The sequence below is a fragment of the Amycolatopsis sp. genome (assembly GCF_025464955.1).
Taxonomy (GTDB): Bacteria; Actinomycetota; Actinomycetes; order Mycobacteriales; family Pseudonocardiaceae; genus Amycolatopsis.
Window position 1 is genome coordinate 108669 of sequence record NZ_JAODNM010000124.1, and the last position, 54950, is coordinate 163618.

Consider the following 54950-nt stretch of genomic DNA (forward strand, 5'->3'; position numbering starts at 1 on the left):
GCTGTCCCGACACGCGCCGATCTCGTTTCGCTGCCGGCTTACGTGCCGGGCCGCACCATTCCCGGCGCCATCAAGCTCGCGAGCAACGAGGTCCCCGGTGGACCGCTGCCTTCGGTGGTCAAGGCCATCACGGAAGCGGCGTCCTCGGTCAACCGCTATCCGGACACCGGCGCACAGGCCGTCGTCGAGCGCATCGCGCGCGAGTTCGACGTTTCGCCCACCCAGGTCGCCGTCGGTTGCGGCTCGGTTTCGCTGTGCCAGCAACTCGTGCAGTCACTGTGCGCGCCCGGGGACGAGGTCATCTTCGCCTGGCGGTCGTTCGAGGCTTACCCGATCGTGACGCAGGTGGCGAACGCGACGGGCGTGCGCGTGCCGCTGACCGCGGGACACGAGCTCGACTTGGACGCGATGCTGGCCGCGATCACCCCCAAGACCCGGCTGATCTTCGTCTGCACGCCGAACAACCCGACCGGGACGGTCATCCGGCGCGCCGCGCTCGAACGATTCCTCGACGCCGTGCCGGAAGGCGTGCTCGTCGTCCTCGATGAGGCGTACTGGGAGTTCGTCACCGATCCCGATGTCACCGACGGGCTGGAGTACGCGCGGACGCGCCCGAATGTGGCCGTGCTGCGCACTTTCTCGAAGGCGTACGGACTCGCCGGGCTCCGCGTGGGCTACGCGGTTGCGCCGGAAGCAGTGGCTGTCGCGCTCCGCAAGGTGTGTGTGGCGTTCAGCGTCAACGCGCTCGCGCAGGCCGCGGCCATCGCGTCACTCGACGCCCGTGACGAACTTATGGCACGGTGCAAGGAGATCGTCGCCGAGCGCACGCGTGTGTACGACGCTCTCGTCGAGGCCGGCTACGAAGTCCCGGAGACGAACGCGAACTTCGTCTGGCTGCCGCTGGGCGACAAGGCCACGGCGTTCTCGGAGCACGCGCTGGACCACAAGGTCGTCGTGCGCCCGTTCGCCGGTGACGGCGTCCGCGTCACGATCGGCCACCCCGAGGAGAACGACGTCTTCCTGACCGCCGCCCGGAGCTTCGCGCGGTAGGTCACTTGAGCACCAACTGGACGACGGCGGCCACGCCGACGACGACGATCACGCCGCGAAGCACGACGGGCGAAAGCCGGCGGCCGATCTTCGCGCCGAACTGGCCGCCGAGCGTCGAACCGATGGCCAGCCACAGCACCACCGGCCAGCTGATCGGTGCCACGAACGCGTAGATGGTGCCGGCGACGACGTTCACCACGGCGGCGAGCGCGTTCTTGACGCCGTTGAGCCGCTGCATGGGTTCGGACAGCATCATGCCCATCACGGCCATCAGCATCACGCCCTGCGCCGCGGTGAAATAACCGCCGTAGACGCCGATCAGGAACACGAAAAACAGGAACAGCGGTCCGCCCAGATGGGCTTTCGTCTCGGACTCACGTCGTTTCGCGACCCAGTTCGACACGCTGGGCTGCACGATCACGAGCACCACGGCAAGGCCGACGAGCACCGGCACGATCGTTTCGAAAGCGTTCTTGGGCAACGAAAGCAGCAGGATCGTCCCGCAGATCGCGCCCAGGAACGACGCGACGCCATAGCGGACGACCTGCGGCCAGAACCCGGTCAGTTCGTGGCGGTACCCGATCGCGCCGCTGATCGTGCCCGGCGCCAGCCCGATCGCGTTCGACGTCGTGGCCGTCAACGGTGAGTAGCCGAGCGCCACCAGCACCGGGAACGTCACCAGCGTGCCCGAACCGACGACCGCGTTGATGGTGCCCGCCCAGATTCCCGCGACCACCATGATCAGCGCGTGCCACCAGCTCATCCACCGAGCCTAAGCACCCCCGGCGTCCGCCGCGACGTGGATGTGACCAGCGCGATCCCGGCCGAGCAGCCCGCTCAGCACCGCACCGGCGACCATCACCACGCCGATCGTGACCAGCCCCCACTTGCTCGACCCGAACAGCGACGTCATCCAGCCGACCCAGTACGGGCCGAGGAACCCGGACAGGTTGCCGATCGAGTTCACCATCCCGATCCCGCCGGCGACCGCCGCACCGGAAAGGAAAGCGGGAAGCAGCGTCCAGAAACACGGGAAGGCCGCCATCAGCCCGATCGCGCAAGCGCACAATCCGGTGTAGCCGAGCCAGGGCATCGAGGTCAGGAACGCCGAGATCGTCAGCGCCGCCCCGCCGATCGCCATCGGGCCGACCGTGTAGCGCACCGAGCGGCCGGCATGGTCGCACCGCCTGCCCCACCAGATCATCGCGACCGCACCGATCACGTACGGCGCCGCGGTGAGCAGGGTGACGGTGAAGTTGTCCTTGATCGCCAGGCTGGCCTTGAGGATCGTCGGCATCCAGAAACCCAAGCCGTACAAGCCGAACGCCAGCGCGAAGTACACCAGGCCAAGCCCGATCACCCGCGGGTGGACGATGGCTTTGCGGACCGTCAGGGGATTGCGTGCCGCCGTCGCGGCGTTTTCCGCGGCGAGCGTGGTGTCGATCCACTCGCGCTCGTCGCCGGTGAGCCACTTCGCCTTCGCCGGCTTGTCCGGCAGGAACCACAGCAGCAGGAAACCGAGCACCACCGACGGCAGCCCCTCGGCGATGAACAGCCACCGCCAGCCGCTCAGGCCGCCCACGCCGTCGAGCTTGAGCAGCAGCCCGCCGAGCGGTGCGCCGAGCGCGGTCGACAACGGGATCGCGACCATGAACAGCCCGGTGACCGTGCCTCGGCGCGCGGCCGGAAACCAGTACGTGAGGTAAAGAATCATGCCGGGGAAAAAGCCCGCTTCGGCGACACCGAGCAGGAATCGCAGGATGAAGAAGCTGGTTTCGCCTTGGATGGCCGAACAGGCCGCCGCGACGATCCCCCAGACGACCATGATCCGCGCCATCCACCGGCTGGCGCCGACGCGGTGCATGACCAGGTTGCTGGGCGCGTCGAGCAGGATGTAGCCGAGGAACAGCAGTCCCGCGCCGAACCCGTACGCCGTCGCGGAGAGCCCCAGCTCCTTGTTCATCGTCAGCGCGGCGACACCGAGGTTGGTGCGGTCGAGATAGGCGAAGAAGTAGCAGACGGCCATCAGCGGCACGAGCCTTCGAGTCGCCTTCCCGAGTGCGCTGCGGGCGATCGGGTTGTCGGCGATGACGTCAGGCATGGGCCCGGACGCTAACAGAGCCTCCGGTCCAGTGGTAGAACCAATCTGGTACCCCTGACCGCGGAAACCTGGCAAGATGCAGGCCGTGTCGGGCCGAGATGAGCACCAGAGCGTCCATGAGGTGCGCTCCGAGCAGGTTTGGAGCGCCACGGTCGACCACCTGCGCACTCTGATCGATTCCGGCCAGCTCCCGGCCGGCTCGCGGTTGCCCGCCGAGCGGACGCTGTGCGACCAGCTCGGGATCAGCCGGGGCTCGCTCCGGCAGGCTCTGCGCGTGCTTGACTCGATCGGTTACGTGCACATCCGAGCCGGCTCCGGCACGTACGTCCGCGACGACGACGAAGCCGGCGAACAGCCGCTCCGGACGTGGTTCTCCGAGCACGAACAGCTGGTGGAAAAGCTGTTCGACCTGCGCACGGCCGTCGAACCGACGTTGGCCGAGCGGCTCGCGTACCAGCACACCCCGCGGGTGGTGAGCAAGCTGGAGAACAACGTCGCCGAGATGGAGCAGGCCGCCGCCGACGGCGACATGCTGCGGGTCATCGCCACCGACGCCGAGTTCCACCGCGTGATCGCCGGGAACGCGGGCAACGACGACGTCGCCGACCTGCTGCGGTCCGTGCTCTCCCTCGTTGGCGAGGAACGCCGCGCCGCGCTGCGCCTGCCGGGCCAGATCCGCAAAGCCGTGAACGAGCACCGCGAGATCCTCGACGCGATCCGCCGCTCCGACCCCGCCGCCGCCCGCGAAGCGACCCGGAAACACCTCGTGGACGCGAAAACCTACGTCCGCGACTACACGTCCACTGCGGAGGTCTAGCGCTGTTCGAAGACCTGATCGACGAACTTGTGGAGCCGGGTTTCGAGCCGGGAGACGTGGTACTCCAGTGAGCCGGACTCCTGGGGCTGGATCGCCTCGGACTTGAGCTCGCGGCGGAGATAGCGCGAGCAGGCCAGGTTGGAGCACGCGTACGTGCCCAGCGTGTTGCCTTCGCGCCCGGACTTGCCGGCCCGCGGCGCGGAGAACAGCGTGATGTCCGACTGGACCTGCACGGTCTGGCAGAAACCGCACATCGCGCTCTTCGACCGGCTCGTCGGCTGGGTGGCCGCACGCAGCGCGAGGCCGACCGGTTCGCCCTGGTGCCAGACCACGAGATACGCACGGTTGACGGCTCGCGGGTCGCGCCAGCCGAAGTAGTCGAGATCCGCCCAGCGCGTCTCGTCGAAATCCGCCGGGAACGTCAATCCCTTCGCCTCACCGCGCGAACAGTTGACGAACGACTTGCGGATCTCGTCTTGGCCGAGTGGCTCCACTGGACTGCCTTGCTACTGGGGGAGAAGGTTCGACGCGAGGGTAACCACCACCCGGGCGTGGTGGCCACGCGTTTTCCCCGCACGCGCCGACGCCATACGATCATCGCGTGCGCAGAATCGTCCGGCCCGGCAGGTTCCGCCTGGTGCTGCGCACGAGTCTCGGGTTCGCCGCGCTCGGGCTCGGTTCGAGTGTCGCGGGCTCGGGCGTGGTCGCGCTGCTGCTCGTCTTCCAGGGCATCCCGAGCGAAATCGGCGGCCGCGGGTGGATTCTCGGGGTCTCCGCCGCCGTATTCGTCGCGCTGTCGCTGCTGATCGGTTCACTGTGGACGGCGTGGCTGCAACGCCGGACGGTCGTCTGGTTCATCCTCGGCAGGCCGCCGACACAGGCCGAAGCCCGCCGCGCGCTGCGTCTCCCGGTCGACATGGCGATCGTCAGCGGCACACTCTGGCTCATCGGCGCCGCCGTGCTCGGCGGGCTCGCGTGGGGCCTGGCTTCGAGCGTCGACGCGCTGGGGATGACGCTCATCATCGTCCTCGGTGGACTGACCACGGTCGGGCTCACCTATCTCGCCGCGGAATGGGTGGCGCGCCCGGTCATGACGATGGCGCTGGCCGTGGCGCCGCCGAAGGGCTCGCTGCCGGTCACCGTGCTCACCCGGCTGATCCTGACGTGGGCGCTGGCCAGCGGGGTGCCGCTGGTCGGGGTCCTGCTGGTCGCGACCTCGCCGGACCTGGGCACCGGCGATCACACGTCCAGCCTGGTCATGCTGTCGGTGATCGGCCTGGTCGTCGGCGCGCTCGGCACGGCGCTGCTCGCCCGCGCGGTGGCGTCACCGCTGCACCGCCTGCGGCTCGCGCTGGACACGATCGCCCACGGCAGCACCGACGTCTCGGTGCCGGTGGACGACTCCAGCGAGATCGGCATGCTCCAGACCTCGGTGAACGACCTGGTCGCGGGCCTGCGCGAGCAGGAGCGGATGCGCGACCTGTTCGGCAGGCACGTCGGCGCCGACGTCGCGCGGCACGCGCTCGAGTACGGCGCTTCGCTGTCCGGGGACGTCCGCGAGGTGACGGCTTTGTTCGTCGACGTCGTCGACTCGACGGCCCTGGCCTACCGCACGCCCCCGGAGGAGCTGGTCGACAAGCTGAACAGGCTGTTCACCAGCGTCGTCGACGCCGTCAGCGCCCGCGGCGGGCTGGTCAACAAGTTCCAGGGCGACGCCGCGCTGTGCATCTTCGGCGCGCCGACGCGGCTGGCCGACCCGGCGACGGCGGCGTTGTCGGCCGCCCGCGCGATCCGCGACGAGGTGCGGAAGGCGGGCGAGCTCGACCTCGGGATCGGGGTCGCGAGCGGCCCCGTGTTCGCGGGACAGCTCGGGACGAGCAGCCGGTTCGAGTACACCGTCATCGGCGACGCGGTGAACGAGGCCGCGCGCCTGACCGAGAGCGCGAAGTCGGTCCCGGACCGGATCCTCGCGAGCGACTCGGTGATCGAGGCGTCCGTCGAGAGCGAGCGCGTCCACTGGGCCCGGCACGGCGATCTCCACCTGCGCGGCCGCCAAGAACCCACCATCACCTGGTCCGACTAGGACGTGGGCACTTTTGTACTTTTGTGCCCTGCTTGAGCTCTCAACGATCGCAACTCGCCGTCGAGTTGCGGTGGCGCTGGCGCCTACGCGCCGGGGGTGACGTCGGGCCAGCGGAGGACGGCGGAGCCCCATGTGAGGCCCGCGCCGAAGGCGCTGAGCAGCACGCGGTGCCCGGCAACCAGCGACCCGCCGGTGACGGCGTCGGCCAGCGCCAGCGGGATCGACGCCGCGCTGGTGTTGCCCGTCTTCTCGATATTGGACACCACGGCGTCCACCGGGAGCCCGAGGGTCTTCGCGACCGCCTGCAGGATGCGGACGTTCGCCTGGTGCCCGACGAACCGGTCGACGTCCGACACCGTCCAGCCCGCCTTGGCGAGCACCGCACGGGACGACTCCGCCATCCGCGCGCAGGCGTGGCGGAACACCGCTGTTCCTTGCATGGCAAGGAAATAGTCGCTCTTGTCGGCCGAAACCCGGTGCTTGGCACCACCGGCCTCGACCCACAGCAGCTCGGCGAGCTCGCCTTCGCTGTGCAGATCGAACGGGCCCAGCGCGCCCGGCTCGTCCGCGTGACCTGCCCGGAGGACGACGGCGCCCGCGCCGTCGCCGAAGATCGGCACGGTCCCGCGATCGGTCGGGTCGACCAACGTGGTGAAGGTGTCCGAACCGATGACGAGCACGGTGCTCGCGACCCCGGCGGCGATCAGGCCGGCACCGGTGGCCAGTGCGTAGACGAAGCCGCTGCAGACCGCGTTGACGTCGAGTGCGGCCGTACCGTTCAGCCCCAGCGCGGTCGCGACCTGCGGGGCACTTCCGGGACACGGCTGATCCGGGGTGGACGTCGCCAGCAGGACGAAGTCGACGTCGGCGGCACCGGCCGAAGCCAGCGCCCGGCGGCCTGCCTCGACCGCCATGTCCACAGTGGACTTCCCGGGTTCGGCCACGTGGCGTTCGGCGATGCCGGTCCGCGCCCTGATCCATTCGTCCGAGGTGTCGAGGGTTTCCGAGAGCTCGAAGTTGTCGACGACGCGTGGCGGCAACCAGGCGCCGAGACCGGACAACACCGCCGCGGCGTGGGGGGACACCAGAAATCCTTCCTGTGCCAGCGAACGGGAAAACAAGCTGACAATTACTTGTATGTCCTACTATTCAGTAGACCGGTCAGTTGTGTCCCAGATCACGTTGTGCACGTTTTTCACCCGATGAGGTCACCCGAGGTAGGCGAGCACGGCGAGCACCCGCCGGTGACCACTGTCACTGGGTGGCAGATCGAGCGTCGCGAAGACATTCCCCACATGTTTGTGCACCGAGCGCCCGGTGATGGTCAACTTCGCCGCGATTTCCCCATTCGTGTAGCCCCGCGCCATCAGCTGCAACGTCTCGCGTTCCCGGCCGGCGACCCGGCTCAGCGTGTCGAGGAATTCCTCGACCCTGGCGATCCGATCCTTGAGCAAATACCCGACGCTTCGTCGGTGAACGACGGCGACAGCCGGACATCCACAATGGACACATCGGGGCGGAACTCGTCGACTCGTCACGGTCAGCGTGCCATCCAGCGCCGCCACCCGCCGAGCAGCGTGTCGACGTCCCGGGTCAACGTCACCTCGACCTTGCGCGCGCCGCTGTGTTTGACGACGTTGGTCACCGACGGTCAGTTCGGCGGGCACCGAACAGCGCGCGACCACCGCCGCCAGCGCCCCGGACAGCCCGCGATCGGCCAGGATCGGCGGGTACATCGAGCGCAGGACGTCCCGGAGCTCGGTCATCGCGTTCGATCCGGCGCAGCTCGGCGCCGTGCGAATCGAGCGCCCCCGCCCGGGTGACCTGCAGGGTCTCGACGCGCTCGACCAGCACGTCGCGTGCCGACGGGGCGAGCAAGCCCGCGCTCAGCCGGGCGTCGACGTCGGCGATCTTGAGCCCGAGCAGCAGCGAGAGGACCCGATCGACAGCAGCGCCAGCACAACCCCTCCGAATCCGGATAAACCCCAAAAGAGGGAAGGCTCTCCGGTTAATCTGGTCGACGTGCACACACCCGACCTCGACTCCCTCGACTACGCCATCCTCGAACAGCTGCAGGCCGACGCGCGGACGATCGCGGAGACGATCGGGGTCAAGGTGGGGCTGTCCGCGGCGGCCGTGCAGCGCCGGATCAAGCGGCTGCGCGAGGCCGGGGTGATTCACCGCGAGGTCGCGGTGCTCGATCCGGTCACGCTGGGCCTGCCGATGACGTTCATCGTGCTGGTCGAGATGGAACGGGAAACCCACGAGATCCTCGAGGCCTTCCGCCGCCAGGTGCTCGACGACGACAGCGTCCAGCAGTGCTACTACGTCACCGGCACCGCGGACTTCGCGCTCGTGATCACCTGCCGGGACATGACCGGGTTCGAGGCCTTCGCGCACCGGGTGTTCGTCGATAACCCGGACGTCCGCCACTTCACCACCAGCGTCGTGATGGACCGGGTCAAGGTCGGGCTGACGCTGCCGCTCGAACCGCCCTGCTGAGCGTCCACAATGGAACTTCCGCTACTCCCGGTGTTCGGTCGACAGCAAGAGGTATGTGTCCGGTGTTACACCATTTTGGACAACTACAGCCGAACGCGTGAACGTCGCCGTTTTGCCGTCATTACCGGCGTGTGCGGGCATCTCCTCCATGACCGACTCGTTCGCACCTAGCGAACCCAGAGGAACGCAAGGAGTGACCATGCACACCGACGCCGTACACCAGAGCCAGTTCGTGGTGCTGAACGAGAGCACGACGCCCGTCCTGTCCCGCCTCTCGTTCCACGCGGCCGAGCCGTTCGCGGTGACAGTGGCGTTCCGGACCGAGCGCGGCCGCTGGGTCGAGTGGACGTTCGCCCGTGAGCTGCTCGTGACCGGGCTCACCGAGCCCTCCGGCATCGGCGACGTCCGGGTCCGCCCCGACTTGTCCGAGGACGAGGCGCTGCTGACCATCGAGATCGAGTCGCCGGACGGCTACGCGTCGTTCGAGATGGAGCGCGAGGACATCGAGAACTTCATCGGCGCGAGCCTCGAGCTGGTCCCGCTGGGAACCGAGAGCGAGCACTTCGACGTCGACACCCTGATCGAGGAGATCACCAACGTCTGACCATCCCGCGGTACGGCGAGGGGCGGTTTGAGTGCTCTGGAGGCACTCAACCCGCCCCTCGTTTTTTGTGCGCGCAAAAAACCCTTCAGGGCCACCCCTGTGGCGTTGAATGCCGCGGGGGTGGCCCTGAGGGAACTTCGGTGGAGCCCTAGTGGCGGGAGATAGTGAAGCTGGTGCCGTCTGAGCCGATGGAACCCGGGGTCCAGGTGCCGCTGCCGGCGTCGTCGGCGTCGAGGGACGAGGGGTTGGTCGACGCGAGGGTCTTGCCGTCGAACTTGACGCCGGTGAAGCTGATGCCGCCGGGGATGGTCGGGTACGAGTCCGTCGGCGACTCGATGATCGCTTCGGCCGAGGAGTGCTTGGCGCTCAACGACTTCGTGGTCGTCTTCGACCAGCCCTTGGTGGTGTCGGACAGGACGAGCGTGTACGAGTTGCCGCTGCGCGTCACCGTGCCGGTGAACTTGTCGCCGGCGCTGACGGCGTTGCTGTAGTAGACCGGCGCGGCGGGGTACATCTCGTACCAGCCCTGGTATACCGCGCTGCCGCTCGAGCAGTCGGTGGCGACACCGGTCTGCTCGACGGTCGAGGAGCCGTCACCGTCGATGCCGACCCAGGGTGCGACCAGGTTGTTCGAAGAGTTGCAGGTCGCCGACGGTTCGGTCCAGCTGGCGGTGGCCGTGGTCCAGCTGCCGAAGCTCGCGTAACCGCCCCAGTTACCGCCGGAGAAGTTGTGCCCGTAGGTGGTTTGCGGGCCGAAACCAGCCGGGCCCTGCGCGACCGCGGAACCCGCGGCGACGGTGGAGAGCGCGACTGCGGTCAGGGCGGCGACACGGGCTGCGCGGGAGCCGAAGACTGATTTCATGTCGGAATCCAATCCATTCACCGAACGGGGACTAGGAGAAACGCGGCGGTGTACCAGCCCTAAGTCTTGGATCCCACTTGCCTTTCGGGTAGCTACTTTCGGTGGGTCTTCACATGCTGGGAGAAATTCACCACCAAACGGACTCAAGGGACCTTCCGCGCATTTTCCTGTACGCGAAAGGCCCCTTGAAGTGGTCTGGTCTCAGCCGAGCTGTGCTTTCGCGGCGTCGACGAACTGGGTCGTGTACGTCTTCGAAAGGTCGATCTTGTCCTTGCGCGGCTTGACGTTGCTCGAAGACTCGCCGAGCACCTTCAGCACGTTCTGCGCCCCGGCCGCATCCATCCGGCCGTCAGCGTTGAACATGCCCAGGCTGTCCTTCAAGGACTTGACGTACAGCGCGGTGTCCCCGCCGGCGAACGACTTGGGCATCATCGCCGCGATCTGTTCCGGGGTGTGGCTGTGCATCCAGCGCAGCGTTTCGACGAACGCGTTGGCCAGTTTCTGTACCACCTCGGGGTACTTCTGGACGATCTGGCAGCTCATGTACAGCGAACTCGCCGGGTACAGCCCGCCCAGCGCGGCGCGGGTGCCGGCTTCGGTCCGCATGTCGTACAGGACCTTCGCCTTGCCCGTGGTCGTCAACTGGGCGACCGTCGGATCCGTGGTCATCCCGGCGTCGATCTGACCCTGTTCCAGCTCGGAAATGAAGGCCTGCCCGGCGCCCGCCTTGACCGGCGAGTACTGCTCGGAACTCACACCGCCTTTCAAGGCCAGCGCCTTCGTGAGGAAGTCGGTGGACGAACCGAGCGAGGTGACACCGAGGTTCTTGCCCTTGAAATCGGCGGAGCTACGGATCTGGTCCACCTTGTTCGTCGGCACCATCTCGGCCTCACCCGGCACGTTCGCGAACTGCACGACGCTCGTGAGGCACTGCTCCTTGGCCTGCAGGTCGATCGTGTGGTCGTAGAACCCGACCACCGCCTGCACTTCACCGGCCAGCAGCGACGTCTCCGCGGTGGCACCGGACGGCTGGTCGAACAGTTCGACATCGAGGCCCTGCTTCTTGTAAGCGCCGATCTGCTGGGCGAGCTGTCCCGGCAGATAGATCACTTTCGACAGTCCGCCGATCATGATTTTGATGTTCGGCGTGCCCGAAGCTCCGAAATCCAGACTCCGCGAATCACGGCACGCGACGGTTCCGCTGAGCGTCAGCAACAGCGCGACGCCGACGCCGAGGGTTTTCTTTAGTCGCATAGCGCCCTCAGATCCCAGTCGCGGCGTTGCTCGCGGACGGCGGACGCCAGCGCAGCAGTCTGCTCTCCAGCGTGCTGATGCCCCATTCGGCGAACAGCGCGACCACGGTCATGATCGCCATGCCCGCGTACACCCCTGCCGTGTCGAAGGTGCCCTGAGCTGCGGCGATGAGGAACCCGATGCCGTGTTTCGCCCCGGTGTACTCGCCGACGACCGCACCGATCAGCGCGAACCCGAACGCGACGTGCAGCGACGACAGGATCCACGAAGTCGCGCTCGGCAGGACGATCGAAGTCAGCACCTTGCCGCGGCTCGCGCCGAGGATGCGCGCGTTGTCGATCAGGTTCCGGTCGACCTCGCGGGCGCCGGTGAAGGCGTTGAAGAACACCGCGAAGAACACCAGCACGATCACGGTCGCGACCTTCGAGCTGAGCCCGAGCCCGAACCAGATGACGAACAACGCCGCGAGCACGATCCGGGGCAGGGCGTTGGCCGCCTTGATGAACGGCGCGAGGACGTCGGCGAGGTACTGGCTGCGGCCGAGGACCACCCCGAACAGCACGCCGGCGGCTGCCCCGATCACGAACCCGAGCAGTGCCTCCTCGACCGTGGTCCAGAGCTCGAACCAGATCGGCCCGTAGTCGGTGCCGTCGGTGAACCACTCCGCCAGCCGCTGCCAGATCTTCGACGGCTTCGAGTAGAAGAACGGGTCGATCCAGTAGGTCGCGGCGAGTTCCCAACTGCCCAGCCACGCGACAAGGATGCCGATGCGCAGCAACCAGATGTTCCGGCGCCGTTTCGTCTGGGCGAGCTTCTGACGCGCCAGGATGTCTTCTTCAGTCTCCATCACCGGCACCGACGACGTCGGTGTCAACGTTTCATGCGACATTGCTCGCGCCCTTCTCGCGGGCCTTGTCGACCTCGCCACGCAGTGATTCCCAGATTTCCCGGTACAGCAAGCGGAATTCCTCGGTCAGCCGGAGTTCCTCGACCGCACGCGGTCGCTCCAGCGGGACGTCGAACACGTCCTTGACCGTCGCCGGGCTGGCCGTCATTACGACGACCTTGTCGGCGAGCGCGATCGCCTCGTCGAGGTCGTGGGTCACGAAGATGACCGCCGCCCCGCTGCCCGACCACAGCCGCAGCAGCTCGTCCTGCATGAGCGCGCGGGTTTGGACGTCGAGGGCGGAAAACGGCTCGTCCATCAACAGGATCTTGGGGCTGGTGACCAGGGTCTGCGCGAGCGCGACCCGCTTCCGCATCCCGCCGGACAGCTGGTGGGGGTAGTACTTCTCGAACCCGGAGAGCCCGACCCGGCCAATCCAGTCGGCGGCCAGCTCGCGGGCCTTCGCCTTGTCGACGCCGCGGAAGCGCGGGCCGGACGCGACGTTGTCGAGCACCGAGCGCCACGGCATCACGGCGTCGGTCTGGAACATGTACCCGACGCCGTCCGGAATGGACTTCACGTCCTCGCCGTTGACCCGGACCAGCCCGGCCGACGCCGGTTGCAGACCCGAGACCAGCGACAACGTGGTCGACTTGCCGCAGCCGGTCGGACCGACCACGGCGACGAACTCGCCGGGCGCGACGGTCATGGACAGGTCGCGGACCGCGGTGTGCACCGATCCGGACCCGCTGGGGAAGCGTTTGGTGGCTCCGATGAGCTCGATAAGTGGGGGGACCATCCGGGCCGACTCCTTTGTCAGTACTGCTGTGCCGCCGATCACAGGGGACCGTAGGTGCGGGTTCGCCGGGCGGGAAGCTTGTCCTCGTTCTGCGTGCCTAACGTGCGTTCTCCGCGTTTTGCTCATTTAGCGCGCAGCTCTGACCTGGGGGTACGGTCACGCCATGGTGGAGAACGGCCTCTTCCGCACTCGCTTACTGAACCGGCTGCGCGGCATCCGGTTCAGCCGGCAGATCCTGTTGCTGCAGAGCGGCGTGGTGCTGCTGGTGCTCGCGATCGGTGTCGCATTGGTCGGCTGGCTGCTGCAGAGCACGCTGACCCGCCAGTACGGAGAGCGGGCACTAGCCATCGCGCACACGGTGGCGGCGGATCCCGAGGTGATCGCCGATGTCACCGCGAAACGTCCTGGTGGGAAGCTGGAAGACCTCGTACTGGCCACCACTCATGAAACAGGCGCGACATTCGTGGTGATCACCGACGACCACAGCATCCGCCTGGCGCACCCCACTCCCGACCTGATCGGTGAGAAGGTCGGCACCTCCGCAGCTGAACCGCTGGCAGGACGCGATGTCGTCGGCGTGGTGCAGGACGGGTCACTCGGTCTTTCGGTACGCAGCAAGACCCCGGTTCAAGCCCTGGATGGCCGCTTTGTCGGCGAGGTCAGCGTCGGCTTCGCCGTGACTGAACCGGCGGGCGACTTCAAGCGGTTGCTGTGGATCACGAGTGGATTCGCCGTGGGTGCGCTGCTGCTCGGGGTCGCCGGGTCCGCGCTGCTCAATCGCAGGCTGCGCCGGGTGACGCACGGGCTGGAGCCGCATCAGCTGTCCGAATTGCTGTACGAACGCGAGGCCGTGCTGCATGGGATCGGCGAGGGCGTGCTCGCGGTGGACGCCGAAAGCCGCATCTCGGTGAGCAACGACGAAGCCGAACGGCTGCTCGGCACCCCGTTGCCGCTCGGCGTCCGACTGTCCGAAGTAGACCTGTCACCCCGATTGCACAAGGCCGTCGAGGAGGGTCAACCAGTCGACAATCTCCTTGCGGTGGCAGGAAACCGGGTGCTGGTCATCAATTCGCGGGCCGTGCGCCGGGACGGGCTGAACATCGGCACCGTGCTCACCTTCCGCGACCGCACCGATCTCGACACGCTCACCAAGGAACTCGACAGCATCCGTGCACTGTCCGACGGATTACGCGCACAACGTCACGAGTACTCGAACCGGCTGCACACGCTGTCCGGCTTGCTGCAGCTCGGACACAACGGCGAGGCGGTCGAGTACCTGCAGTCGCTCACCGAAACGTCGTCGACGACCCCCGCCGACGTCGGCGACACCGTGTCGGACCCGTACCTGCAGGCGCTACTCGTGGCGAAAACCGAGCAGGCGATGGAAAAAGGCATGGTACTCACGGTGTCGGACGACTCGTACGTGCCGGCCGCGGTCACCGACCCGATCGTCGTCAACACCGTCCTTGGCAACCTGGTGGACAACGCGCTGCATGCCGCGCGAATGGGTCCGCGCCGACCGGCGAGTGTGGAAGTCACGCTGCTCGCCGAGGGAACGACGTTGCATCTGTCTGTTGTGGACAGTGGCACTGGCGTGGTCGCGAATCTACGGGAGAACCTGTTCGACGAAAGCGTGTCGACAAAGCTCGCGCCGGGCCACGGGTTGGGCCTCGCGCTGGCGAGACAGGCCGCGCGGGCGCACGGCGGTGAGGTCTGGCTCGCGAACGCGGGGAACGACGAGAGCGGCGCCCTGTTCGTCGCCGCGCTGCCGGACATGCTTTCGGAGAACCAGGAGGGACAGCCATGATCCGCACGCTGATCGTCGACGACGACTTCCGGGTCGCCGGGGTGCACGCGGGCTTTGTCGAGGACGTGCCCGGTTTCGCCGTCGCGGGCATCGCGCACACCGCGGCCGAAGCCAGGGCCCGCGTCCGGGAGCTCAGGCCGGACCTCGTACTGCTCGACGTCTACCTGCCCGACGAGCCGGGCCTGACGCTGCTGCCCGAACTGCGGACCGACACGATCGTCCTGTCCGCGGCGACGGACGCGCGGTCGATTCGCGCCGCGCTGCGGGCGGGTGCGCTGAACTACCTGATCAAGCCGTTCACCACCCGGCAGCTGGCCGAGCGGCTGACCAGTTATTCGCGGTACCGGCAGCTGTTCCGCGACGAGGAAAGCCTCAGTCAGGACGACGTCGACCGCGCGTTCCGGACCCTGCACGAACAAGACCGGACGCTCACCCCGAAAGGTCAGTCGACGGCCACTTCGCGGCTGGTGTCGGACAGCCTCAAGGCGGCCGCGCGCCCGTTGTCGGCCGCCGAAGTCGCCGGGGAACTGGGGATGGCCCGCGCCACCGCGCAGCGGTATCTCACCGCACTGGCGGAGTCCGGCGGGGTCGAGATGCGGCTGCGCTACGGCGCCACCGGCCGCCCCGAACACGAGTACTCCCTACCCTCCGACCCCCGCTAGCCCCCACCTGCAAGTCGACGGCGAGTTGCGGTCGTGGGACACACCAACTATCGCAAGTCGACGGCGAGTTGCTGTCCTTGCAGACGCTAAGTACGGCAAGTCGACGGCGAGTTGCGATCCCCGGCTGGCGGTCAGGGGTAGGTGCGGGCGCTGGACTGCTGCTGCATGAAGGGAATGAACGGCTGGATGAGCGCCGCGACCTGCTGGTTGAAGGCGTCCATCGGGTCCCGCGGCGACGTGCTCGTCGGCGCCGGAACATCGGCACGCGCGGCGGGTGCCTGGTTGGCGGCCTGCTTCGACGACTTCGGCGCGGCGACGTGATGAGGCACGACATTCTTGGGGGCAACGGACGCGGGCTCCGGCGTGACCGCGACGACCGGCGGCGCGACCGGAGCGGGCGCCGGGGCGACGGCCACCGGCCGCACCGCGGCGACGTTGTGCTGGATATCGGCCTGAGTGGATTGGTCGGCTTGGCGCACGCCGAACATCCCGCCGCCGACCCAGCCGACCGCGAGCAGTGTCAGCGCGGCACCGGCCGCGAGCCAGCCACGGGACCGCCGACGGATGACGACCTCGCGGGGACGCAAGTCGGCGTCCTTCGGGCAGACTTCGTGCACCTCCGGCACGGGCAGCGCCACCGGCTCAGGTTTCGGGCCGAGCTCGACGCGGCGCCGCTGAGGCAGACTCGCCGCGATGATCCCGGTCCGGTCCAGCAGCTCGGCGGACGTGGCCGAGCCGGCCGTGGCGTCAGGCTGGACGGTGCGAGCCATCAGGGAGACCTCCGGAGAAAATTCACTTCGCCAACCAAGAGCTCGAACTCAGGCATCATCGTCCATTTTCGACCGAAGTGACAAAAGTCGACTCTATCGAGTGATACCGATTTAGCCATTCCGCCAGGTCCATTCCTGCCGGCCGAGTTCAGTGAACGGAGTGTCATCATAGAGCCATTCCCTCGCGACCCGGTGCCAGTTCCCGTGCGCGTGCAACTGCGCGAGCAGACCGAATGTGTACAGCTCGGCGCGGCGGGCGAACAAATGATCAGGTGGCAAATGCTGCCAGCGCAGTTTCCGGAAATGCCGCGACCGCGGGTCGACCGACGCGATGAACGCCTGCGTGGCGAGTCCAGGGTCGGCCTCGACGACCTCGTCGACCAGGTACCAGCCGACGGCGTCGAGGAGGTACGCCAGCATCTCGTCCGGCGAGATCAGCTCCGGCTGCGGGAACACACCGAGCCCGTCCAGCAGGCTGTGCAGGTCCTTGGCGCGGCCTTCGCTCGCGGCCCGCAGACACTCGATCTCGGTGCGCACGGCCTCGGGCGTCATCCGCTTGTACAGCCCGAAATCGAGAAAGCCGACTCGCCCGTCAGGGCACAGCAGCAGGTTGCCGGGGTGGGGGTCCCCGGGGAACTCGTTGTTGCGGAACAGCGAGCCGCAGTAGAAGCGGTAGGCGATCTCACCCACGCGGTCCCGGACCTCCTGCGGCAGCGTGGTGATCTCGTCGAACGCGGCCCCATCGACGAATTCGGTGACCAGCACCTGTTCACCGCAGTGCTCGGGGATGCTGTCCGGCACGAGGATGAACGGGTGACCGGCGAACTCGGCCGCCACCTTCCGCTGGGTCCGCGCCTCGCGCCGGTAGTCGAGTTCCGCGGTGATTGTGTCGCGGATCTCCTCGCCGAGCGCCGCCATGTCCAGACCAGGCATGAGCTTGCGGGAAAACCGCAGGAACAGCGCGAGGTTCTTCAAGTCCGCGCGGACGGCCGTCGCGATCCCTGGGTACTGCACCTTGACCGCGACCGCGCGCCCGTCCAGCAGCACTGCCCGGTAGACCTGGCCGATCGACGCGGCCGCGATCGGGACTTCGTCGAACTCGGCGAACACCTCCGCCAGTGACGCACCGAGATCGGCTTCGAGCACCGCTCGCATCTGAGTGAACGACACCGCGGGCGCCTGAGCTCGGAGAACGGCCAGCTTCCGCTGGAAGTCGGCCCGCGCGTGCTCCGGCACGATGCCGAGATCGATCACCGACAGCATCTGCCCCAGCTTCATCGCCGCGCCCTTCATCCCGCCGAGCACCGCGACGAGCTGGTCCGCGGTTTCGAGGGCGCGCGCCTCGAGCACGCGGTCGCGGCCGGCGTCGGAACGACCCCAGGAACTCGCCCTGGTACCGACCTGTCGAGCCGCCTGACCGGCGGCGAACCGGCCGAGCTTGCTCGACCGGGCCAGCCGGGAAGTGGGAATCTCACGCGACATCAGGAGTCCTGTCAGGTCGGCCACAGATTTACGCCAGGGGCGGACATGGTAACGAATTTTTCGGAGAGAACCAGAACTCCTATGCTCAATTGGAGCTTGATCGCGTATCGTGTTCCAGCGATGGAATCCGCATCCACACCCACCACCGGCCCGGCGAAGCCTCGTGCCCGCCGCGGGCGTCCGCCTGAACTCGGTCTCGCGGAACGCCGCCGTCATCAACTCGTCGAATCGGCGTGCGCGGTCTTCGCCGAGCACGGCTACGAAACGGCGAGCATGTCCGATGTTGCCAAGCACGCCGGAGTCGGGCAAGGCACGGTCTACCGATATTTCCCCAGCAAGCGGGAACTTCTCGACCATGTGCTCGACCATGGCGTGGAACGCATGCTGGATGCCGTGACCGGCGGCGAAGCGACGCAGGCGGAGTCCCTCGAGGACTTGAGCGGACAAATCAGCGGTATCGCGGAACGCCTGTTCACCCTCATCGAAGCAGAGCCCAACCTGCTCAAACTGGTCCTCGTCGAAGCGAGTGCGATCGACGACGAACTCAAGGCCCGCCTGCTGGGCCTGGAGAACACGCTCAGCGCGATGATGGCCTCCTATCTGGACAAAGGCGTCCGCGCCGGGTGGCTGCGCGAGGACCTCGACACGGAAATGGTCGCGCACGGCATGAACTCCATGGTGGTTCCCGGCTTCCTGCTCGCGTTGCGCGGTGACGCGACGGCGGAGCGGCGGGCCCGGTACGTAACCACGCTGACCTCGTTCGTCATGTTCGGCCTTCGCGGCCCCGAGGCCGCCTGATGGCGGACAGAGCCGCGGCACGTCGCCGCGAACTGGTCATGTCCGCGTACAAAGTGTTCTCCACCAAGGGATACCGCACGTCCGGTGTGGCCGACATCGTCCGCGAGGCCGGCGTGAGCCATGGCACGTTCTACAACTATTTCGACAGCAAGCGGCACATCCTCGACGGAGTCCTCGACTACGCCGTCGAACTGCTGCTCACTGGCGTGATCGAAGAGGACCAGCCGCAGGAGGCCGCCACGCTCGCCGAGCTGGCCGACCAGTTCCGCGCGATGCTCGGCCGCCTGTTCGCGCTCGTCGAAGACCAGCCCGGATTGGTCCAGTTCACCATGCTGGACGCGGCGGCGATCGACGACGAGCTGGTCGGACGGCTGCTGGAGCTGATCTCCAGCTTCGGTGTGCTGGCCACGGCGTACCTCGACAACGGCGCCGAGCGCGGGTTCCTGCCGTCCGATCTGGACACGAAGATCGCCGGGGAAGGGCTGCTGTCGCTGATGATGTCGGCCGTCATCCCGTCGCTGCGCGGCCCGGTGACCGCGGACGATCGCGCCCGGCACATCGACGCGCTCGTCGGCCTCGCCTTCGGTGGCATCGCGGCCCGGTAGCGGGGTGACACGTCAGTCCAGTTTGGTCGCTTCGACGAGGCCCCTGGGGTTCCACGGGAGTGGGCCGGTCGGGAACTCGAAGCGCAGCATCCGGTGCGGTGCGGCGGCTTCGAAGTGCAGCGTGAACGGCGGGAGCAAGCCGCCGATGACCTTGTCCAGCAGGCTGGAGATCTGAGAGAAGCTCGGCCGCACCCGGACCCGCCACGCGTCGAGGTGGCCGGCCGGGACACGCACGGTCTCCCGCCGCTCGACCCGGACTTCGAGTTGCCAGAACACCGAAAATGCCAGCCAGAGGTCGACCGTCCGCTTGCTTCCGCGCGCGAAGTCGAGCCCCCGCAACGCGACCATGCCCCCAAGGAGCGGCATCACGTCGCCGGGGAAGGGTTTGACCTGGCCGCCGAACTGCAGATGCTTGGTGCCACGGAAGTAACCCTCCTCACGCGACACGACCTTGCCTTCGTGCGTAGTCTCGGCGCAGTAGCTCTCGGCCGCGAGGAACCCCTTGGCGCGGACGAAGATCTGCTTGACCGCGAGTTCGAGTTCGGCGAGGTCGGCGTTGATGCTGTGCCGGTAGTGCGTTTCACCGAGCCGTTCGACACGGCTGACGACGTGATAGCGCTCGTCCTTGCCGACCGACGCCTGGTAGCCGGTTTCCTCGCCGTCGGGGATCTCCGGATCGCGGAACGGTTGCGCCACCGGGTCTACCGGCTCGCCCAAGACTCGCGCCGACGCACGTAAACCACCGGGCCGGCCCCACCGACGGCCCGGGTGCGGTTGTCTGCCGGCGCGAGTCCCAGAGCGAGTTCCGTACGACCAGCCATGGCCTACCTTCCTCAAGCAACTCACGAATGATACGTCAGTCCGGCAAATACACAAGGCTCAATCGGCGAGCAGGCGCTTGCGGACTTTCCCGGTGGCGTTGCGCGGAAGTTCGGCCCGGAAAACGATCTCCCTGGGCACCTTGTACCCGGCCAGGTTCTCCCGCACGTACACCTTCAACCCGTCCTCGTCGACGGAAGATTCGTTCAGCAGCACGACATACGCGCGCAACCGCTCGCCGAACCGTTCGTCCGGGACGCCGACGGCCGCGGCCTCCACCACCGCCGGATGGCGTGCGAGCAGGTCCTCGACCTCTTGCGGGAACACGTTCTCCCCGCCGGAAACGATCATCTCATCATCACGCCCCTGGACGTACAGCCGTCCCTCGGCGTCAAAGCAGCCGACGTCGCCTGTCGACATCAGGCCGTCAAGCTGCTGCTTGGTATCGCCATTCGTGTAGCCCTCGAACAGCCCGCCGTTGGCGACGAAGATCCGACCGGTTTCGCCCTGCGGGACCGGACTTCCCCTGTCGTCGAGCAGTTTCACCACAGTTCCCCGCGCCGGTCGGCCGGCCGTGCCCGGTGCCACCCGCAGGTCCTCAGGAGTCGCGATCGACACCAGCGCGACCTCGGTCGACCCGTAGATGTTGTACAGCGTGTGCCCGAACCACGTCATCCACTCCACCGCGAGATCACCCGCCAACGCCGAACCCGCCGCGGCGACAACCTCCAATGTGGACACGTTGTGCCGACGCAGTTCCTCGCGTGGAAGGTTTAACATACGTTGCAACATAACGGGCACGGGTATGAGAACCGCCGCGCGATGTTCGGCGAGGTCGGCCAGCACCTGCGCGGGATCAAAGCGACGGCGCACGATCTGCGTCGCGCCGAGCTGGAGACCCAGCAGCAGGAAGCTCAACCCCCAGGTGTGGAACATCGGGGCGGCGACGACGTGGGAACCCCGGCGAGGCAACGGAATCCGCTCGACGAGCCCGGCGAGGAGATCGAGCGAGTCCGGTGACGGTCTGGCCACTCCCTTGGGCGAGCCTGTGGTGCCCGAGGTGAGGATCACCACCGAACCACCGCGTGAGGACGTCGCGAGATGGGCCGGGTACTCGCCGTCGATCAGCTCGTCGAGCGTCGGCGATTCGACGTCTTCGTCATGCCACGCGACAATTCGAGGCAACCCGGCCTGCGCCGCGACAGGCGTGAACTCTTCGTCGTGGATGACCGCGGTGACGTTCTCCCTGGCCAGCACGTCGACGAGCTGCGGCCCGGAGAACGCCGTGTTGAGCAGCAACGCGTCCGCGCCGAGCTTGTTCAGTGCCAGCAGCGCGTCGACGAACCCCCGGTGGTTGCGGCACATGATCGCGACCCGGCTGCCCTGGCCGAGGTCGTGTGCGGCCAACCCCGCCGCGAGCGCGCTCGACCTGTTATCAAGATCCACAAAGGATAGTGTGCCGCGTTCGTCGACCAGTGCGACACGGTCACCGTGCTGGATGGCCGCGGCCGCGGCGAGGGTCGCCGGGGTGAGCCCCCACCGCAACGCGGCCAGCCCGATCCGCGCGGCCTGGTCCGGCCGCATCGGCCGCGCGAGCCCGCGGCGGGTGAGGATCCCGAGGTTCACCAGCTCGTGTGCCGCCCGTCGCACCAACGAAATCAAGGCCGCTCCCCCCGGATTCCGTCGAACATCACACCGATCCCCGCCCGGATCCAGCGGTCCCGTTCGGCGATCGGGTCCTTTGCGGACAGCAACGACATTCCGGAGGCGATGATCATGCCGTTCAGCGCCTTCGCGGTGATCTCGGTGTCCAGATCCGCCCGCAGGAACCCCTTTTCGACGCCGTTGCGCAGATACTGCTCGGTTCCGACGGCCATCGCCTCGTAGATCCGCTGCAGCATCGCGGTCATCTCCGGGTCGGCTCCGATCGCCTCGACGAACAACAGCCGCGTCAACGCCCTGTCCTCGGCGAACAGGGTGAACAGCCGGGTGCAGATGTGCTCGGTCTGCTGCCGGTAATCGGTCAGCGTCGCGGTGCGATGCGGGTCGTCCTCGACCATGACGCTCATCAGCCGCTCGGCGGCCTCGGCGACTACGTGGACCAGAATGTCGCGCTTGTTCTCGAAATAGCGGTAGAACGTGCCGTGGCCGATGCCGAGTTCGGCGGCGATGTCGGCGATGCCGGCCGCGTGGTAACCGCGGCTGCTGAAGACCTTGAACGCGGCGTCGACGATATCGCGCCGACGCTGTTCAGCCCGCTCGTCGGTCGTTGTCATGGTGAACCCACCCGGAAACCATAGTCGGGAATCATGGCCGGTACACGTAGTCGTCGAGGGAGAACCGGCGGCTGGACCACCGGGCCTGCATCGCTGTAGTCGGCCTGAGCAGCGAAAAGTCGCCGTGGTGGTCGAGATAGTAGGTGTTCGCGCCCTCGCAGTTGTTGCTGAACAGCAGCGACCCGCTCGCCCGGCCGTGCGCGAACTCGAAGAACCGGTCGTTGGCCTCCTGCTTGACTTCCACCGCCGTCGCACCTCGGCGCTTGGTCTCCGCGATGACGCGCAACGCGTGGTACGACTGTGTCTCGACCATCACATGCCAAGAACTGCCCGTCCACGAGAACGGCCCGAAGATGAAGAAACTGTTGGGCAGCTTGGGAATACTGACGCCCTCATAGGCCTGGACCTTCTCCGTGGCGAAGAAGTCCGCGAGGTCGAACCCGTCACGTCCCTTGACCGGAACCTTGCGGTAGTTCTCCGGATCGTTGGACAGCCGGAACCCGGTGGCCAGGATCAGCGTGTCGATCTCGTGCTCCCGGCCGTCGTTCGAGCGGACACCGCTCGCCGTAATCCGCTCGATGCCCTCGGTGACCAGTTCGACGTTTTCCCTGGTATACGTCCGGTAGTAGCTGTTGGACACACTCGGCCGCTTGCAGCCGAAGCCGTAGTCCGGCGTCAGCTTCCGCCGCAGTTCCGGGTCGCTCACCTGGGTCCGGAGGTACCGGCGGATCGCCGCCGCGGCCCCCTTCGCCACCACCGAACCCGGCTTGCCCGACACGATGACCCCGACCAGCAGCGCCTCGACCACGGCCGCCGTCACCGCCCGCACGAGGGTCTGCGTCACGGGCAGCCGGGTGAACAGTTTGCGCACGCCCGGCGGGATCTTCAGGTCCGGCTTGGCGAACACCCAGATCGCACGCCGCTGGAACACCGTCAGCTTGCCCGCGATCTTCGCGACTTTCGGCACCATCTGAACCGACGTCGAACCGGTGCCGATCACCGCGACCCGTTCGCCGGTCAGGTCGTGTTCGTGGTCCCAGCGCGAAGTCTGGATGACCTTGCCCTCGAATTCGTCGAGCCCGGGGATGTCCGGCTTGAGCGGGTCGACAAACGCGCCGAGTGCGGTCAGGACAAACCGGCAGGTCAACACCTCGTCGCCGATCCTGATACGCCACAGGTGGTTCTGCTCGTCCCATTCACGGCCGGTCATTTCGGTCTTCAGCCTGATATACGGCCGCAGCCCGTACTTGTCGGCACAGTGGTCGATGTACGCCTTGACTTCGCCGCCCTTCGGAAACACCCGCGTCCAGTTCGGGTTCTTCTCGAACGAGAACTGGTAGGTGAACGACGGCAGATCGACGGCGACATCCGGGTACGTATTGTCCCGCCAGGTCCCGCCGATGTCGTCGGCGCGTTCGATGATCAGGAAGTCGTCGATCCCCGCCTTGCGGACCGCGATGCCCGCGCCCAGCCCGCCGACCCCCGCGCCGACGATGATGATCTCGTAGTCCGGATTCACGGCGTCACCTTTCGGACGAAGTCACCGATCTCGTGGATGGCTCGGCGAGCCTCCGGCACGAAGTCGGCGCCGGCCTGGAACACGTGCACCTGGCGGTCCCAGACCTGGACTTCGCAGTCAGCGCCCGCCTCGGCGAGGCGTTCGGCCATCAGTTCCGCGTCAGGCAGGAGAAGCTCGGTGGACCCGACCTGGATCAACGACGGCGGCATGCCGGCCAGCTCACTGTCCACAGGCGACAGACGAGGCCCGGTTTCCCCTTCGACGACAACGCGTGCGCTCGTCCGGCTTTCGAGGTCGGCGATGTACCGCAGTACCACCGGCGAGAACAACGGGTCGTGCCGGACGTTGGGATGCGCGAGTTTGACGCTCGGGTCGAGGTCGGTCAGCGGAGACAACGCGGCGACGCCCGCCGGACGCGGCAAGTCGAGGTCCGCGGTGGTCAGCGCGACCATGAACGCGAGATAGCCGCCGGCCGAGTCCCCGGCGACGACGATCTCGTGCGCGCCGAAACCTCGGGCGAGCAGCCACCGGTAACCGTCGATCCCGTCGGACACCGCGGTGGAGATCGGGTTCCCCGGCAGCATCCGATAGTCGACGCTGAGGACGGGCGCGTGTGCGGCGGCCGAAATGCGCGACACCAGACGTCGATGCGTCCGCAGCCCGCAGCAGACAAACCCGCCGCCGTGGAGATACAGGATCGCGCGGCTCAGATCGGTGCCCGGAGCACGCACCCACTCGGCGCGGCACCCGGCCAACCGGACCGGTTTGCGCTCGGTCCCGGGTATCGCGGGGAGGAAGAGTCCCGCGTAGTCGACCAGCCCGAACGGCCACCGCACGCCGGGCAGTCTGGCGCCCGCCGCGAGCACCGGACGGACGAACAACCTCAGCAGAACGGCCAGCGCCCGGCCGCCCAGGCTGCCACCAGGGCGACGCGTTATACGGGCTTGACCAGGCTCAACCGCGTCCGCGGACGGTCTCTCCAGTGAGCTCACGTCCGCCTCCTTCCCGCCGTTCAGGTAGTCGGCCTGTACAGAATGATGTGTCAGTCCCTAAAGTGCCACTATGACCCCCGCCACACTTCGGTCGGCAGATCTGAATGGGTGAAGCCGCGTAACCAAGCTTGCCCACAGTCGTTGACGGTGTGTAAACAGGGCGCGACACCCTCAGCGAGGAGGTGCCATGAGTCAGGTCCCGGCCCGAATCGCCACCCTGTGGCGGGAGCGCGTCCTGCAGTCGTTCATCACCTTCGGACGGGTCCTCGTGCTCTCGCTCGACGCCGTGCGACACATTGTCACCGACATTCCGCGCGGCCGCTTCCCGTGGAAAGAATTCGTCCGCCAGGCGTGGTTCATCACCGGCGTCTCCGTGGTCCCGACGCTGCTCGTCGCGGTCCCGTTCGGCGTGATCGTGTCGGTGCAGGTCGGCAGCATCTCGCAGCAGGTCGGCGCGACCTCGTTCATGGGCGCGGCGAACGGGCTCGGCGTCATCCGGCAAGGCGCGCCGATCGTCGTCGCACTGCTGCTGGCCGGCGCGGTCGGCTCGGCGATCGCCGCGGACCTCGGCGCGCGCACGATCCGCGACGAGATCGACGCGCTGGAAACCATGGGCCTGTCCGCGGTCCAGCGTCTCGTCGCGCCCCGATTGCTCGCCACGCTCGTTGTCGCGGTGCTGTTGTGCGGGATGGTCGCGTTCACCGGCGTGGTCACCGGATACCTGTTCAACGTGCTGGTCCAGGGCGGGACACCGGGCAGTTACGTCGCCACGTTCGCGGCGTTCGCGCAGCCGTCCGACCTCGTACTGGCGGAGGTCAAATCGCTGATCTTCGGCGGGATCGTCGCTGTCGTCGCGTCCTACAAGGGTTTGACGGCGAGTGGCGGGCCGAAGGGCGTGGCGAACGCCGTCAACGCGTCCGTAGTGCTTTCGGTGGTGCTGCTGTTCGCGGTCAACGTCATCGTCACGCAGCTCTACGCCGTCTTCTTCCCGCAAAGGATCGCGTGATGGCCGTCGGTTCACGGCACAACGCCATCCCGGGTGCGCGGGTCGCCGGTGAGATCGCCGCGAAGCCGTACCACGGGCTGGTCGGCATGGGCCACCAGATCACCTTCTTCGCCAAGGCGCTCGGCGCGATCCCGTTGACCCTGAAGAACTATCGCGCCGAGGTGTTCCGGCTGCTCGCCGACATCAGCTGGGGCAGCGGCGCGGTGATCGTCGGCGGCGGCACGGTCGGCGTGATGGCGCTGCTCGCGGTGTTCACCGGCGCGTCGGTCGGCATCGAGGGCTACAACGCGCTCGACATCCTGGGCATGGCGCCGCTGACCGGGTTCGTTTCGGCGTATGGCAACACCCGCGAGATCGCGCCGCTGATCGCCGCCGTCGCGTTCGCCGTGCAGGCGGGGTGCCGATACACCGCGCAGCTCGGCTCGATGCGGATCTCCGAGGAGATCGACGCGCTCGAATCGATGTCGATCCGGCCGCTGCCGTATCTGGTGACCACGCGCTTGATCGCCGGGTTCATCGCGATCATTCCGCTGTACATGGTCGGGCTCGCCGGGAACTACCTGTCGACGCAGCTGATCCTGAGCAAGTTCTACGGGCAGTCTTCCGGCACCTACCAGCACTATTTCCAGGCCTTCCTGGTCCCGTCGGACGTGCTGCTGTCGGTCGTCAAAGCGGTGACGTTCGTGGTCATCGCGACCCTGATCCATTGCTACTACGGCTTTTACGCGACCGGCGGCCCCCAGGGTGTCGGGCTCGCGTCGGGGCGGGCGATCCGCGCGAGCATCGTCGCGATCGTCATCGTCGACATGCTGATGACGCTGGCCTTCTGGGGTTTCGACCCGGGGGTGCGAATCTCGGGATGAGCATGTACTCCGATCCGTCCGGCCGCGGCCCTCGGCCGATCACCCTCGCGGTGCGCGGGATCTGTTACCTGGCCGTGCTCGCTGTCGCGGTGACGTTGCTGCTGATGCAGTCGCGTGGCGACTTCACGGACGTCTTCCAGGCCACCGCGGTGGTTTCCGACGTCGGCGACGGCCTGCCGACCGGGTCGGACGTGAAGATGCGCGGAGTGCTCGTCGGGTCCGTCGGCTCGGTGGACTCCCAGGCGGGCACCGCGCACCACGTCCTCGGGCTGAACTTGAAACCCGAGTACGCCAACGAAATCCCGGCCTCGGTGAAGGCAAGGATCATCCCGACGAACATCTTCGGCTCGCCTTCGGTCGACCTTGTCCCGGCACCGGGGGACGTCAGCTCGTTGGCGTCCGGCGCGGTCATCCCTGGCGACGATTCGACGGAAGCGCTGCAGTTGCAGACCGCGATGACCAAGCTCAAGGACATTCTCACCGCGGTCGAACCGGCCAAACTCGACGCCGCTCTGTCGGGGATCGCGCAGGCACTGAGCGGCCGCGGCACGCAGCTCAACAGCATGATCGGCCGGCTGGACGACTACCTCGGGACGCTCAACCCCCACGCGGCGACGTTCTCTCACGACGTCAGCTCGCTGGCCTCGGCACTGGACACCATCCAGAGCACGGCGCCCGCGCTGCTGGACACTGTGGACAGTGCGCTGACCACAACAAAGACCATTGTGGACAAACAGCAGCAGCTCGCCGCGTCGCTGGCCGGTGGCGCGACCGCGGTCGACACGGTCAACGGGTTCCTGTCCGGCAACGTCAACCGGGTCATCTCGATCACGAAAGAACTCCGGCCCGTGGTGCACGTCGTCGCCGGGCAGAGCGCGCAGATTCCGTTGTCCTTCAAGGCGTTGGGCAGCGGTGCCGCCGCGCTCGCGGAGGCCTTCCCCGGACCGAGCCACAAACTGACCATCGACCTGGTTGTGTCGCTGTCGCCGTTCAGTCCGTACACCGCCGCGGACTGCCCGCGCTATCCCGGCTTGGCGGGCCCCAACTGCGGGAACCCGGTGCCGCACAACGACACCGATCCTCCGCCGCTTCCCCCGCCCGCACCCGCTCCTACCCCCGAACAAGCTCCGGCGCCCGCCCCGGACGTCCCGGCGCCGGTGGTGCAGGGCGGCACAGTGGGCCCGGTCGGCAGCCAGTCGGAGATCGACCAGCTCAACGCCCTGATCGGCGGTAACAGCTCCGGATCCCTCGCGGACCTGCTGCTCGGCCCGATCCTGCGCGGGATGACCGTGGTGGTGCCGAAATGACCAACAGCGTCAAGGGACCTGTCGTCAAGCTCGGCGTGTTCGCGGTCATCTCCATGCTGGCGACGACGTTGATCTGGACGACCCTGCAGAACACCGTCAGCGGTAGCACTGACACCTACAGCGCCGTGTTCACCGACGCGTCCGGGCTCAAGGAAGGCGACGACGTCCGCATCGCGGGGGTCAAGGTCGGCCGGATCGAAGGCATGGCACTGGTCGACAACCAGGCGCAGGTGAGTTTCTCCGTCCAGCAGGACCAGCCGATCTTCGAAAACACCCACGCGCTAATCCGTTACCAGAACCTCGTCGGCCAGCGGTATCTCGCGCTGACGCCCAGTGCCGGCACGGCGAAACCGCTGCCCGACGGCGCCCGGATCCCGCCCGACCGCACCGAGCCGTCGCTCGACCTCACGGCGTTGCTCAACGGGTTCCAGCCGCTGTTCTCGATGCTCGAACCGGCCGATATCAACAAGCTGTCCGACAACATCGTGCGTGTCCTGCAGGGCGAAGGCCCGGCGCTGGACAGCCTTCTGTCGCAAAGCGCCGAGCTGACGTCGAATCTGGCCGACCACGACCAGGTCATCGGGCAGGTGATCACCAACCTGAGCGCGGTGCTGGAACACCTGTCCGGCAAAGGCGATCAGTTCCACGACCTGATCGGGCAGACGCGGAAGCTCGTCGACGGACTCGCCACCAACGCCGACCAGATGCTCGGCGCGGCCGACCGGATCGACCAGGTGAGCGGCTCGATCACCGGACTCATCGGCGACATCCGCCCCGCGCTGAAGAACGACATCAGCAAGTTCAACCAGGTCGCGGCGCTGTTCCTGCGGGATGGACCGGACGTCGAAGCGACCCTGCAAGGACTCCCGGCGTTCCTCGGGGGGCTCGCGCGCATCAGCCAGTACGGCTCTTGGTGGAACCTCTACGCCTGCAGCGTCGACATCAACCTAGCGCCGCTGCCGGTCGGGCTGCTGCCGCAACTGACCGGCAACCAGCACAGCGAGGTGTGCCGATGAAACGGCTCAAGGACCGCAATCCGCTGCTGGTCGGGCTCATCGGCGCAGGCGTGATCGCCGCGCTGGTCGCCGGGTCGGTCGCGTTCGGTTCGCTCGGGCTAGGCGACGCGAGCTACTCGGCGGAGTTCGCCCAGGCCGCCGGACTCCGCACGGGCGACGAGGTTCGCGTGGCGGGCATGGGCGTCGGCGAGGTCACCAGCACCCGGCTCGACGGCGACCGCGTGCTCGTCACGTTCCACACCACGACAGACGTCAAGCTCGGCGCGACGACCCACGCCGCGATCAAGCTCGCGACCCTGCTCGGCGGGCGCTACCTGGAGCTGCAGCCGGCGGGCAGCGGCACGTTGCCGGACGACCGAATCCCGCTGGTGAACACGTCTGTGCCGTTCGACCTGCAGAACCTCGTCCAGACCGGAACGCCGGCCGTCGAGCAGCTCGACGGCGCGAAGCTGCGCGAATCGCTGAAGGTCCTGGCCGACGACTTCCGGGGCACGCCGGACACCGCACGCAAAGCACTCGACGGCTTGTCTCGCCTTTCCGACGTCGTCACGCAGCGACAAGACCAGATCAGCAAGCTGATCTCGAGCGCCGACTCCGTCACGAAGATGCTGGACGACAACAAGGCTCAGCTGTTCACGCTGATGGGACAGGCCGACGGACTCCTGAAGGAGCTGCTCGACCGGCGGCAGCTGATCACGAACATCCTGAGCGACTTCAAGTCCCTCACCCAGCAACTGCAGGGCCTGCTCAGCGACAACCGGCCGCAGCTGGAACCGCTGCTGAAGAACGTCGGCGGAATCACCGACCTGCTCCAGCGCAACAACCAGGCCGTCGGCCAGGCGCTGCAGCTGCTCGCGCCGGCCGGGCGGTACCTCGCGAACTCCGTCGGCGACGGCGGCTACCTCGGGATCTACCTGCCGTACGCGATCCTTCCGGACAACCTCCTGTGCGCGGCCGGCGCGGTCAAGGGGTGCAAGTGAAGACACCACCAGTCGTCATCCTCGCCTGCCTGGCCGTGGTTTTGAACGCGAGCGGCTGCTCGGCGTGGTCGTCACCGAAGATGACGATCACCGCGCAGTTCGCGGACTCGGTCGGGCTCTATGTCGGCAACGACGTCGACATGCTGGGCATCCCGGTCGGCTCGGTGACCAAGATCGAGCCGCACGGCACCGAAGTCACCGTGGAACTGCAGCTTGACGCGGGGACACAGATCCCGGCGAGCGCGTCCGCGGTGACGGTGTCGCCCTCGATCGTCACTGATCGGCACGTCGAGCTCACGCCGCCTTACCGCGGCGGGCCGTTGCTGCGCGACGGCGATCTCATCCCGCTCGACCGCACGCACACGCCCATCGAGATCGACCGCGTGATCAAGGCCGTGGACCAACTCGCCGGCGAACTGTCCAAAACGGACGATGGCTCCGCGGTACTGAAAGACGCCACCGGAGTCGCCGCGGACAACCTCGCGGGCAACGGCGACGAAATCAACAAGACCATCACCGCGTTGTCGGGCGCGGTCGGCTCACTGGCCGACAAACGCGACGCGCTCACCGACCTGATCACCAAGGTCGACGCGCTCACCAAGGCCGCCGCCGACAACGACAGCACGATCAAGTCGTTCACCTCCGACCTCACCCAGGCAAGCGGGATCTTCGCCAACGACGCCCCGGCGCTGGGCGACGCGCTGACGTCGTTGAACAGCCTGCTCGACGAGACCGTCAAGCTGATCAACGACAACCGGACGAGCGCGCAGAACACGTTGAAGGGACTGAAAAACACCGCCGGCACGATCACCGCGCACACCCGTGAGCTGGCGGAGTCGGCCGACGTCCTGCCGCTGCTGTTCCAGAACCTCGCGAACGCGGTCGACCCCGCGACCGGGCAACTTCGGGTGCACATCGACCCTGCCGAGACCCTGCTCGACGGGCAACTCGTCAACGGCCTGTGCCTGCGGATCAAGCTCGCGCTACCGGGCTGCGCATCGGGCAAGATCGGCGACTTCGGCCCGGACCTCGGGATGACCGAGTTGTTGCTGGGGGCGGCGAAATGAGACGACTTGCCGGAACACTCGCGGTCACCGGGATCCTGCTCGCCGGCTGCGGGGTCACCGCGTCGGATCTGCCGCTGCCCGGCAGCGACGTCAGCGGTGAGACGTACGAAGTCAACGCGGTGTTCACCGACGCGCTCAACCTGCCGGAGAAGGCGCGCGTGAAGCTCGACGGCGTTGTCGTCGGAACCGTGGAATCCATCAGTGCCAAGGATTTCACCGCCCGAGTGCGGATGGTCGTGCAGAAGTCCACCCAGCTGCCGCAGGGCACCACCGCGGAGCTGCGGCAGGCCACACCGCTCGGTGACGTCTTCGTCGCGCTGCACCGGCCGGCCGGTGGCGCGGGCCCGGCGCTCGCCGCGGGCGCGACGATCGACCTCGGCTCGACCAGCTCCGCGGCGACCGTCGAGGACACCTTGGCCGCACTGTCCACTTTGATCAACGGCGGTGGGCTGGGTCAGCTCAAAACCATCACCAACGAGGTCAACAAAGCCCTCGACGGTAAGACCGACCAGGCCAGGGACCTGATCAACCAACTCGACACCACGGTGAAAACCCTCAACGCGCGGACCGGGGACATCAACCGCATCCTGGCGTCCGCGCGGTCGCTGACCGCGCTCGCCCAACAGCGTCAGGGCACGATCGACGCGGCGCTGTCGGACATCACGCCGGCGTTGAAGGTCCTGTCCGACCAGACCGGCAAGTTCACGGAGGTGCTCAGCAAGGTCGCCGACGCGGGTGACACCGGCGCGCGGGTGCTCGGCGAGACGAGTTCTGACCTCAAGGCGATGCTGAACGACCTCGGCCCGGTGCTGGACGGGTTCAACGGCCTCAAGGACAACCTCGGCCCGACACTACGAACATTGGTAGTGCTCGGAAAACTGGTCGAAGGCGCGACCAAGGGCGAATCCGGCGCCGGCAATGCGCGGTTCGCCGGGATCACGTCGTTGCCGGGCTTCGACGGCCGCATCCCCGGCATCGACGACCTCAACGGCGCGCTGGGCACCGTGTCGGGGAACATCACCGACCTGATCAAGAAGCTGGGCGGCACACGGTGAAAGGCCGGATCGTACTGTCCACAATGGCCTTATTCGGCGTGCTCGTCGTCGGCGTCGCGTACCTGCTGGTCTACGTCGTCCAGCTCGATCCGACCGCGCGGACGATGACCGTGCACGTCGAGCTGGCGCAGTCCGGCGGACTGCTGGGACGGTCGGATGTGACGTATCGCGGCTACCGGATCGGGAACGTCCAACAGATCCTGCTGCGGCCCGGCGGGGTCGGGGTCGACGTCGAGATCGCCGCGGGCACGCAGATCCCGGTCGACACCGACGTCGTCGTCGCGAGTCTGTCGGCCGCGGGCGAGCAGTACCTGGACTTTCGCCCGCGCACGGACTCCGGCCCGTACCTCGCCGACGGCGCTGTGATCCCGGAGAAGCAAACCACGACGCCCGTTCCGTTCGCGCAGCTGCTCGCGCACGTCAGCACGCTGGCCGCGCAGGTCGACCCGAAGAAGCTCTCGGTGGTCGTCGACGAGCTGGCGAAGGCGTTCCACGGCACCGGGCCGGCGTTGGAGAAGATCCTCGACGGCGGTGACTTCCTGCTCGCCGGGCTGCAGGGCGTGCTGCCGCAGACGGTGAGCATCCTCAAGCACTCGTCGATCACGCTGGACACCGTCGTCTCACTCAAGGGCGATCTGACGCAGTTGGGCAGCTCGGGGACGTCGTTGGGTGAGCAGCTCAAGAAGTCCGACCCGGAAATCCGGGCACTGCTGGACAAGAGCCCAGGTGCGTTCGATCTGGTGGACAGCCTGATCAAGGAGAACCAGCCGACCATGGCCGCGCTGCTCGGCGATCTGAGCACGGTCAGCGAGCTGGTCAGCGTGCGCGTGCCCGCGATCAGCGCGTTCCTGCCCGCGCTCGCCGATGCCGGGAACGCGTTGACCATGGTCGTCCGCAACGGCGCGGCGCAGACGCTCGTCGACATCTACCCGCGGCCGTCGTGCGACTACGACACCCCGCGGCGGCCGCCGACCATCGGTGGCAGCCCGCCGCCGCTGCTCAACGTGCACTGCACGGACGCCGACCCGACCGTGCAGCAACGCGGCGCCGGCAACGCGCCGCGTCCGCCCGGAGACGACACGGCGGGCCCGCCGCCCGGGTCGACGGGCCACGAACGCGCCGGTCTGCCCGCCGGGTCGACCGCGACGAGCCCGCCGGAGTGGCTCGCCCAGTACTTGAAGTCGATCGGCCAGTGAGGAGAGTTCCATGAGCCAACACGACGTCATCGAGGACGTTTCGACGGAAGAGGAAGTTCCGGCGGAGCCTGAAGAATCGGTCGCGCCGCGGCAGCGCTCGGTGCGGCTGTCGCTGCCGGTGGCCATCGCGCTCGCCGTGCTGCTGGTCGCCGGGATCGCCGCCGGGATCGTGTTCGGCCTGATGGTGAAGGGAAAGAACGACGTCCAGGCCGCGAACGACGCCGCGCTGAGCACCGCGCGCAGTTACGCCGTGACCGTGACGAGTTACGACTACCAGAACCTCGACAAGAACTTTGCCGACGTGCTCGACGGTGCCACGGGCACGTTCAAGGACCAGTACACCGGCGCGAGCGGCTCACTGCGTCAGCTCATCCAGGAAGCGAAGGCGACCGCGAAGGGCAACGTCGTCGACGCCGGGGTCAAGTCCGCGACCACCGACCGCGTCGACGTCGTGCTGTTCGTCGACCAGTCCGTCACCAACGCGGCGACCGCGCAACCCCGCATCGACCGCAACCGCGTGCTGATGACCCTCGAACACCACGACACCCGCTGGCTGGTCAGCAACCTCCAACTCCTCTGACCCCCACCCCAACCCCAAGCCCCATGCGGGCACGCTGATAGTTGCGCGCGCGGCATACCGGGGCGTCCCTCTAGGGGGCGAAGCGGAGGGCGGCTCGGGCCAGGAGGGCGGCGGGGCGCTGGTAGCGGGCGCCAAGGAGGCGCGGGATGGCGTCGAAGACGTACGCGTCCGCGCCGATCAGGATGCGCGGCTTCTCCCGCTCGACGCCGCGAGCGATCACCTTCGCCGCCTGCTCCGGCGTCGTCCGCGCGATCTTGTCGAACGCCGCGGACGCCTTGTCCGGGTCCACCGGGCTGTTGTTCCGCGAGTCGCGGGCGATGTTGGTCTTGATCCCGCCGGGATGCACACAGCTGACCTTGACCGGCCGCTTCGCCATGATCGTCTCCTGCCGGAGCGACTCGGTGAACCCCCGCACGGCGAACTTCGCGGCGTTGTACGCACTCTGCGTCGGCACCCCGACAAACCCGAACACGCTCGACACGTTCACCACATGCCCGTCACCCGACGCGATCAGGTGCGGCAGGAACGCCTTCGTCCCATTGACCACGCCCCAGAAGTCGATGTCCAGCACCCAGTCGAGATCCTCCCAAGCCATGTCTTCGACCGTCGCCGCCAACGCCACCCCGGCGTTGTTGACCACCAGGTTCACCGAGCCGAAGTCCTCGACGACCTCCGCCGCGTGGTCGAGGACGGCCTGCCGGTTCGCGACGTTCACTTCGTACCCGCGCGCCTCGGCGCCCGCCTTGTCGCACATCGCCACGGTTTCGGCGATCCGAACGGGGTCCACATCGGACAGTGCGAGCCGGGAGCCGCGGCCGGCGAGCTCCAGCGCGAGCGCCCGGCCGATCCCCGAACCGGCCCCGGTGATCACGGCGACCTTGTCGGCGAAATGCTTCATCGCGGAACTCCTGTAAGACGTCGGGCCGGCTCACGTGAACCGGTCAGGCTGAACTCGGCCGGATCGATTTTGCGGGTACGCAACCAATACTGCCAGGTGAACCCGGGCCAGATGGTCCGGTTCACCCCCTTGGCGTCGAGGTACCAGCTCGTGCAGCCACCGGTGCTCCACACCCCGCGCGCCAGTTTCCGCTGGATTTCGTCGTTGAACGCGGCCTGCACCCGCGGCCGCACCTCGAACGCCTCCGCGCGACCACGTTCGACCATGCGCATGGCGTCAAGCGCATACCGGATCTGCGACTCGATCATGAACACCACCGAGTTGTGCCCCAGCCCGGTGTTCGGCCCGAGCAGGAAGAACGCGTTCGGGAAACCGGACACCGTGATCCCGAGATGCGTCTGGATGCCCTCGGTGCGCCACAACTCCGCCAGGTCACGTCCCTGCCTGCCCCGGATGTCGAGATAGTCGAACGAGTCCGTGACGTGGAAGCCCGTCCCGTAGATGATCGTGTCGACTTCCCGCTCCACCCCATCCGAGTCCACAATGGATCGTGCACGGACCTCGGCGACCCCGGACGTGATCACCTGCGCGTTGTCCGCCGCGAGCGCGCGGTAGTACCGGTTCGACCCGAGCACACGTTTGCAGCCCAGCGTGTAGTCCGGGGTGACCTTCTCCCGCAGCTCCGGGTCGGCGATCTGCTTGCGGATGTGTCGCTTGGCGAAGAACTCCCCGGCCCGCAGGATCACCGGATGGCCGTTCATCCCGACCGCGAGCGATTCGGCACCCCAGTAGATTACGTTGCGAAATCCCTTGCGCGCCAAAGGAACACTTCGAAACAGGCGCTTCGCCGACGGGGGGATCTCGGCGTTCTTCTTGGGCAGGATCCAGGGCGGCGTCCGCTGGTAGACGTGCAGCTCGGCCACCTGCCGGGAGATCTCCGGCACGAACTGCACCGCGCTCGCCCCGGTCCCCACCACGGCGACCTTCCGTCCGGTGAGGTCGTGGTCGTGCTCCCACTGGGCGGAGTGGAACGTGCGCCCGGTGAACTTCTCGATCCCCGGCAGCTCGGGAATGTTCGGAATATGCAACGCCCCGACCCCGGCGACCAGGTACCGGCTGGTGAACTCGCCCGACGGGGTTCCCACCAACCAGCGGTTCTCCTTTTCCTGCCACCGCGCAGAAGTCACCTCGGTGCCGAACCGGATGTGCCGGCGCAGGTCGTACTTCTCGGTCAGCGCCTTGAGGTAGCCCCAGATTTCGGCTTGCCCGGAGAACGTCCTCGACCAGTCGGCGTTCGGCTCGAACGAAAAGGAGTACATGTGCGAGGGAACGTCACAGGCGCAACCGGGATAGCTGTTGTCCCGCCACGTCCCGCCGACGTCGTCGGCCTTTTCGAGAATGACGAAGTCTTCGCGACCGTCGCGTTTGAGCTGGATTGCCATGCCCAGACCGGAAAACCCGGTGCCGATGATGACCACGCCCGTCTGCTCAGCCATGCGAAACCTCTCCCACCAAGCCTGCGATCAGCTCCGCGAGTTCGTCGGCGCGTTCCACCGGAACCATGTGCCCGACCCCCGGGAACACGACGAACCCCGCGTCCGGCAGCGCGCGTGCCATCGCCCGCGCGTGCCCGACCGGAGTCAGCCGGTCCGCGTCGCCCACGACGACAGCCGAAGGCAGCTCGCGGAAGACGTCCAACGCGGCGAGCCGGCTGTGCCGCAGGATCTGCCCGCGGAAGCCCGCCATGCTCGCCGGATGCGCCATGGCCAGCTGCGTGATGACCTTGTCGACGTCCTCGCGGCGAGCGGACGTGCCGAACAATGTCCTCCTGAGCCCCGCGCGCAGCAGGACCGGCGGCAGCGGTCGGCGCCGAGGGTCACGACGCGCGGTGCGTAACCCGGCCCAGTTTTCGGCTGCCAGGAACAGTTTTGCCGTCCTCGGACGGAAGCCGACCAGCCGCCCGGTGCTCGTCGCCACCAGCGCGAGCCCGCCGACCCTGGCCCGGACGAGCTCCGGATGACGCTCGGCGAGCGCCATGATTGTCATGCCGCCCAACGAATGTCCGGCGAGCACGACGTTCCCGGTCGGCACCCGCTCGGTGATGAGCTCGGCGAGGTCGTCGGCGAGCCTGTCGATCGTCGCCGTGCCGGCCGGCGCGGCAGCCGAACGGCCGTGGCCGCGATGGTCGTACCGCTGCACGCGGACGCCTGGGCCGAGCGCGTCGACAACGCCGTCCCACACGGTGTGGTCGAGGGTCCAGCAATGCGCGAGTACCACCGTCACCGGCGCCTGCGCCGGCCCCGACTCCACCACACGCAACCCGACGCCGTCACCCGTCACGAACCGCCGCGGCGACGCGCGGATCGCGGCGCGCTCCCGCGCCGTCGTCACAGTCGTCACAGTCGTCACCGAGCGTCCTTCGGCAGTAGCTTCGAACGATGCCAGAGCGCGCGGATCACCCGTCCTTTGAGCATCCCGGACTCCTCGAAGAACGCGATCAGCTTCTCGGCCATGAACGCCAACGTCTTCCGGTAGTGCTCGTTGTCCAGCGCCAGCTTCCGCCCGTCGCGCGGCCGAATCCCGACGGCTTTGTACACCCCGGGGTGGATCAGCATGACCGCGACCAGGTTCGCCGCGATGGCCAGCACGAACCGGTTGATCGTCAGTTCGAGCCGGTTCAGCCGCTCGGCGCTGGCCACCAGTTCGCTGCGCGCGAACGTGATGTGCCGTGCCTCTTCGAGCACGTGGATGCGGGTGAGCATGCGCATATGCGGCTGGACGTCTTCGTCGATCATCACCTCGCGCTGGCCGCGGTCCAGGATCTCCTCGATCAGCAGCGCGAGCCCGTAGCTCGCCGGACCGATCGGCAGCAGCGAGATGAACTTCATCGCGCGCGCCGCCAGGCGGGGCTGCCGGTACGCCCTGATCCCGGTCTTCTCGATGAACCGGGCGAACATCGTCGAGTGGCGGCATTCGTCGCCGATCTCGGTCAGCGTGTACCGCGTCCGCGGGGTGGCCGGATCGCCTTCGGTGACCAACCTCAGCAGGATGTGCATGAGCGCGGCTTCGGCGTAGATGCCGTAGCTGACCATGCTGACGGCCTCGTGTTTGCCCAGCTCAAGCCGCTGTTCCGGGGTCAGGCGCGCCCACGTCTCGGTGCCGAAGAGCGTGACGCGGTGGTCCGGCAGGAACCGGAGACCGTCGACCCAGGGCGCGTCCCAGTCGATGTCGACCTCGGGGTCGTAGAACTTCTCCGCCGACGACGTGAGCAGTCTTCGCGCTGTCTTTTCCCGATCGGAAACGGTCCCGGCCATCGTCGGCACGCCACCTTCCAGCTGTCTGCTACCCAAAGTAACCGGTACTAGCGGTACGAGGTACTTCCGGTACTATCCCTCGCATGCCCGGGAGTGTCAACCGTCACAAGAGCGACGCACGCACCGAGCGCTGGCGCGAGCACAAGCTCGCGCTGCGCAAGGAATTCGTCGACGCGACCTTCCGCGCGCTCGCGAAACACGGCCCGGACGCGAGCATGGCCGACATCGCCGCCGAGGCCGGCGTGGCGAAACCCAAGATCTACCGGCACTTCGAGGACAAGGCCGACCTGTTCGGCGCGGTGTCCGACCGGCTGGCCGAGATCCTGTGGCAGCGCCTGCTGCCGAGCCTCAACCTGCGCGACGACCCGCCGAAAGTCACCATCCAGCGCGGGCTCGAAGCGTATGTCAGCACGGTCGACGAGTACCCGAACGTGTTTCGCTTCCTGATGCGCAGCGCAGCCGTCGAACGGTCCTGGGAGTCCGACCCGCTGCTGGAAAGCGGCAAGGAGATCGCCGCGGTGATCGCGTCCGTGCTCAAGGAGTACCTGCGATCGCTCGACCTGGGCGTCGAGGTCGCCGAGCCGAGCGCGTACGCCGTCGTCGGCGCTGTCGCCGCGAGCACGGAATGGTGGATGCGGACCCGCACGATGAGCCGCGACACGTTCGTCGCCCACCTCACGACCATGACGTGGGGCGCGCTCGAGGCGACCCTCCGTGCCCAGGCGGAAGCGGCCGACAAGGTCATGTGACCGCGGTCTCCCCCGTTCGGTGGCCGCCCGCTGTGAGGTTTCTGTGCATCCTGCCCGTGGCGATGCCGTGGGGACGATCTTGTGATGCTCTGGGTAGGGAACGGAAGCGCCTACCTCGGAGGGGACGACATGAAACGCGCATCGCTCGCCCTCCTGCTCGCCGCCGCGCTGGTGGTGACCTTCACCGTCGACGCGTCGAGTGCCATCTCCGCCACCGCCGCGCCCAGCCCGGCCACGGTCACCCCGTCCCCGTCCCCTGTGGCGCCCGTGACGCCTAACCCGAAGACGCCGGTCAGCGTGCCGGTGGTCCCCGAAAGCGACTCCGTGTCCACCCCGGACCCGTCGAGCAGCTCCGCCATCGGCGCGCTGTTCTCCGGCGACGGCCACTACTGCTCGGCGAGCGTCGTCCACAGCGCCGCCGGCGATCTCGTGCTCACCGCCGCGCACTGCGTCCACGACGGTGCCGGCGGCGGCTACCGCACGGACATCGTCTTCGAGCCCGGCTACCACGACGGCGTCGCGCCCTTCGGCCAATGGACCGTCACTCAGGCGCTCGTCGCCCCTGGCTGGGCCGCGACGTCGGACCCGGACCTCGACTTCGCGTTCCTGACCGTCCACCAGGACGGCAACCCCGCCACGCTCGAAAGCCTCACCGGCGCCGACACGCTCGGCCTGTCCAGCGGCTTCGTCAACTTCGTGACGCTGACCGGCTACCCGAACACCTCCAACGAGCCGGTCGTCTGCCAGAACAGCACCACCCAGCAGGACACCTACCAGACGCGGATCGCCTGCCCCGGCTTCCCCGACGGCACCAGCGGCGGCCCGTGGGTGATCAACCCGGACCCGACGACCAAACTCGGCACCGTCATCGGCGTCATCGGCGGCTACCAGCTCGGTGGCAACGACCCCGACGTCTCGTACAGCAGCTACTTCGACGACGACATCTCCGCCCTCTACGCGACTGCTACTTCTTAGCTCAGTCGAAGCGCGCCAGGATGCCCTCGCAGCTGCGGACGACGACGCGGGCGGCGGCGCGTTCGGCGGGTGCGGTCTCCGGGGCTTCGGCGCGGTGACGCCAGCGGCCGAGGGCCGCGATGGCCGTGGAAAACGCCGCGCCTTCGTCGGGTTCGCCGTCGAGGCCGAGCCGGTCGGGCACGTCGGTGCCGTGGGCGCCCAGCAGGCACATCGCCTCGGTCGTGAGCTCCTCCGGCCAGTCGACGCGCCCGCCGTGCAGGGCCGCAATCAGGCGCAGCTCCCGGAAATCGTGGGCGCCCGCGGTTATCTGCTCCAGCCTGGCGGTAAGCAGTTCGCGTTGCCGGTGAGGTTCGGCGTCGAGCATCGTTTCCAGTGCCAGCAACGCCGTTCGCGCCTTGACGACGTCACCGCGCGCGACGAAGTACGTGTCGACAGCATCGCGAAGTTCGGTGAAACCGCTGCGCTGCACCAACTGTGCCGACAGTTTCATCGCCGAATCACAGCCGGTGCGGATGAGCGTGGTCGTCAGCCGGACCCCGAACAGGCCGAACTTCGCGAGCAGCACCCGGCGGCTGGACTGGTCGAGCCGCACCGGAAACCTCTCGGACACGAACTCGTCGACCGAAAGCAGGAAGCGATCCAGCTCGGCCCTCGGTACCGACGCCAGCAACGCGAGCGCGGCGAACTCGTTCTCCTGCAAGGTGATTCCGCCGAGCGCCAGCTGACCGGCCACCGCGACGACGGTCTGGAACGGCGCGCAGGCGTCGTCCGTCCGGCTGCGTCGCGCGAGCTGCTTGGCCGCGATCAGCGCGTCGATCCGGCCGGCCCCGACCTCGTCGGCCCGCGACAGCGCGAGGATCGACGTCACGGCGGTCTGCCTGGCGAGCGCGGACCCTGACGCGGCCGGCAGTCGGGAAAGCTGGTCGGCCTCGGGATGCCGCGCGAGGAACACCACGGCGTCCGCCTCGGCAGCGAGCTGCCGCACCACGGGATCTTCCTCGCGTTCCCCCAGCGCCGCCAGCGCCGGCATGTCCAGGAAGACGACGTCACGGCCGGGCGAATGCCGGGACACCCGGGCGTCCAGCGCACTGACCAAAGTGGACTTCCCAGTCCCCGACCGGCCGGCGACGGCGACGCGCACCGGCTCGTCCAGCCGCGTCAGGTGCGCGCGAACCAGCGCGAGCGCCCGGGGTCGGTCGCGGTAGACGGCGGCCGCCTCGGCCAGCAGCGACCGGACCCGCTCAGCCAGTGAAGTCCCGGCGATCACGCGGAAAGCTCGCGGGCCCGGCCGGCCTGCTCGATCGCCCGGACGCCGAGCGCACCGGCGCGGCCGTGCAGCTCCGCGAGTCGCTCGATCTCCCGCTTGAGCGCCAGGGTGCGCCGGTCCCGCTGGGCGGCGCCGGTCTGCATCGCCTCCCGCGCCCGCGAGATGTCGTCGACCAGCTGGTCGGTGCGCGCGGCGAAATGGTCGCGCAGCTGACGCTGAACCGAACGTACGATATCGCGACATTCCTTGCTGAAGCGGAGAAAAACGTCGTCAACATACCGTTGCGCCGCGGATTTTGCAATCGCCTGCCGGCGCTTGAGCCGGGCGTCACCCTCGTCGCGAATCGTCTTCGTGGCGAACGCGGCGCCCGCACCGACCGAAATGGGGTTGATCAGCTGGAGTCCGGCCAGGCTGGTGACCAGCCCGAACATCAGCAGCCCACCGTAGGACCCGCGCAGCCCGGTGAACATCTTCTGGCTGACCTTGAAGCGCTCGATCCGGGGCTCTTCGACGCTGTCGAGACCGTCGCCCGGATGCGCGTCGGCCAGGCCCAGATCCGGCTCGGGCACGTCCACGAAGGTGCCGGCGACGAGATGGGCGATCCACTCCGCCCGGTCGGTCAGCCAGCGGTAGTTGGTCTCGACGGCGTCGGACAGGCTGTCCTCGAGCCACTCGCGGAACTCGGGCCAGGTCTTCACGGGATCGGCTTCGTCGAAGGTCCGGTCGGTGATCTGCACGATCTTCCTGGTGCGTTCGCGCAGGTCGTACTCGAGGTCCGAGACCAGGTTCGCGATCTCGTCGGCGAGCAGGTTCTGCCAGCGCGCGCTGTGCCGCCGCAGGTCGTCGGCGGCGCGCTGCGCCTGGTGCGCCACGCTCACCTGGTCGACCCCGTCGACGGCGACGGTCGCGCGCAGCTGCAGTTTCAGCGTCCCGACCAGCTCCTCGGCGACCGAGCGCACGCAGACCGCGGCGAACCGGGCGCTGGACTCCTCGGTCGAGCGGGAGCTCTGGATACCGACCCAGTCGAGGAGCGCCGGGAACCCGGAGTTGGTGTTGAGTTCGCGGTCCTGGCGGCGCGCCGCTTCGAGCCGCAGCGTCGAGGACACCGGCAGCACCGGAACGTCCACCCCGGCGGTGGCGAGCAGCACGCGGTCGCGTTCGGCGACGGACCGCCATTCGGGGCAGGAGTCGGTCTTGGTCAGTACGACCGCCAGGCTCGGGCACCAGGTCGCGACGTGCCTGGCCAACCCGAGTTCGGCCGGGGAGAGTTCGCCGGTGGCGTCGGTGACGAGCACCGCGGCGTGCGCTCCGGCGAGGACTTCGAGTGCGGTGGCGGTCGCGGTGGACCCGGGGTTGCCCACCGCCGGGGTGTCGATCACGACGAGCCCGGAAGCCAGCAGTTCACGCGGGACGAAGACCTCCGCGCGCAGGAGGCCGCCTGGCGCGGACGGCCTCCTGGCTACTTCGGCAGCGACCTGTTCGACCGGCACCGTCGCCCGTTCTTCGGCTCCTGCTGCCGACGGGCTTCGACGGATGAGCACGGCCGAGGCGCTGCTCGCGTAGCGGATTTCGGTCGGGACGGCGGTCGAGGAGGCATCTCCCACCGTGCAGACCGGCGCGTTGATCATGGCGTTCACCAGGTAGCTCTTGCCCTGCTTCGCCAGTCCGAGAAACACCAGGCGCGTGCCGTCCGACGTGGGATCGCGGCGTACGCGGAGCCGCTGGGCGAGGTCGGGACGGCCGTGCAGCAGGCACGCGTCCAGCGCTTCGTCCAGCATTTCGAGCCAAGGTTTCGCGGTCACGACTGAGCAGTGTCCCCGGTTCGCGCTTCCATGACGACCCAGTGTGGCCGATAGCTCCAAGCCACCGGCCGCACCGGGCGTCTACTTCGTGGTGCTAGTGGAACGGCAGGTGGATGTCGTTACCCGACAGCACGTTGATGTCGGCGTGGTTGGCGATGTCGCCGACGTTGCCGATGTCGTTGCCGACCCCGCTCGCGACGTCGTGGACGGTGGTCACCGCACCCGAGTGGTCGGCGATGTCGCCGACGTGGGCGGTGACGTCGCCGACGCTGTGCTCGATGCCGCTGGTCATGCCGCTGACGTTGCCCGCGACGTCGCCCGCGAGGTGGTTGACGTCGACGCCGCCGACGTGGCTGACGTCGATCCCGCCGACATGCAGCGAGCTGGTCAGGTCGCCGACCGAAGAGCTGAGACCGTTGACGGCCGAGGTGAGGTCAGGGGCGTGGCCGAGGGTCGAGGTCAGGTTGCCCGCGACGTCGCCCGCGAGGTGCGTGGCGGAATCGGGGCTCAGGGCGCTGGGAGCGTCGGTGCCGTAGTGCTGGTCACCGAAGGCGCCGGTGAGGCTGCTCTCAAGGCCGGCGAGCGGGGTCGCGTCGAGGCTGTGGGTCAGGTCGCCCAACTGCGAGAAGTCGCCGGTGAGGCCGCCGGCGAGCGTGGTGACGCTGGCGAAGGTGTTCGTGACAGTGGTCTCGGCACCCGAGGCGCCGAAGCCCTGGGTGAGCGCCTTCAGGCTCTCGATGGCACCCGCCTGGCCGACGTCGGGGAGGCTGTTGGTCAGCTGGTCGGTGAGGCCGTTGGTCAGCTCGCCGCCGAGCGGCGCGAGGTGGTCGACCTGCGCGTAGTCGAGGACCAGCGGGACGACCTCGTGCACGTCCGCGGCACTGATGTCACCGAGGCCGGCGGCGGCGAGCGCGCGCTCGGGGTCGAGCGCGAAGGCGGTGCGCGCCGCGGCGTCGTTGAGCAGGTTGAGAGCGAAGTCGTGCAACGTCTGGACGGGGTCCATGGAGGTTCTCCTGCAACTGTGTTCTGGGGATCAAGGATGCGGGCACAGGGTGCCGTTGCTGGTGAAGACGTTAGGGAAAACTTCGCCCCCGGCACATCGGGGTTGACTCCGAGTCGCACTGCGGACCCTCGTTGGGGGAAGTATCTTGACCCCATAGGGGATTAGGGGCTCAAATATCCAACCGTGCGTTGTGTTAGAAACCAGTGCCTAGTTCGAATGGGTGAAGTTGGACAAGGGCAGCGCCAAGTCCCCTAGGAGTACCAGCAGTGCGCCCCACACCGGCATCGACGCCCTGAGGAGGAACCCGCCGCATGCCGTACGTGCTCGGTATCGACATCGGAACCTCCCATACCTCCGCCGCGATTCGCACCCTGGGTGCCGAGACCTGGTCCGAACCGGTCGCGATAAAGCTGGGTGCGCGTTCCATGATCGCCCCATCGGTGCTCTACCTGGACGAAGACGGCTATTTGCTCACCGGTGAACGCGCCTGGGAAGCCGGCGCGCAATTACCGGAACGTCTTATCACCGGCTTTCACGAACGAATCGGCGACGACGTTCCGGTAGTGGTCGCCGGTGAACCTCTCACCCCGGAATCGCTGAGCGCCGTCGTCGCCGGGTGGATCGTCGAGCAGGTCGCGCGGACTCAGCGCGGGTCGGCGGCGGCCGTCATCCTGACCCACCCCGGCGACTGGGGCCCGTACCGCTGCGGTGTCCTCCTGAAGGCTTTACGTGACGCCGGAATCCAGAATGTCACAGCGACCCCGGGTCCGCTGACCGCGGCGGGCGCGGCGGCGTTGGCCTGCCGTCAGTGGGACGACGCCGAGGGCGACGCGGCCGAAACGACGTTGCTCCCGCGGATCACCACCGGTCCAGGGGCCGTCCCGCGGCCCGAACGACCGCCCGTCGACATCACACCCTTCCCCTTGCCGGAGAAGAAGACCGGGCTGAAGTTCTTCGGCGGTTACCGGGGTAAGTTCGCCCCGGCAGCGGTGGTCGCGGCCGCGATCGCCGGACTGTTGTTCAGCTTCGAAGGCCAGGTGACGAGCGCGTCCTCCCCGATGAAACCCCACGGTTCCGCGTCCCCGCAGACAGCGGCGACCTGTCCGGCCGGACGTGTGTGTTGACCACGACGACGCCCGAGCAGCTCTTCCACCCCGCCGTTCGCCCCCTGCTGGAACAGATCACCGGCAGGCCGGGCGACGGCCTTCGAGTCGCCATCGCGGCTCCCGGCGGTTACGGGAAGAGCGCAGTCCTCGGCGCGCTGGAACGCTGCTACCGCGACGCCGGCGTCGACGTCGTCGACGCCGCGACGCTGTTGAGCGGCGGAGCGAACCCGGACGCGGCTGTCCTTATCGACGACGCGCACCAGCTCAGCGAAAGCGCGTTGCACCGCTTAGGGGACCTCGCGGCGGGAGGCCTGCCCAGGCTCGTTCTCACGCACCGCACCCGTCCGCGCTCCGCCACGCTGAAGACGTTGACCGAGAGTATGGAACCGGTCCTGCTCTCCCCGCTGGACGCGGCCCAGGTGCGGCGGTTCACGGCGGCGCTGACCGGCGAATCGCCGTCGACGGCAATCGCGGCCAAGCTGCACCTGCGGACGGGGGGCGTGCCCAGGTTCATCGAACGGCTGATCACCGGGACTGCGCGAGCCAGCCAGGAGTTCCGCGCGGACCTCGAGGCGCTCGACCCGGATGTCCTGAGGTTCCTGGTCGCGTCCGAAGCCGGCGCCGGCCGCAACCTCGACCTCCTGTGCTCGCTGCTCGACACCGACCGAGCCGGAGTGTCCGCGATCATCGACGACGCGCGGGCCACCGGGATGCTCGGTACGGACGGCGAGCTGGTGCCGCTCGCGGAGGAGGCCGTGCGGACGCTCAGCGCCGTCGACAGGCGGCTCGACGTGCTGCAACAGCTCGTCGAACTCCAGCTGCGGCACGAACAGCCGGTCCTCGAACTCGCCACTTCGCTGCTGGGCACCGGTATCGCCGGGGTGATGGTCGCCGCGGGGTTCGAAACCGCGGCGTACGAAGCCTTGCCGCTCGACGCGACGTTGGCGTCGACGCTGTTCGAGGCCGCCGCGGAAGCCGGTCGCCCGGCGGGTGAGCTCGCGTCCGGCTGGGCTCGCGCGGCGGCGCTGTCCGGTGATCTCGACACCGCACTCCGACTCAGCGACGGCCTTCTGACCAGGGACGATCCAGCCGAGCGCGCGGTCGGCGCCACCGTCGCGGCCACCGTACTGGCCCACCGGGGCGAGCTGACCCGCTGCGCCGAGCTGTACCAGTGGTCGGCCGACGGGTCCTCCCTCGCGTTCGCCGCGATCGGACTGTTCGGCACCGGCAAGGCGGAATCCGCCCGCGCCCTGCTCGCCGCTCCGGCACCGCGGGCCGTCCCGACCTTGCTGGCGGGCGCGGCGACGCGGATGGCCGAGGGCGTCGGCGATTCGGTGTCCGGCAGCGCGACCGACGCCTTGTCGACTCTGCTGGGCGCGGCGGCGATGCTGGAACCGGCGGGCACGTCCGCGCTGCTGCCGGACGCGCCGGCGGCGCTGGCCGCGATCGTCGCCCTGCATTCCGGCGAGCTGCGGCTGGCGGAGTCGGTGCTCACCCCGGCGTTGGCGGCGGGTACCGGCGGCAAGCTGCTGGCCGTGCGGCAACGACTGCTGCTCGGGTGGACCGCGATGACCGCCGGCGAGTTGGGCATCGCGGCGTCGCAGGCCCAAGTCGTCCGGGAGACTACTGCGAAACTGGAACCGCGCGACGAACTCTTCCTCACCGCGATGGAACTGGGGCTGGCGCGGCGCAACAGCGACATCCCAGGCATCCGGCGGGCGTGGGAGAACGCGTTCGACGCGGTCATGCGGCACCGGATGAACCTGTTCACCCTGCTGCCGCTGGGCGAACTCGTCATCGCGGCCGCCAGGTGCGGCGAACACCCGAGGCTTTCCAGGCACCTCGAACAGGCCAGAACGCTGCTGGCCGAGCTCGGCAACCCTCCACTGTGGACGGTTTCACTGCACTGGAGCGAGCTGCACGCGGCGATCACCATGGAGGACAACGCGGCCGCCGAACGGCATCTCGCGGCGCTGGCCGGCACGGCCGACTTCAGCCACTACAGCGCCATTCTGTTCGGCGCGGCGCGGAGCTGGCTCGCCGTCCTCGGCGGCACGGCCGATCCCCAGGAGGTCGTGGCCACCGCCGGCGAGCTGCACGACCTCGGCCTGCGGTGGGACGCGGCCAGGCTGGCCGGGCAGGCGGCGATCCGGACGTCGGACCGCAAGGCGATGGTGATGCTGCTGGAAGCGGCGCGGCAGTTCCAGGGCCGCAGCAACTCGGGCAACACCGGCAACGCCGAGAGCGCGAACGCCGCCGCCGACGCCAGCATCCTCAGCGAGCGCGAACAGGAGGTCGCGCGGCTCGTGGTGGACGGGCTGACCTACAAGCAGGCCGGCGACAAGCTGTTCATCTCCGGCAAGACCGTCGAACACCACATGGCCCGCATCCGCGCCAAACTCGGCGCCGGCGACCGCCGCGAACTCCTCGCCACCCTGCGCGAACTCCTCGATGCCCCGAATCGCGTCGAAGGGTGAGCAGCACGGATGATGTCCCCATGCAGAGCGAACCCATCGACGTCCCGATCACCGGCGAGCCCATCCGCCTCGGCCAGTTCCTGAAGCTCGCCGGCCTCGCCGAGGACGGTTCGCACGTCAAGGACCTCCTCGACGCCGACCTGGTGACCGTGAACGACGAGCCGGAGATCCGCCGCGGACGCCAGCTCGTCAATGGCGACGTCGTCTCCGTCGGCCCCGAGCGCCGCCGCGTCATCCTGTCGTAGCGCCGCGGCTGGAATGACCGTCGTGGATCGAAATCCGCGCGGTTCGGAATCAGCCGGCTACTCCATTCAGGGCCGGCCGAACTGGCGACACCGATCCGATATGTAACCGCCGTAACAGAGCTCTCCAACGCCGCGACATCGCATCATCATGGTGGCCGTCCCCGCGTTGGCAACGCTTGGAATCGGGGTGTCTGTTGGTCATTCCATAACCCCAGCGGCCGCACCGCCCCCGGCAACGGTCACCGTCACCGCGCCCGCAGGCACGGCGATCCCAGCGGCGAACCCGCCGACATCCATTTCCGCAACAACCCCGAACCCGCTCGACGGAAACAACTCGGCTCCTACAACATCACCATTGTTCCCGGCTATTCCGTGCCTATCGGCGAGACCGCCCCGACACAGCCGCAGTTTGTCCATGGAAATGGATCCGGAGACCTCTACTTGGATCCGACCTTCGCGACTTTGGCGCGGTCGGAGCCACGAACAAGATCTTCAGGTTGGCCGGAAACGCCGCCCCCGACCTATCAGGCGTGCAAGTCGACCACGCTTTTCGCCACCTCGATGCCCAGTGTCACCGGATCCACGTTCTGCCTGTCCGAGCAGGGCCGCATGGCCGGCGTGACCATGGCCGCCACTTCGCACACCGCCGGCGAACCCGACACGCTCAGCGTCATCGTCTGGCAGGACTCGTAACCCGGACGTAGGCAGCACCGCCGTGCCCGCCTCCAGCTTCTACCGAAAGGGCCCTCTGAGCCGCGTCTCCGCAGCTCAGAGGGCCTTCGGCGGACCTTCGGGGAGGTCTTTCGAACCCAATACCCGAGGTTCAACGGTTGCTGAATATGGTGACGAAGCAGACACCCGACGGTAAGTCCCCAAGAAGTACCGACAAGCGGCGTACACAGCAGGCGACCTCGGCTGGGACCGTCTGAAGTGGTAGCGCTAGCCAGCCAACAGTCGTCCGGCTCCCGTGACGTTGACCCGCCATCGAACCATCTCAACACTGCAACCGTAGTCAACTGCCGCCTGATCGAAGGACTTGCGACGCTTCGCCAGCCCCCAGGCGGCCTTAGCCGGGATCAGCAGGGCTCCAGCGAGGTAGTTAGCTTCGTCCTCAACGTCGGGGTTCCAGTTGCGACACCCGCGATGGTCCAACATCGGAGCACTCGGATGGAGCAAAAGCCCATGCGAGAGTTCGTGGGTGACGTTGCTGACCTGGCGGCCCGGCGAGTGCGCGTCGTTGTGAACGATAGCCCGCTCGGAACCGAAGAAAACGGTCACTGCGGACATCGCCTGAGACTCGATTCCCTGAAGAACGTCGACAGCATCCCCAAGGCCAGGAACGACTCTCGCGGCAGCCAACTCCGACAAGGTCATGACCGGTATGGCCAGATGTTCCGCAAGGATTATCGGATCAAGCCGGGCATACACACCGACACCGACTTCTTCGCGCACGTCCAACGCCAGCCGCTCGGCTTCGGCCTTGAACCCCCTCCGAAACGTCACTCGATCATCACGCCTCTCGCAACGCCTGGTAGGTGGCCCTCACGACCTTCTCCATCGCGTCGGCTGCTTGTGGACTGAGGTTCCGATCGGCACGGAGGTAGGTGGAGATCATCGCGACCGAATCAGCGTTCGGCTTCCCGTGCACTCTGACCACGAAGTCGTCAGCGCGCAGCCCCGCCCAGTCGACGAGGGCGGCCAAGCTGTCGACATCAGGGCGTTTGCCCTGAGCAAGCCGGGTCAGGGTTGACTGGCTCACATTGGCCTGAGCAGCTACGTCCTTCCACAGCAAGTTTCGTCTCGCGCGCTCGGTGTCGAGGGCAGCGAAGAAGGCGCCAGCATCGAACCATCCCCGATCAGCCATACGACCACCTTTCGATAAGTGAGCCCTGGTTGCACTCTTGAAACCAGGGTGCTAACGTCGTTTCGACAGTAGACGACCGCTTGCATTCTAGCAAGCGCCGGTTCGGGTGCGATCACGCACCTCAACAGAGAGGACGCAGAGCATGGCAGGGAAGACCTCCGGGGGTAAGCGAGGGCGCAGTGCCTCGACAGGGAAGTTCGTCAAGCAGTCAACAGTGCGACGACACCCCGGCACTACCGTCAACGAGAGCACCGGCAAGAAGAAATAGCACGGGATGACGATCAGAGGTCGACTTGTTCGCGAGACCGATCTTTCTTGCGGGCAAGTCGACCTCTGATTGCACTAGATCCACGCAGTGCCGATAGAATATTCGGTAGCTTAAATAGAAATGATGATCTACTTCACAAGTATGAGATAATAGGAACATCAGAAAGCCTGGTTGCGCAACGACACTCCAAAAGTGACTCGACCTGGATGAACCCGCACAGCAGGCAAGGTGAACAACGCGACATGACAACACTTGAAGAAAAACTGGCCGGCTGGACGGGAATCTCAAGCCCGACCGAGCAGGATAAACAAGACCGTACCGAGCGTATGATTCGTGAAGCCATCGAGGCTCATGCAGCGTTCGAGGGCTACGACATAGAGGTCTACGTTAAGGGATCCTATGCCAACAAGACCAACGTGCGTGCTGACAGTGACGTCGACGTCGCTGTCAAGTGCAATGAACTTATGTACTACGAAGAGCAGGAGCCGGGAGTGAAGCCCGCCGGAACTCCGTACACCGGAATTTGGACCCCATCCTACCTGCGTTCGGAGTTGAAGAAAGCTCTCGTTGCCAAGTTCGACGACCAGGTAGATGACTCGGGATCAACTGCGTTCAAGATTAATTCGAGCACTGCGCGGGTAGACGCTGATGTCGTCCCTTGTTTCAATTATCGCTACTACTTTGCTTCGGGAGGCCATCTCAGCGGCGCCAGAGTTTTCAAGAACGACGGTAGCAGTCTGGAAAACTACTCCCAGCAGCAGCTTGACAAGGGGAACGCGAAGGACGGCCGAACCAACAGCGACTACAAGAAAGTAGTCCGTATCATGAAGCGCGTCGAGAACCTCATGGTGGAGAACGATGTCCATCGGGCAGTTCCGTCCTTCTTTATGGAGTGCCTTGTTTACAACTGCCCAGATGAGATTTTCCGTCGCTCGACGTGGACGGATGCTGTGAAGGGTGTTATCTCCCACGTCTGGGACAACCTTGATGGCGATGAGCCAACAGACAATTCTGAGCGATGGGTTGAAGCAAACGACGTTAAGTATCTCTTCCACAGCGCTCAGGACTGGGACCGCAAGGACGGCAGGGACTTTGCGCAAGCCGCCTGGAGCCATCTGGAGCTTGACAAGTGAAGCGGGGTGTCTTGGTTCGCGTCGTTGTCGGCGTGGTTGTTGTTCTCCTGGTCATCCAGAACTGGCTACAGGGTGGGCAGTTCAACTTCGGCCTGTCGAAGATCTTCTCGACGGCGGTCCTCGCAGCCACACTTGTCCTCGCTCTATGGGAATCGTGGCTATGGCGACTTCCGCTCGCGCAGCGAATGCCGGGCACTCCTCGTTGCATACGCGGAACGTGGCGGGGCGTTCTGACCACGTTCTGGGTCGATCCGAAGACCGGGAAGAGTCCCGATCCGAAGACGGTGTATCTGGTCATCAGACAGTCTGCGAGTGAGTTGTCGGTGAAGCTGCTTACCAACGAGTCTCGCTCCGCCTCATCATTCGCGAGCGTCAGGCTAGACGATGGATCGTACGAATTACTGTACCTATATCTGAACAGGCCAGATTCACGCTACGAGTCGCGCAGCCGTATGCATCACGGTTCTACAGCCCTGGACTTGTCCGGAAGTCCTGTCAAACGACTGAAGGGAAGGTACTGGACCGACAGGGATACGCGGGGCGAACTCGACTTCACCGAGCGAAGCATGAAAATTGTGGATGACTTTGAGGAAGCGTCGGCTCTGTTTAGATAAACCAGCCTGACTGCCTCGGATGACCTATTTACTGTCACCCATTCGATTAATGCAGTCTTCAGCGAAACGATCACCCGGCCGGCCGGAGATTACCGCGAAAAACTATCCATGAAAGGGAATGCAAGCGGCGATCAACAGCGCCAAGATGGCGGGAGCGCAAACGCGGGCGCGCGGGTAGTTGGCTGCTATTGCGGATTGCGCCCTGCGTGCGATTGTCGGCGACTCTTTGACGTACGTGTCAACGTATGCCACGGATACGTACTCAGTCTCACTCCCCGGTATCACTATTCGCTGCCAATGCGAAGGCGCCAGGGCTGGCTTCTCCCCGTCCTTGCTAATCTGGATTGGCGGCTGCAAGATGAGCTCGCGCTTAGCAGCTTCAAGATCGGTCGTGGCTCCATAGTAGTACCCAAAAATTTCTCGACCACTTTTGAGGTGAACGCACAGGTATGACTGTGCCGTATCCGGAAGCTCTATCTCAGCAACCCCCAGAAGGGCAGTGCCTCGATGGATTCTGACTGATCTATTCGACAAGCGTAGATCAGCGGCAGTTGCTGCTAACAGGATGGCAACCAAAAGCTGCAGTACGATCGTCTTCGTTACGAGGCCAAGGTTACCATCGACATAGACTGATCCGCGCGTCAGGAGCTGAAAAGGATCAAGCAGGGCGCGAGGGGATATCCATTTTGTCAGAATGATTAGCAGGATAGAAATAGTCGTGAATAGCGTTCCTGAAAGTAGGATGCGACTAATTTGAAGGAAAGCACTTTCTTCCACAGGAAGAAGCGTTCGGTTGCGAAGGAGTTCGTAGCATGTCCCCGGTACGACAAAAAGAAGGAATACGGCCACGCTGGCTGCACTTGAGGGAACCATAGTTACTCTTGGCCTGCTTCATTTTCTCCATCAGTCGCGGAAGGTGCGAGGGTATCGATGGGTGTCCAAAAATCCTCAGGAGGAGCGGCGATCGTTTGGATTTCATCAAGCGGGTTTGCCGTGTAGCCCCTGTTTTTGGTCAGGTCGACCTCAGAGCCTGTCTGGCGGTTAATAAATTCAGTTGGCTCGACGTGATCGTCAGTCATTTAATGCTCCTACGTCTTGACACTACTTGTATCGATGGACAGTGCAAAGTCGTCAGATTCGCAAACTACTCCGCGAGGCTCCACTCAGCCTCGGTTAGTACGACTGAATCTGTCGACGCGCTCGGCTCAGGTCCGTGTCGCTGGCTACCAACTACGTCGACGTCGGATAGAGCGCATCATCCAACCCGCCGAGCAGGGTAGTGCGGTTTGATGTACGCCGCGAAATATCCTCCATGACTTGATGTCGCCATCAAACCATCGTAACGACCCTGCGGAACATTAAGGTACTGATACACTGACCCGCTTTTGAAGCCTATCTCGAGTAGATTTATAGACGCATCATAGCCAACATCGCGAAGATTACTTGACCGAACCGGGTGTCGCTGCATTATTTTCTCCTGCCAGCAGGGAACGTGTAGGCGATCGGTTGATACAGACTCTCTCAGCTATAGACAAAGAGCAGGCTCGACTCAGTTGATCCGCCCGAGTTCCGGCATGTCCGCGAGCCGACAAGATCGTCGCCAGTGACGTTCGCGCCCGCCGCTCTCGACGCAATCGAGGTGAAGCGTGATACGAGCCGGCTGATTATGGGCGTCAAAGCCTACCACCACACCTCGCCGATCAGCTTCCTGAACATTTTCCCAAGAAACCGATGGCGCCGCAGGAGGAAGAGGGCTGCCCGGATGCGCGACGCCACTCGTTGCGCCGACTGCAGTAACTGTGACTGCCTTCATCGGTGTACCGCTGAGCATCGTCATAGTCACCTCAACCTCCGTCGACTGATCGTTCATGGCGTCAAGTAGTCCCTCAAACCGAGGCCCTGCAGCTTCGTCCTCGCCTCGCTGCAGGGAAGCCAGCTGAGATTCGGCAACGTCGGCGGCACGCCGCGACGATCCGGCTTGCTCTTTTGACGCTGCCGCGGACTGACTGGCTGAGACGCCTTGCCAGATCGCGACACCCATAGCAATCAGGGCGATAGCAGCTGCGACCAGTGCCACTGCCGTTGAGGCGTCCACAACTTCCTCCTGTGCTCTATCCTCAGACGCAGCTACCGAGGAGTTTCATGACTTACGCGTCAGTCGATCAATGAAGTCGTCATGATGTCGATGATTTACTCACTCGCCCCACGAGCCCGAAGTGTTACAGAAGTCCAGAACTTCGACTAGAACTACATTTGTTCGTGATCTTTCGGCGCATACGTTAGCCCATATGCAACATTTCACCCGTTCGAGTGGTCTAACTAGTGGGGCAGTCAGTTTCTAACCGATCAACTACCGCTGTTACGATCGTCGGTTGACGCGAGTACCCTGACACTCAACAGACGATGCCTCTCAAAGAGGAGTGCCTTGAGCTACCGAAATAAGACCTACGTCGCGTTCGCTAGCGAAGAAATCCACTACTACCGACTCATGACCGCCTGGAAGAAGAACGAAGGTATAGACTTTGACTTCTTCAACGCCCACGAATTTGTACAGGCGCGTGACACCAGTCAGCCCGACACGATTCGACGAAGTCTGCGACTGCGATTGGCCAACACGAAACAAGTTGTCTTCCTGGGTAGCCGCAAAGGCAAATCCAAGGCGGGAGACAGCAAGTCGTTTCTGTTCTATGAGATTGAGGTGATCTCTAAGCTGAACTTGCCTGTGGTGGTGGCAAACTTGGATGGCGACCGGGAGGTCGACAGAGACTTCATTCCGCAGCGCTTTCTCGACGAAGATTACTACACTGAGTCGGTATCATTTCAACCGAAGATTATTAAGTACGCCCTAGAGCACTACGCTGCCGAGTACTCCGCTTCAGCAAAGACTGGTCCTCATAGCTACAAGGCTCAAGCCTACACAAAGCTCGACCTGTGACCAAGACTGGAATCGCAAGGGATTTCACCAAGAAGCGATTTTGGGCAAAGTTCTCCACGCAGACGCTGGCCTGCGTAGGTTTTTTCGCAGTCATCGCGGGATTAACGGACGTTCTTTTTCCAAATGTGGTGCCGAAGATCGGCCTCCCTCTCGCGATCGTTACTATTGTCGTTTCGCTCGGATACGGCCTGTACCGATCGTGGCCAAGGCCCGTCATGCAAAGCTACAACTCGCCGAACACCGAGATTCATGTGATTGAAGGTGATCTCTTCGACCAGGAGGGCAACACCGTCATAGGGATGGCGGACACCTTTGACACGGAAATACCCAACATTATCGACGAAAACGGAATACAGGCGCAGCTACTTACGCGCATCTACCACAACGATCTTCGCGCACTCGACGGCGCCTTAGCTTCAGCACTGAACACGCATACGATCGACCACAGATTCAAACCCGAGGACGGCAAGCCCGGCAAGCAAGATGCGTACCCGGTTGGTACCGTGGTCACAATTTCACCAGCCATCCGACGCTTGTTCTTC

57 protein-coding genes and 1 pseudogene (2 of these 58 cut by a window edge) are annotated in these 54950 nt (G+C 66.4%); 28 read left to right on the top strand and 30 right to left on the bottom strand.

Features of this window, described 5'->3' with window-relative positions; translation table 11 throughout:
- On the top strand, positions 1-1050 hold the 3' portion of the coding sequence (hisC, locus tag JWQ81_RS30825) for a histidinol-phosphate transaminase (RefSeq protein ID WP_297547636.1). 6 nt of this gene lie to the left of the window's left edge; 1050 of the gene's 1056 nt are visible here — the last part of the coding sequence; its start codon lies beyond the left edge, outside the window; its stop codon occupies positions 1048-1050.
- A 1-nt stretch (position 1051) separates the two neighbouring features.
- On the opposite strand, the gene JWQ81_RS30830 is transcribed toward hisC, so the two are convergent.
- Positions 1052-1813, bottom strand: coding sequence for a sulfite exporter TauE/SafE family protein (locus tag JWQ81_RS30830; RefSeq protein ID WP_297547163.1), 762 nt, complete (start codon positions 1811-1813; stop codon positions 1052-1054).
- A 9-nt stretch (positions 1814-1822) separates the two neighbouring features.
- Positions 1823-3151: an MFS transporter gene (locus JWQ81_RS30835; RefSeq protein WP_297547165.1), complete on the bottom strand. Its 1329-nt coding sequence runs from the start codon at positions 3149-3151 to the stop codon at positions 1823-1825.
- Between the two features lie 121 nt (positions 3152-3272).
- Here JWQ81_RS30835 and JWQ81_RS30840 point away from each other — a divergent pair, with 121 nt between their 5' ends.
- Positions 3273-3968, top strand: coding sequence for a FadR/GntR family transcriptional regulator (locus JWQ81_RS30840; RefSeq protein ID WP_297547637.1), 696 nt, complete (start codon positions 3273-3275; stop codon positions 3966-3968).
- On the opposite strand, the gene JWQ81_RS30845 is transcribed toward JWQ81_RS30840, so the two are convergent.
- Positions 3965-4462 carry an FBP domain-containing protein gene (locus JWQ81_RS30845; RefSeq protein WP_297547166.1) on the bottom strand — a complete coding sequence of 166 codons (498 nt, stop codon included), beginning with the start codon at positions 4460-4462 and terminating at the stop codon, positions 3965-3967. The two genes, JWQ81_RS30840 and JWQ81_RS30845, sit on opposite strands and share 4 nt — an antisense overlap.
- Positions 4463-4569: 107 nt before the next feature.
- On the opposite strand from JWQ81_RS30845, the gene JWQ81_RS30850 reads away from it, so the two are divergent.
- Positions 4570-6051 carry an adenylate/guanylate cyclase domain-containing protein gene (locus JWQ81_RS30850; protein WP_297547167.1) on the top strand — a complete coding sequence of 494 codons (1482 nt, stop codon included), beginning with the start codon at positions 4570-4572 and terminating at the stop codon, positions 6049-6051.
- Between the two features lie 83 nt (positions 6052-6134).
- Here the strand turns inward: JWQ81_RS30850 and JWQ81_RS30855 are convergent, their stop codons facing one another.
- The 3 genes and pseudogenes from JWQ81_RS30855 to JWQ81_RS30865 form a co-directional block, all read right to left on the bottom strand.
- On the bottom strand, positions 6135-7136 hold the full coding sequence (locus tag JWQ81_RS30855; protein ID WP_297547168.1) for a beta-ketoacyl-ACP synthase III: 1002 nt from the start codon (positions 7134-7136) through the stop codon (positions 6135-6137).
- A 123-nt stretch (positions 7137-7259) separates the two neighbouring features.
- Positions 7260-7576: pseudogene (locus JWQ81_RS30860) on the bottom strand (helix-turn-helix transcriptional regulator); the annotation flags it as partial.
- A 116-nt stretch (positions 7577-7692) separates the two neighbouring features.
- Positions 7693-8040: a hypothetical protein gene (locus JWQ81_RS30865; protein ID WP_297547169.1), complete on the bottom strand. Its 348-nt coding sequence runs from the start codon at positions 8038-8040 to the stop codon at positions 7693-7695.
- A 33-nt stretch (positions 8041-8073) separates the two neighbouring features.
- Here JWQ81_RS30865 and JWQ81_RS30870 point away from each other — a divergent pair, with 33 nt between their 5' ends.
- A complete protein-coding gene (locus JWQ81_RS30870; RefSeq protein WP_297547170.1) occupies positions 8074-8553 on the top strand; it encodes an Lrp/AsnC family transcriptional regulator in 480 nt (159 codons plus the stop codon).
- 199 nt (positions 8554-8752) lie between these two features.
- Positions 8753-9157, top strand: coding sequence for an SsgA family sporulation/cell division regulator (locus tag JWQ81_RS30875; RefSeq protein WP_297547172.1), 405 nt, complete (start codon positions 8753-8755; stop codon positions 9155-9157).
- A gap of 148 nt (positions 9158-9305) precedes the next feature.
- Here the strand turns inward: JWQ81_RS30875 and JWQ81_RS30880 are convergent, their stop codons facing one another.
- The 4 genes from JWQ81_RS30880 to JWQ81_RS30895 form a co-directional block, all read right to left on the bottom strand.
- Positions 9306-10019 (bottom strand): G1 family glutamic endopeptidase, encoded by a 714-nt coding sequence (locus JWQ81_RS30880; RefSeq protein WP_297547174.1) that lies wholly within the window; start codon positions 10017-10019, stop codon positions 9306-9308.
- Between the two features lie 201 nt (positions 10020-10220).
- Positions 10221-11273, bottom strand: a complete 1053-nt coding sequence (locus JWQ81_RS30885) for an ABC transporter substrate-binding protein (RefSeq protein ID WP_297547176.1) — start codon at positions 11271-11273, stop codon at positions 10221-10223.
- Positions 11274-11280: 7 nt separating this feature from the next.
- Positions 11281-12162 (bottom strand): ABC transporter permease, encoded by an 882-nt coding sequence (locus JWQ81_RS30890; RefSeq protein WP_297547178.1) that lies wholly within the window; start codon positions 12160-12162, stop codon positions 11281-11283.
- Positions 12152-12958: an ABC transporter ATP-binding protein gene (locus JWQ81_RS30895; RefSeq protein ID WP_297547180.1), complete on the bottom strand. Its 807-nt coding sequence runs from the start codon at positions 12956-12958 to the stop codon at positions 12152-12154. The genes JWQ81_RS30890 and JWQ81_RS30895 overlap by 11 nt, the downstream gene beginning before the upstream one ends.
- Positions 12959-13121: 163 nt before the next feature.
- On the opposite strand from JWQ81_RS30895, the gene JWQ81_RS30900 reads away from it, so the two are divergent.
- Positions 13122-14765 carry a sensor histidine kinase gene (locus tag JWQ81_RS30900; RefSeq protein WP_297547182.1) on the top strand — a complete coding sequence of 548 codons (1644 nt, stop codon included), beginning with the start codon at positions 13122-13124 and terminating at the stop codon, positions 14763-14765.
- Entirely contained in the window at positions 14762-15427 is a 666-nt protein-coding gene (locus JWQ81_RS30905; RefSeq protein WP_297547184.1) for a response regulator, read from the top strand. Before JWQ81_RS30900 ends, JWQ81_RS30905 begins: the two co-directional genes overlap by 4 nt.
- Positions 15428-15558: 131 nt before the next feature.
- Here JWQ81_RS30905 and JWQ81_RS30910 read toward each other — a convergent pair whose 3' ends face one another.
- Together JWQ81_RS30910 and JWQ81_RS30915 are read right to left on the bottom strand one after the other, a co-directional pair.
- Entirely contained in the window at positions 15559-16197 is a 639-nt protein-coding gene (locus JWQ81_RS30910) for a hypothetical protein (RefSeq protein WP_297547186.1), read from the bottom strand.
- A 111-nt stretch (positions 16198-16308) separates the two neighbouring features.
- Positions 16309-17679 (bottom strand): AarF/ABC1/UbiB kinase family protein, encoded by a 1371-nt coding sequence (locus JWQ81_RS30915; RefSeq protein WP_297547188.1) that lies wholly within the window; start codon positions 17677-17679, stop codon positions 16309-16311.
- Positions 17680-17799: 120 nt separating this feature from the next.
- Here JWQ81_RS30915 and JWQ81_RS30920 point away from each other — a divergent pair, with 120 nt between their 5' ends.
- Together JWQ81_RS30920 and JWQ81_RS30925 are read left to right on the top strand one after the other, a co-directional pair.
- Positions 17800-18477: a TetR/AcrR family transcriptional regulator gene (locus tag JWQ81_RS30920; protein ID WP_297547190.1), complete on the top strand. Its 678-nt coding sequence runs from the start codon at positions 17800-17802 to the stop codon at positions 18475-18477.
- On the top strand, positions 18477-19082 hold the full coding sequence (locus JWQ81_RS30925; RefSeq protein WP_297547192.1) for a TetR/AcrR family transcriptional regulator: 606 nt from the start codon (positions 18477-18479) through the stop codon (positions 19080-19082). The genes JWQ81_RS30920 and JWQ81_RS30925 overlap by 1 nt, the downstream gene beginning before the upstream one ends.
- A 12-nt stretch (positions 19083-19094) precedes the next feature.
- On the opposite strand, the gene JWQ81_RS30930 is transcribed toward JWQ81_RS30925, so the two are convergent.
- The 5 genes from JWQ81_RS30930 to JWQ81_RS30950 all read right to left on the bottom strand — a co-directional run bounded on the left by JWQ81_RS30930 (position 19095) and on the right by JWQ81_RS30950 (position 24688).
- Positions 19095-19799 (bottom strand): DUF3108 domain-containing protein, encoded by a 705-nt coding sequence (locus tag JWQ81_RS30930; protein ID WP_297547194.1) that lies wholly within the window; start codon positions 19797-19799, stop codon positions 19095-19097.
- A 162-nt stretch (positions 19800-19961) separates the two neighbouring features.
- Positions 19962-21563, bottom strand: coding sequence for an AMP-binding protein (locus JWQ81_RS30935; RefSeq protein ID WP_297547195.1), 1602 nt, complete (start codon positions 21561-21563; stop codon positions 19962-19964).
- Positions 21560-22177 (bottom strand): TetR/AcrR family transcriptional regulator, encoded by a 618-nt coding sequence (locus tag JWQ81_RS30940; protein ID WP_297547197.1) that lies wholly within the window; start codon positions 22175-22177, stop codon positions 21560-21562. Before JWQ81_RS30940 ends, JWQ81_RS30935 begins: the two co-directional genes overlap by 4 nt.
- Positions 22178-22208: 31 nt before the next feature.
- Positions 22209-23696 carry an NAD(P)/FAD-dependent oxidoreductase gene (locus JWQ81_RS30945; protein WP_297547199.1) on the bottom strand — a complete coding sequence of 496 codons (1488 nt, stop codon included), beginning with the start codon at positions 23694-23696 and terminating at the stop codon, positions 22209-22211.
- Complete coding sequence (locus JWQ81_RS30950; RefSeq protein ID WP_297547200.1) at positions 23693-24688, bottom strand: alpha/beta hydrolase; 996 nt, start codon at positions 24686-24688, stop codon at positions 23693-23695. The genes JWQ81_RS30945 and JWQ81_RS30950 overlap by 4 nt, the downstream gene beginning before the upstream one ends.
- Positions 24689-24875: 187 nt before the next feature.
- Here JWQ81_RS30950 and JWQ81_RS30955 point away from each other — a divergent pair, with 187 nt between their 5' ends.
- The 9 genes from JWQ81_RS30955 to JWQ81_RS30995 are packed head-to-tail and all read left to right on the top strand — an operon-like array spanning position 24876 to position 33758.
- Positions 24876-25694, top strand: a complete 819-nt coding sequence (locus tag JWQ81_RS30955) for an ABC transporter permease (RefSeq protein ID WP_297547201.1) — start codon at positions 24876-24878, stop codon at positions 25692-25694.
- Entirely contained in the window at positions 25694-26557 is an 864-nt protein-coding gene (locus JWQ81_RS30960) for an ABC transporter permease (protein WP_297547203.1), read from the top strand. The genes JWQ81_RS30955 and JWQ81_RS30960 overlap by 1 nt, the downstream gene beginning before the upstream one ends.
- Positions 26554-27864 carry an MlaD family protein gene (locus JWQ81_RS30965; RefSeq protein WP_297547205.1) on the top strand — a complete coding sequence of 437 codons (1311 nt, stop codon included), beginning with the start codon at positions 26554-26556 and terminating at the stop codon, positions 27862-27864. The genes JWQ81_RS30960 and JWQ81_RS30965 overlap by 4 nt, the downstream gene beginning before the upstream one ends.
- The gene (locus tag JWQ81_RS30970; protein ID WP_297547207.1) at positions 27861-28880 is read left to right on the top strand and encodes an MCE family protein; all 1020 of its coding nucleotides are present in this window, start codon (positions 27861-27863) and stop codon (positions 28878-28880) included. Before JWQ81_RS30965 ends, JWQ81_RS30970 begins: the two co-directional genes overlap by 4 nt.
- Positions 28877-29860: an MCE family protein gene (locus tag JWQ81_RS30975; protein WP_297547209.1), complete on the top strand. Its 984-nt coding sequence runs from the start codon at positions 28877-28879 to the stop codon at positions 29858-29860. Before JWQ81_RS30970 ends, JWQ81_RS30975 begins: the two co-directional genes overlap by 4 nt.
- The gene (locus JWQ81_RS30980) at positions 29857-30927 is read left to right on the top strand and encodes an MCE family protein (RefSeq protein ID WP_297547211.1); all 1071 of its coding nucleotides are present in this window, start codon (positions 29857-29859) and stop codon (positions 30925-30927) included. Before JWQ81_RS30975 ends, JWQ81_RS30980 begins: the two co-directional genes overlap by 4 nt.
- Positions 30924-31982 carry an MCE family protein gene (locus JWQ81_RS30985; RefSeq protein ID WP_297547213.1) on the top strand — a complete coding sequence of 353 codons (1059 nt, stop codon included), beginning with the start codon at positions 30924-30926 and terminating at the stop codon, positions 31980-31982. Before JWQ81_RS30980 ends, JWQ81_RS30985 begins: the two co-directional genes overlap by 4 nt.
- Before the next feature lie 23 nt (positions 31983-32005).
- Entirely contained in the window at positions 32006-33178 is a 1173-nt protein-coding gene (locus JWQ81_RS30990) for an MCE family protein (RefSeq protein WP_297547215.1), read from the top strand.
- A gap of 10 nt (positions 33179-33188) precedes the next feature.
- Positions 33189-33758, top strand: coding sequence for a hypothetical protein (locus JWQ81_RS30995; RefSeq protein ID WP_297547217.1), 570 nt, complete (start codon positions 33189-33191; stop codon positions 33756-33758).
- Between the two features lie 70 nt (positions 33759-33828).
- Here JWQ81_RS30995 and JWQ81_RS31000 read toward each other — a convergent pair whose 3' ends face one another.
- The 4 genes from JWQ81_RS31000 to JWQ81_RS31015 are packed head-to-tail and all read right to left on the bottom strand — an operon-like array spanning position 33829 to position 37970.
- Entirely contained in the window at positions 33829-34656 is an 828-nt protein-coding gene (locus tag JWQ81_RS31000; protein WP_297547218.1) for an SDR family NAD(P)-dependent oxidoreductase, read from the bottom strand.
- Positions 34653-36152: an NAD(P)/FAD-dependent oxidoreductase gene (locus JWQ81_RS31005; RefSeq protein ID WP_297547219.1), complete on the bottom strand. Its 1500-nt coding sequence runs from the start codon at positions 36150-36152 to the stop codon at positions 34653-34655. The genes JWQ81_RS31000 and JWQ81_RS31005 overlap by 4 nt, the downstream gene beginning before the upstream one ends.
- On the bottom strand, positions 36145-37065 hold the full coding sequence (locus JWQ81_RS31010) for an alpha/beta fold hydrolase (protein WP_366942357.1): 921 nt from the start codon (positions 37063-37065) through the stop codon (positions 36145-36147). Before JWQ81_RS31010 ends, JWQ81_RS31005 begins: the two co-directional genes overlap by 8 nt.
- Positions 37062-37970 carry a diiron oxygenase gene (locus JWQ81_RS31015; protein WP_297547221.1) on the bottom strand — a complete coding sequence of 303 codons (909 nt, stop codon included), beginning with the start codon at positions 37968-37970 and terminating at the stop codon, positions 37062-37064. Before JWQ81_RS31015 ends, JWQ81_RS31010 begins: the two co-directional genes overlap by 4 nt.
- Positions 37971-38053: 83 nt before the next feature.
- On the opposite strand from JWQ81_RS31015, the gene JWQ81_RS31020 reads away from it, so the two are divergent.
- Positions 38054-38719, top strand: a complete 666-nt coding sequence (locus tag JWQ81_RS31020) for a TetR/AcrR family transcriptional regulator (protein WP_297547222.1) — start codon at positions 38054-38056, stop codon at positions 38717-38719.
- A gap of 129 nt (positions 38720-38848) precedes the next feature.
- Positions 38849-39694, top strand: coding sequence for a trypsin-like peptidase domain-containing protein (locus JWQ81_RS31025; RefSeq protein WP_297547223.1), 846 nt, complete (start codon positions 38849-38851; stop codon positions 39692-39694).
- 1 nt (position 39695) lies between these two features.
- On the opposite strand, the gene JWQ81_RS31030 is transcribed toward JWQ81_RS31025, so the two are convergent.
- The 3 genes from JWQ81_RS31030 to JWQ81_RS31040 form a co-directional block, all read right to left on the bottom strand.
- Positions 39696-40961: a GTPase gene (locus tag JWQ81_RS31030; protein WP_297547225.1), complete on the bottom strand. Its 1266-nt coding sequence runs from the start codon at positions 40959-40961 to the stop codon at positions 39696-39698.
- Positions 40958-42763 carry a dynamin family protein gene (locus JWQ81_RS31035; RefSeq protein ID WP_297547226.1) on the bottom strand — a complete coding sequence of 602 codons (1806 nt, stop codon included), beginning with the start codon at positions 42761-42763 and terminating at the stop codon, positions 40958-40960. The genes JWQ81_RS31030 and JWQ81_RS31035 overlap by 4 nt, the downstream gene beginning before the upstream one ends.
- Positions 42764-42857: 94 nt before the next feature.
- On the bottom strand, positions 42858-43766 hold the full coding sequence (locus JWQ81_RS31040; RefSeq protein WP_297547227.1) for an IniB N-terminal domain-containing protein: 909 nt from the start codon (positions 43764-43766) through the stop codon (positions 42858-42860).
- 311 nt (positions 43767-44077) lie between these two features.
- Here JWQ81_RS31040 and JWQ81_RS31045 point away from each other — a divergent pair, with 311 nt between their 5' ends.
- From JWQ81_RS31045 to JWQ81_RS31060, 4 genes are all read left to right on the top strand, one after another.
- Complete coding sequence (locus JWQ81_RS31045) at positions 44078-44890, top strand: hypothetical protein (RefSeq protein WP_297547228.1); 813 nt, start codon at positions 44078-44080, stop codon at positions 44888-44890.
- The gene (locus tag JWQ81_RS31050) at positions 44887-47349 is read left to right on the top strand and encodes a helix-turn-helix transcriptional regulator (protein WP_297547230.1); all 2463 of its coding nucleotides are present in this window, start codon (positions 44887-44889) and stop codon (positions 47347-47349) included. The genes JWQ81_RS31045 and JWQ81_RS31050 overlap by 4 nt, the downstream gene beginning before the upstream one ends.
- A 20-nt stretch (positions 47350-47369) precedes the next feature.
- The gene (locus JWQ81_RS31055; protein ID WP_297547232.1) at positions 47370-47594 is read left to right on the top strand and encodes an RNA-binding S4 domain-containing protein; all 225 of its coding nucleotides are present in this window, start codon (positions 47370-47372) and stop codon (positions 47592-47594) included.
- Between the two features lie 561 nt (positions 47595-48155).
- Entirely contained in the window at positions 48156-48287 is a 132-nt protein-coding gene (locus JWQ81_RS31060; protein ID WP_297547233.1) for a hypothetical protein, read from the top strand.
- Between the two features lie 246 nt (positions 48288-48533).
- Here JWQ81_RS31060 and JWQ81_RS31065 read toward each other — a convergent pair whose 3' ends face one another.
- Positions 48534-49097 (bottom strand): ImmA/IrrE family metallo-endopeptidase, encoded by a 564-nt coding sequence (locus JWQ81_RS31065; RefSeq protein ID WP_297547235.1) that lies wholly within the window; start codon positions 49095-49097, stop codon positions 48534-48536.
- Positions 49098-49104: 7 nt separating this feature from the next.
- Positions 49105-49458, bottom strand: a complete 354-nt coding sequence (locus JWQ81_RS31070; protein ID WP_297547237.1) for a helix-turn-helix transcriptional regulator — start codon at positions 49456-49458, stop codon at positions 49105-49107.
- Positions 49459-49968: 510 nt separating this feature from the next.
- Here JWQ81_RS31070 and JWQ81_RS31075 point away from each other — a divergent pair.
- Positions 49969-50859 carry a nucleotidyltransferase gene (locus JWQ81_RS31075; RefSeq protein WP_297547239.1) on the top strand — a complete coding sequence of 297 codons (891 nt, stop codon included), beginning with the start codon at positions 49969-49971 and terminating at the stop codon, positions 50857-50859.
- On the top strand, positions 50856-51473 hold the full coding sequence (locus JWQ81_RS31080; protein ID WP_297547241.1) for a hypothetical protein: 618 nt from the start codon (positions 50856-50858) through the stop codon (positions 51471-51473). The genes JWQ81_RS31075 and JWQ81_RS31080 overlap by 4 nt, the downstream gene beginning before the upstream one ends.
- A gap of 102 nt (positions 51474-51575) precedes the next feature.
- On the opposite strand, the gene JWQ81_RS45130 is transcribed toward JWQ81_RS31080, so the two are convergent.
- The 4 genes from JWQ81_RS45130 to JWQ81_RS31090 form a co-directional block, all read right to left on the bottom strand.
- Complete coding sequence (locus JWQ81_RS45130) at positions 51576-52346, bottom strand: DUF6338 family protein (protein ID WP_366942358.1); 771 nt, start codon at positions 52344-52346, stop codon at positions 51576-51578.
- A 2-nt stretch (positions 52347-52348) separates the two neighbouring features.
- Positions 52349-52552, bottom strand: coding sequence for a hypothetical protein (locus tag JWQ81_RS31085; protein WP_297547243.1), 204 nt, complete (start codon positions 52550-52552; stop codon positions 52349-52351).
- A gap of 176 nt (positions 52553-52728) precedes the next feature.
- On the bottom strand, positions 52729-52941 hold the full coding sequence (locus JWQ81_RS45135) for a KTSC domain-containing protein (RefSeq protein ID WP_366942359.1): 213 nt from the start codon (positions 52939-52941) through the stop codon (positions 52729-52731).
- Positions 52942-53022: 81 nt separating this feature from the next.
- On the bottom strand, positions 53023-53568 hold the full coding sequence (locus JWQ81_RS31090) for a hypothetical protein (RefSeq protein ID WP_297547244.1): 546 nt from the start codon (positions 53566-53568) through the stop codon (positions 53023-53025).
- A 330-nt stretch (positions 53569-53898) separates the two neighbouring features.
- On the opposite strand from JWQ81_RS31090, the gene JWQ81_RS31095 reads away from it, so the two are divergent.
- Together JWQ81_RS31095 and JWQ81_RS31100 are read left to right on the top strand one after the other, a co-directional pair.
- Entirely contained in the window at positions 53899-54408 is a 510-nt protein-coding gene (locus JWQ81_RS31095; RefSeq protein ID WP_366942360.1) for a TIR domain-containing protein, read from the top strand.
- Positions 54405-54950, top strand: the 5' portion of a protein-coding gene (locus tag JWQ81_RS31100; RefSeq protein ID WP_297547248.1) for a macro domain-containing protein. It continues 330 nt past the right edge of the window; the window shows 546 of its 876 coding nt (coding positions 1-546); its start codon is at positions 54405-54407; its stop codon lies off the right edge, out of view. Before JWQ81_RS31095 ends, JWQ81_RS31100 begins: the two co-directional genes overlap by 4 nt.

What these genes read in the sequence shown, in the direction of transcription:
- JWQ81_RS30895 (WP_297547180.1), bottom strand. Translation starts at nt 12,958, where the DNA reads ATGGTCCCCCCACTTATCGAGCTCATCGGAGCCACCAAACGCTTCCCC.
- JWQ81_RS30880 (WP_297547174.1), bottom strand. Translation starts at nt 10,019, where the DNA reads ATGAAATCAGTCTTCGGCTCCCGCGCAGCCCGTGTCGCCGCCCTGACC.
- JWQ81_RS30905 (WP_297547184.1), top strand. Translation starts at nt 14,762, where the DNA reads ATGATCCGCACGCTGATCGTCGACGACGACTTCCGGGTCGCCGGGGTG.
- JWQ81_RS30955 (WP_297547201.1), top strand. Translation starts at nt 24,876, where the DNA reads ATGAGTCAGGTCCCGGCCCGAATCGCCACCCTGTGGCGGGAGCGCGTC.
- JWQ81_RS31055 (WP_297547232.1), top strand. Translation starts at nt 47,370, where the DNA reads ATGCAGAGCGAACCCATCGACGTCCCGATCACCGGCGAGCCCATCCGC.
- JWQ81_RS30920 (WP_297547190.1), top strand. Translation starts at nt 17,800, where the DNA reads ATGGAATCCGCATCCACACCCACCACCGGCCCGGCGAAGCCTCGTGCC.
- JWQ81_RS31015 (WP_297547221.1), bottom strand. Translation starts at nt 37,970, where the DNA reads ATGGCCGGGACCGTTTCCGATCGGGAAAAGACAGCGCGAAGACTGCTC.
- JWQ81_RS30985 (WP_297547213.1), top strand. Translation starts at nt 30,924, where the DNA reads ATGAGACGACTTGCCGGAACACTCGCGGTCACCGGGATCCTGCTCGCC.
- JWQ81_RS30915 (WP_297547188.1), bottom strand. Translation starts at nt 17,679, where the DNA reads ATGTCGCGTGAGATTCCCACTTCCCGGCTGGCCCGGTCGAGCAAGCTC.
- JWQ81_RS45130 (WP_366942358.1), bottom strand. Translation starts at nt 52,346, where the DNA reads ATGGTTCCCTCAAGTGCAGCCAGCGTGGCCGTATTCCTTCTTTTTGTC.
- JWQ81_RS30885 (WP_297547176.1), bottom strand. Translation starts at nt 11,273, where the DNA reads ATGCGACTAAAGAAAACCCTCGGCGTCGGCGTCGCGCTGTTGCTGACG.
- JWQ81_RS31000 (WP_297547218.1), bottom strand. Translation starts at nt 34,656, where the DNA reads ATGAAGCATTTCGCCGACAAGGTCGCCGTGATCACCGGGGCCGGTTCG.
- JWQ81_RS30835 (WP_297547165.1), bottom strand. Translation starts at nt 3,151, where the DNA reads ATGCCTGACGTCATCGCCGACAACCCGATCGCCCGCAGCGCACTCGGG.
- JWQ81_RS31075 (WP_297547239.1), top strand. Translation starts at nt 49,969, where the DNA reads ATGACAACACTTGAAGAAAAACTGGCCGGCTGGACGGGAATCTCAAGC.
- JWQ81_RS31005 (WP_297547219.1), bottom strand. Translation starts at nt 36,152, where the DNA reads ATGGCTGAGCAGACGGGCGTGGTCATCATCGGCACCGGGTTTTCCGGT.
- JWQ81_RS30995 (WP_297547217.1), top strand. Translation starts at nt 33,189, where the DNA reads ATGAGCCAACACGACGTCATCGAGGACGTTTCGACGGAAGAGGAAGTT.
- JWQ81_RS31085 (WP_297547243.1), bottom strand. Translation starts at nt 52,552, where the DNA reads ATGACTGACGATCACGTCGAGCCAACTGAATTTATTAACCGCCAGACA.
- JWQ81_RS30900 (WP_297547182.1), top strand. Translation starts at nt 13,122, where the DNA reads ATGGTGGAGAACGGCCTCTTCCGCACTCGCTTACTGAACCGGCTGCGC.
- JWQ81_RS30925 (WP_297547192.1), top strand. Translation starts at nt 18,477, where the DNA reads ATGGCGGACAGAGCCGCGGCACGTCGCCGCGAACTGGTCATGTCCGCG.
- JWQ81_RS30940 (WP_297547197.1), bottom strand. Translation starts at nt 22,177, where the DNA reads ATGACAACGACCGACGAGCGGGCTGAACAGCGTCGGCGCGATATCGTC.
- JWQ81_RS31070 (WP_297547237.1), bottom strand. Translation starts at nt 49,458, where the DNA reads ATGGCTGATCGGGGATGGTTCGATGCTGGCGCCTTCTTCGCTGCCCTC.
- JWQ81_RS45135 (WP_366942359.1), bottom strand. Translation starts at nt 52,941, where the DNA reads ATGCAGCGACACCCGGTTCGGTCAAGTAATCTTCGCGATGTTGGCTAT.
- JWQ81_RS30970 (WP_297547207.1), top strand. Translation starts at nt 27,861, where the DNA reads ATGACCAACAGCGTCAAGGGACCTGTCGTCAAGCTCGGCGTGTTCGCG.
- JWQ81_RS30975 (WP_297547209.1), top strand. Translation starts at nt 28,877, where the DNA reads ATGAAACGGCTCAAGGACCGCAATCCGCTGCTGGTCGGGCTCATCGGC.
- JWQ81_RS31020 (WP_297547222.1), top strand. Translation starts at nt 38,054, where the DNA reads ATGCCCGGGAGTGTCAACCGTCACAAGAGCGACGCACGCACCGAGCGC.
- JWQ81_RS31060 (WP_297547233.1), top strand. Translation starts at nt 48,156, where the DNA reads ATGCCCAGTGTCACCGGATCCACGTTCTGCCTGTCCGAGCAGGGCCGC.
- JWQ81_RS31045 (WP_297547228.1), top strand. Translation starts at nt 44,078, where the DNA reads ATGCCGTACGTGCTCGGTATCGACATCGGAACCTCCCATACCTCCGCC.
- JWQ81_RS30875 (WP_297547172.1), top strand. Translation starts at nt 8,753, where the DNA reads ATGCACACCGACGCCGTACACCAGAGCCAGTTCGTGGTGCTGAACGAG.
- JWQ81_RS31040 (WP_297547227.1), bottom strand. Translation starts at nt 43,766, where the DNA reads ATGGACCCCGTCCAGACGTTGCACGACTTCGCTCTCAACCTGCTCAAC.
- JWQ81_RS30965 (WP_297547205.1), top strand. Translation starts at nt 26,554, where the DNA reads ATGAGCATGTACTCCGATCCGTCCGGCCGCGGCCCTCGGCCGATCACC.
- JWQ81_RS30890 (WP_297547178.1), bottom strand. Translation starts at nt 12,162, where the DNA reads ATGTCGCATGAAACGTTGACACCGACGTCGTCGGTGCCGGTGATGGAG.
- JWQ81_RS31025 (WP_297547223.1), top strand. Translation starts at nt 38,849, where the DNA reads ATGAAACGCGCATCGCTCGCCCTCCTGCTCGCCGCCGCGCTGGTGGTG.
- JWQ81_RS30830 (WP_297547163.1), bottom strand. Translation starts at nt 1,813, where the DNA reads ATGAGCTGGTGGCACGCGCTGATCATGGTGGTCGCGGGAATCTGGGCG.
- JWQ81_RS30960 (WP_297547203.1), top strand. Translation starts at nt 25,694, where the DNA reads ATGGCCGTCGGTTCACGGCACAACGCCATCCCGGGTGCGCGGGTCGCC.
- JWQ81_RS30910 (WP_297547186.1), bottom strand. Translation starts at nt 16,197, where the DNA reads ATGGCTCGCACCGTCCAGCCTGACGCCACGGCCGGCTCGGCCACGTCC.
- JWQ81_RS30990 (WP_297547215.1), top strand. Translation starts at nt 32,006, where the DNA reads ATGGCCTTATTCGGCGTGCTCGTCGTCGGCGTCGCGTACCTGCTGGTC.